At 39.4% G+C, this 57,671-nt stretch carries 43 protein-coding genes and 1 rRNA gene (1 of these 44 running past the window's edge); 26 read left to right on the forward strand and 18 right to left on the reverse strand.

Going from position 1 to position 57,671, the window contains the following annotated elements:
- The 3 genes from FRX97_RS04760 to truA form a co-directional block, all read right to left on the reverse strand.
- Positions 1 to 88, reverse strand: a 16S ribosomal RNA gene (locus FRX97_RS04760); the annotation flags it as partial.
- A 489-nt stretch (positions 89 to 577) separates the two neighbouring features.
- On the reverse strand, positions 578 to 2,356 hold the full coding sequence (locus tag FRX97_RS04765; RefSeq protein WP_147013950.1) for an ABC transporter ATP-binding protein: 1,779 nt from the start codon (positions 2,354 to 2,356) through the stop codon (positions 578 to 580).
- Positions 2,335 to 3,096, reverse strand: coding sequence for a tRNA pseudouridine(38-40) synthase TruA (truA, locus tag FRX97_RS04770; RefSeq protein WP_147013952.1), 762 nt, complete (start codon positions 3,094 to 3,096; stop codon positions 2,335 to 2,337). Before truA ends, FRX97_RS04765 begins: the two co-directional genes overlap by 22 nt.
- Positions 3,097 to 3,117: 21 nt before the next feature.
- Here truA and FRX97_RS04775 point away from each other — a divergent pair, with 21 nt between their 5' ends.
- Positions 3,118 to 3,621 (forward strand): metallophosphoesterase family protein, encoded by a 504-nt coding sequence (locus FRX97_RS04775; RefSeq protein WP_147013954.1) that lies wholly within the window; start codon positions 3,118 to 3,120, stop codon positions 3,619 to 3,621.
- Here the strand turns inward: FRX97_RS04775 and FRX97_RS04780 are convergent.
- On the reverse strand, positions 3,618 to 4,091 hold the full coding sequence (locus tag FRX97_RS04780) for a DUF4293 domain-containing protein (protein ID WP_147013956.1): 474 nt from the start codon (positions 4,089 to 4,091) through the stop codon (positions 3,618 to 3,620). The two genes, FRX97_RS04775 and FRX97_RS04780, sit on opposite strands and share 4 nt — an antisense overlap.
- 201 nt (positions 4,092 to 4,292) lie before the next feature.
- On the opposite strand from FRX97_RS04780, the gene rho reads away from it, so the two are divergent.
- The 5 genes from rho to FRX97_RS04805 are packed head-to-tail and all read left to right on the forward strand — an operon-like array spanning position 4,293 to position 10,565.
- The gene (rho, locus tag FRX97_RS04785) at positions 4,293 to 6,107 is read left to right on the forward strand and encodes a transcription termination factor Rho (RefSeq protein ID WP_147013958.1); all 1,815 of its coding nucleotides are present in this window, start codon (positions 4,293 to 4,295) and stop codon (positions 6,105 to 6,107) included.
- Positions 6,108 to 6,112: 5 nt separating this feature from the next.
- Positions 6,113 to 6,613, forward strand: a complete 501-nt coding sequence (locus FRX97_RS04790) for a DUF4199 domain-containing protein (RefSeq protein WP_147013960.1) — start codon at positions 6,113 to 6,115, stop codon at positions 6,611 to 6,613.
- Positions 6,614 to 6,652: 39 nt separating this feature from the next.
- Positions 6,653 to 8,956, forward strand: a complete 2,304-nt coding sequence (locus FRX97_RS04795; RefSeq protein WP_147013962.1) for a TonB-dependent receptor — start codon at positions 6,653 to 6,655, stop codon at positions 8,954 to 8,956.
- Positions 8,938 to 9,855 carry a DUF4249 family protein gene (locus FRX97_RS04800; RefSeq protein ID WP_147013964.1) on the forward strand — a complete coding sequence of 306 codons (918 nt, stop codon included), beginning with the start codon at positions 8,938 to 8,940 and terminating at the stop codon, positions 9,853 to 9,855. The genes FRX97_RS04795 and FRX97_RS04800 overlap by 19 nt, the downstream gene beginning before the upstream one ends.
- A gap of 8 nt (positions 9,856 to 9,863) precedes the next feature.
- Complete coding sequence (locus FRX97_RS04805; protein WP_147013966.1) at positions 9,864 to 10,565, forward strand: DNA alkylation repair protein; 702 nt, start codon at positions 9,864 to 9,866, stop codon at positions 10,563 to 10,565.
- Here FRX97_RS04805 and FRX97_RS04810 read toward each other — a convergent pair.
- The gene (locus FRX97_RS04810) at positions 10,552 to 11,919 is read right to left on the reverse strand and encodes a UDP-N-acetylmuramate--L-alanine ligase (RefSeq protein WP_147013969.1); all 1,368 of its coding nucleotides are present in this window, start codon (positions 11,917 to 11,919) and stop codon (positions 10,552 to 10,554) included. The genes FRX97_RS04805 and FRX97_RS04810 overlap by 14 nt on opposite strands.
- A 103-nt stretch (positions 11,920 to 12,022) precedes the next feature.
- On the opposite strand from FRX97_RS04810, the gene FRX97_RS04815 reads away from it, so the two are divergent.
- Complete coding sequence (locus FRX97_RS04815) at positions 12,023 to 12,874, forward strand: MBL fold metallo-hydrolase (protein WP_147013971.1); 852 nt, start codon at positions 12,023 to 12,025, stop codon at positions 12,872 to 12,874.
- A gap of 65 nt (positions 12,875 to 12,939) precedes the next feature.
- Here the strand turns inward: FRX97_RS04815 and FRX97_RS04820 are convergent, their stop codons facing one another.
- Both FRX97_RS04820 and FRX97_RS04825 read right to left on the reverse strand, forming a co-directional pair.
- Entirely contained in the window at positions 12,940 to 13,194 is a 255-nt protein-coding gene (locus FRX97_RS04820) for a hypothetical protein (protein ID WP_147013973.1), read from the reverse strand.
- A gap of 311 nt (positions 13,195 to 13,505) precedes the next feature.
- The gene (locus FRX97_RS04825; protein ID WP_147013975.1) at positions 13,506 to 13,760 is read right to left on the reverse strand and encodes a hypothetical protein; all 255 of its coding nucleotides are present in this window, start codon (positions 13,758 to 13,760) and stop codon (positions 13,506 to 13,508) included.
- A gap of 300 nt (positions 13,761 to 14,060) precedes the next feature.
- On the opposite strand from FRX97_RS04825, the gene FRX97_RS04830 reads away from it, so the two are divergent.
- The 5 genes from FRX97_RS04830 (at position 14,061) to FRX97_RS04850 (ending at position 19,746) form a co-directional block, all read left to right on the forward strand.
- On the forward strand, positions 14,061 to 15,401 hold the full coding sequence (locus FRX97_RS04830; protein WP_170227023.1) for a sensor histidine kinase: 1,341 nt from the start codon (positions 14,061 to 14,063) through the stop codon (positions 15,399 to 15,401).
- A 146-nt stretch (positions 15,402 to 15,547) separates the two neighbouring features.
- Entirely contained in the window at positions 15,548 to 16,873 is a 1,326-nt protein-coding gene (locus FRX97_RS04835) for a sensor histidine kinase (protein WP_147013979.1), read from the forward strand.
- Between the two features lie 134 nt (positions 16,874 to 17,007).
- The gene (locus FRX97_RS04840; protein ID WP_147013981.1) at positions 17,008 to 18,207 is read left to right on the forward strand and encodes a GAF domain-containing sensor histidine kinase; all 1,200 of its coding nucleotides are present in this window, start codon (positions 17,008 to 17,010) and stop codon (positions 18,205 to 18,207) included.
- A gap of 27 nt (positions 18,208 to 18,234) precedes the next feature.
- Entirely contained in the window at positions 18,235 to 19,452 is a 1,218-nt protein-coding gene (locus tag FRX97_RS04845; protein WP_147013983.1) for a sensor histidine kinase, read from the forward strand.
- Positions 19,453 to 19,554: 102 nt separating this feature from the next.
- Complete coding sequence (locus FRX97_RS04850; RefSeq protein ID WP_147013985.1) at positions 19,555 to 19,746, forward strand: cold-shock protein; 192 nt, start codon at positions 19,555 to 19,557, stop codon at positions 19,744 to 19,746.
- 254 nt (positions 19,747 to 20,000) lie between these two features.
- Here FRX97_RS04850 and FRX97_RS04855 read toward each other — a convergent pair whose 3' ends face one another.
- Genes FRX97_RS04855 through surE form a run of 6 tightly spaced genes read right to left on the reverse strand, consistent with a single transcriptional unit; the run spans position 20,001 to position 27,819 of the window.
- Positions 20,001 to 22,493: a DUF5916 domain-containing protein gene (locus FRX97_RS04855; RefSeq protein ID WP_170227024.1), complete on the reverse strand. Its 2,493-nt coding sequence runs from the start codon at positions 22,491 to 22,493 to the stop codon at positions 20,001 to 20,003.
- Between the two features lie 47 nt (positions 22,494 to 22,540).
- Complete coding sequence (locus tag FRX97_RS04860) at positions 22,541 to 24,493, reverse strand: ComEC/Rec2 family competence protein (protein WP_147013989.1); 1,953 nt, start codon at positions 24,491 to 24,493, stop codon at positions 22,541 to 22,543.
- 13 nt (positions 24,494 to 24,506) lie between these two features.
- Positions 24,507 to 25,664, reverse strand: a complete 1,158-nt coding sequence (locus FRX97_RS04865; RefSeq protein WP_170227025.1) for a SpoIID/LytB domain-containing protein — start codon at positions 25,662 to 25,664, stop codon at positions 24,507 to 24,509.
- On the reverse strand, positions 25,639 to 26,754 hold the full coding sequence (gene lpxB, locus FRX97_RS04870; RefSeq protein WP_223266565.1) for a lipid-A-disaccharide synthase: 1,116 nt from the start codon (positions 26,752 to 26,754) through the stop codon (positions 25,639 to 25,641). The genes FRX97_RS04865 and lpxB overlap by 26 nt, the downstream gene beginning before the upstream one ends.
- Positions 26,754 to 27,056: a hypothetical protein gene (locus FRX97_RS04875; protein WP_147013995.1), complete on the reverse strand. Its 303-nt coding sequence runs from the start codon at positions 27,054 to 27,056 to the stop codon at positions 26,754 to 26,756. Before FRX97_RS04875 ends, lpxB begins: the two co-directional genes overlap by 1 nt.
- Positions 27,046 to 27,819: a 5'/3'-nucleotidase SurE gene (surE, locus tag FRX97_RS04880; RefSeq protein ID WP_147013997.1), complete on the reverse strand. Its 774-nt coding sequence runs from the start codon at positions 27,817 to 27,819 to the stop codon at positions 27,046 to 27,048. The genes FRX97_RS04875 and surE overlap by 11 nt, the downstream gene beginning before the upstream one ends.
- An 80-nt stretch (positions 27,820 to 27,899) precedes the next feature.
- Between surE and FRX97_RS04885 the strand changes: the two genes are divergently transcribed.
- From FRX97_RS04885 to trxB, 5 genes are all read left to right on the forward strand, one after another.
- Positions 27,900 to 29,477 (forward strand): DUF4139 domain-containing protein, encoded by a 1,578-nt coding sequence (locus tag FRX97_RS04885; RefSeq protein WP_147013999.1) that lies wholly within the window; start codon positions 27,900 to 27,902, stop codon positions 29,475 to 29,477.
- A 7-nt stretch (positions 29,478 to 29,484) separates the two neighbouring features.
- Positions 29,485 to 31,377: a Na+/H+ antiporter NhaC family protein gene (locus FRX97_RS04890; RefSeq protein ID WP_147014001.1), complete on the forward strand. Its 1,893-nt coding sequence runs from the start codon at positions 29,485 to 29,487 to the stop codon at positions 31,375 to 31,377.
- Between the two features lie 104 nt (positions 31,378 to 31,481).
- Positions 31,482 to 33,833 carry a TonB-dependent receptor gene (locus tag FRX97_RS04895; protein WP_147014003.1) on the forward strand — a complete coding sequence of 784 codons (2,352 nt, stop codon included), beginning with the start codon at positions 31,482 to 31,484 and terminating at the stop codon, positions 33,831 to 33,833.
- The gene (locus tag FRX97_RS04900) at positions 33,815 to 34,792 is read left to right on the forward strand and encodes a DUF4249 domain-containing protein (protein ID WP_147014005.1); all 978 of its coding nucleotides are present in this window, start codon (positions 33,815 to 33,817) and stop codon (positions 34,790 to 34,792) included. The genes FRX97_RS04895 and FRX97_RS04900 overlap by 19 nt, the downstream gene beginning before the upstream one ends.
- Before the next feature lie 44 nt (positions 34,793 to 34,836).
- Positions 34,837 to 35,781: a thioredoxin-disulfide reductase gene (gene trxB / locus FRX97_RS04905; RefSeq protein WP_147014007.1), complete on the forward strand. Its 945-nt coding sequence runs from the start codon at positions 34,837 to 34,839 to the stop codon at positions 35,779 to 35,781.
- Between the two features lie 101 nt (positions 35,782 to 35,882).
- On the opposite strand, the gene FRX97_RS04910 is transcribed toward trxB, so the two are convergent.
- From FRX97_RS04910 to FRX97_RS04930, 5 genes are all read right to left on the reverse strand, one after another.
- A complete protein-coding gene (locus FRX97_RS04910; RefSeq protein ID WP_147014009.1) occupies positions 35,883 to 36,131 on the reverse strand; it encodes a BPTI/Kunitz-type proteinase inhibitor domain-containing protein in 249 nt (82 codons plus the stop codon).
- A complete protein-coding gene (locus FRX97_RS12425; protein ID WP_147014011.1) occupies positions 36,128 to 39,580 on the reverse strand; it encodes a DUF2341 domain-containing protein in 3,453 nt (1,150 codons plus the stop codon). Before FRX97_RS12425 ends, FRX97_RS04910 begins: the two co-directional genes overlap by 4 nt.
- A 78-nt stretch (positions 39,581 to 39,658) precedes the next feature.
- Positions 39,659 to 41,656 carry an OmpA family protein gene (locus FRX97_RS04920; RefSeq protein ID WP_147014013.1) on the reverse strand — a complete coding sequence of 666 codons (1,998 nt, stop codon included), beginning with the start codon at positions 41,654 to 41,656 and terminating at the stop codon, positions 39,659 to 39,661.
- Between the two features lie 10 nt (positions 41,657 to 41,666).
- A complete protein-coding gene (locus tag FRX97_RS04925) occupies positions 41,667 to 44,333 on the reverse strand; it encodes an AsmA-like C-terminal region-containing protein (protein ID WP_147014015.1) in 2,667 nt (888 codons plus the stop codon).
- Between the two features lie 39 nt (positions 44,334 to 44,372).
- Entirely contained in the window at positions 44,373 to 45,773 is a 1,401-nt protein-coding gene (locus FRX97_RS04930) for a dicarboxylate/amino acid:cation symporter (protein ID WP_147014017.1), read from the reverse strand.
- Between the two features lie 83 nt (positions 45,774 to 45,856).
- Between FRX97_RS04930 and hutI the strand changes: the two genes are divergently transcribed.
- From hutI to FRX97_RS04975, 9 genes are all read left to right on the forward strand, one after another.
- Positions 45,857 to 47,113 (forward strand): imidazolonepropionase, encoded by a 1,257-nt coding sequence (gene hutI, locus FRX97_RS04935; protein WP_147014019.1) that lies wholly within the window; start codon positions 45,857 to 45,859, stop codon positions 47,111 to 47,113.
- A complete protein-coding gene (locus FRX97_RS04940; RefSeq protein WP_147014021.1) occupies positions 47,113 to 48,087 on the forward strand; it encodes a formimidoylglutamase in 975 nt (324 codons plus the stop codon). Before hutI ends, FRX97_RS04940 begins: the two co-directional genes overlap by 1 nt.
- Entirely contained in the window at positions 48,087 to 50,357 is a 2,271-nt protein-coding gene (locus FRX97_RS04945) for a patatin-like phospholipase domain-containing protein (RefSeq protein ID WP_170227026.1), read from the forward strand. Before FRX97_RS04940 ends, FRX97_RS04945 begins: the two co-directional genes overlap by 1 nt.
- On the forward strand, positions 50,347 to 50,886 hold the full coding sequence (locus FRX97_RS04950) for a DinB family protein (RefSeq protein ID WP_147014025.1): 540 nt from the start codon (positions 50,347 to 50,349) through the stop codon (positions 50,884 to 50,886). The genes FRX97_RS04945 and FRX97_RS04950 overlap by 11 nt, the downstream gene beginning before the upstream one ends.
- A complete protein-coding gene (locus FRX97_RS04955) occupies positions 50,879 to 51,223 on the forward strand; it encodes a translation initiation factor (protein WP_147014027.1) in 345 nt (114 codons plus the stop codon). The genes FRX97_RS04950 and FRX97_RS04955 overlap by 8 nt, the downstream gene beginning before the upstream one ends.
- A 2-nt stretch (positions 51,224 to 51,225) precedes the next feature.
- On the forward strand, positions 51,226 to 52,407 hold the full coding sequence (locus tag FRX97_RS04960) for a THUMP domain-containing class I SAM-dependent RNA methyltransferase (protein ID WP_147014029.1): 1,182 nt from the start codon (positions 51,226 to 51,228) through the stop codon (positions 52,405 to 52,407).
- A gap of 95 nt (positions 52,408 to 52,502) precedes the next feature.
- Positions 52,503 to 55,313, forward strand: a complete 2,811-nt coding sequence (locus tag FRX97_RS04965) for a TonB-dependent receptor (RefSeq protein WP_147014031.1) — start codon at positions 52,503 to 52,505, stop codon at positions 55,311 to 55,313.
- A 3-nt stretch (positions 55,314 to 55,316) separates the two neighbouring features.
- The gene (locus tag FRX97_RS04970) at positions 55,317 to 56,726 is read left to right on the forward strand and encodes a T9SS type A sorting domain-containing protein (protein WP_170227027.1); all 1,410 of its coding nucleotides are present in this window, start codon (positions 55,317 to 55,319) and stop codon (positions 56,724 to 56,726) included.
- Positions 56,727 to 56,912: 186 nt separating this feature from the next.
- Positions 56,913 to 57,671, forward strand: the start of a protein-coding gene (locus tag FRX97_RS04975) for an outer membrane beta-barrel family protein (protein ID WP_170227028.1). It continues 1,704 nt past the right edge of the window; only the first 759 of its 2,463 coding nucleotides appear in the window; it begins with the start codon at positions 56,913 to 56,915; its stop codon lies beyond the right edge, outside the window.

Here is a 57,671-nt window from a genome sequence, read left to right on the forward strand (position 1 = left end):
TTGCAAGCAATCCCTGTTACCGTTCGACTTGCATGTGTTAGGCCTGCCGCTAGCGTTCATCCTGAGCCAGGATCAAACTCTCCGTTGTGAAAACTTTAAGTTTTATTACTCTCAGGTAAACTTTTTTAATCTTAGACTTTTCGATGTCCAAACAATACTTCAAAGAACTCTCTATTCCTTATCTTCCCTTCACTCCCACACTCAATCTCTCAAGCGTGTTTCCCGTAAAAGGGAGCGCAAAGGTAAGAAGTTTTTTTCATTTAATCGCAAACTTTTTTTCGATTTTTTTTCGCCGATTTCTCAGTTAGTTAAATCAGAATGCCTGCTATTAAAAAGAACGTTTTCTTTTATTCCTAAGTAAACAAATTGCTTTGTTTTTCTCAGTCCCTTTCTTTCAAAAGGGAGGGCAAATGTAAGAAAACTTTTTCTTTATTCTCAAACTTTTTTCAGAAATTTTTTTCTCGCAATCTCTTGCTGTACTTGACTTTCCGATAGTTTTGGAAAAGAACGTTTGCCCGAAAGCGGCTGCAAATATAGAGCCTTTTTCTAATTACTTCCAAACACAAAATGAAAAAAATTATCCCTCCCCAAATTGTAAATCAAACAAGGTCTTGTAATGCCCCTGATTTTCAAGCAGTTCATAATGTGAACCCTGCTCAATTATTTTTCCTTTTTCCAAAACAATGATCTTATCCGCCTTCTGAATAGTACTTAAACGGTGGGCAATTACTATTGAAGTACGCCCTTTGGTAATCTTGTCAATTGCCTTCTGAATTAGTAATTCCGACTCCGTATCTATAGACGATGTAGCCTCATCTAGTATTAAGATACTCGGTTTATACACGTATGCTCTTATAAAAGCAATCAATTGGCGCTGGCCAACCGACAACATGCCCCCTCTTTCTTTAACATCGTAATCGTAGCCGCCTGGTAATTTCGATATAAACTCGTGTGCTTCTACCTCCTTCGCAGCAGCAATTACTTCCTCCCTGCTGATATTGGGGTTCTTTAATGTGATGTTATTATATATAGTGTCTGAGAACAAAAAGACATCCTGGAGCACTACCGCAACATTTCTCCTTAAAAAATTAAGTACGTAATCCCTTAAATCCTTCCCATCCAATAAAATTTGCCCCTTTTGGAACTCATAAAGGCGAGAGATTAAATTGATTACACTCGTTTTTCCTGCTCCCGTAGCCCCAACAAATGCTATTGTTTGCCCTGGACTTACATCAAAACTAAGATCCTTAAGCACATAGTCCTCATCTACATAGGCAAAATGAACCCCCTGGAAGCTGATTTCTCCTTTAATACTTCCTGTATTAATATGTCCTTGGTCCTCTATGGTTGCATTGGTATCCAATAGATTAAATACGCGTTCACTCCCAACCATACCCATTTGCAAAACATTAAATCGATCTGCCAACTGCCTAATTGGGCGAAACAGCATGTGAATCATAAGGATAAATTGAAAGAGAACACCAAAAGTTACCTCGTCATTTATAACGCCTTTAACACCGTACCATACCAAAAGAGCAATGGAAACAGCTGAAAACAGCTCCACCAAAGGAAAGAATATGGAGTTTGCCCATACCGATTTGATATGCGCATCCATGTGTTGTTCATTAATCTTCTTGAATTTCTCGAACTCTACCTCCTCTCGGTTAAAGATTTGGACTATACTCATTCCTGTTACATGCTCCTGCACGAAAGCATTTAAGCGAGAAACCTGTTGGCGCACCGCTGTAAATGCTTTTTTAATAGCGTTTTTGAAAATGTTTGTGGCGACTAACAACAGCGGAATGCTGGCTATAGAAAGCAGAGAAAGCTCCCAATCTTTATAGAACATGTAGCCAATAACTACCACCAACTTCAAAATGTCCCCTATTATAATAAGTATACCTTGGGAGAAAATCTCCCCAATGGTCTCTATATCGGACACCAATCTTGTTACCAAGGTTCCGATAGGAGTGTTATCGTAAAACTTTAAGCGAAATTTACTTACATGATTAAAAAGGATAGACCTTAAATCTATCGTTACCGCCTGTCCCAGCCAATTTGCATTGTAGGTTTGAAAAAATTGAAAAACAGACTCAATAACCAAAACAACTATTACCAATATGGTTATATTAAGTAATCCCTGCTGATCTTGAGTTGCGATGTATTTATCAATGGCATTACCTATTAACATGGGTTTAACTGGTGCCAAGAAGCCCAGCAAAATAGTTAACACTGCGGTTAACATAAACTTCGCCTTATACGGCCCAACAAAACGGAGAACTCTTTTAAAGAGCCCGAAATCGAAAGCCTTACCCGCTACAGAATCCTTTTTTTCTACTGCTTTTGCTGTTGCCATGTGATGTTTGGGTACTTTATTTTAGATAAGTATAATCCGCAAGCTTTTACTGATTCTCCAGCTGCAGAGCGTTTTTTAGCATTTAAAATGTCCTCAATCGCGTAGGGTGGAATTTTTCTATACCCAACTTGTAACAAGGTTCCCACCATGGCCCTTACCATATTCCGAAGAAACCTGTTTGCAGATACATCAAATACCAGCCTATTATTATCGATCCAACTCCACTCTGCCCTTGTTACTTCACAAATAAAATGATCTACCCCACTTTTGGTTCTTGCTAAAGATTCAAAATCCTTTTTTCCCAGAAACAACTGGGCCGCTTGATTCATAAGATCAATATCTGGAATTCTCCGCAGGTGCATTGACCTATTTAAGAGGAATGGTGCTTTTTCTAAATGACAGAAGTATTGGTAACTACGCTCGGTGGCATCGAAACGAGAGTGGAAATCTTGAGCTACAGTTTGAATTTTATGAAAGGCAATGAAATCTCCTAAAAGCCCATTAAGCTTGAATCGCAATTTTGAGGGTTCATATTTATCGGGAGCATGGAAATTGAGAACAAAGTCACTCGCGTGAACACCAGCATCTGTTCTGCCACATCCTATAACATCAATCTTTTCTTGGAAAAGGGTTTGCAGAGCATTTTCAATTTCCCCTTGCACAGAAATGGCATTGGGCTGAATTTGCCATCCATGAAAATGCGTTCCTACAAATGATATTTTTGCTGCGTAATTTTCCACCGCAACAAAACTAAGCTACTTATGCAAATTGCCATTATTTCTGATACCCATAGTTACCTCGATAACAAAATTTGGAAGTATTTAAACGAGGTGGATGAAATTTGGCATGCTGGAGATGTGGGTGCAAAAACGGTAATTGACCAGCTGGAAAAATTAGGAAAACCCCTACGAGGAGTGTACGGCAACATCGACAACCATGAAATTCGAAAGATATTTCCTGAATTTCAATACTTCGATATCCAAGGACTACGAATTGGAATGACGCACATTGCCGGTAACCCAGGACGCTATCCAAGTAAGATAAAAGATTGGTTTAAGCAGCACCCCTGCGATCTATTTATTTGCGGGCACAGTCATATACTAAAAGTAACTCGAGACAAGGAATTTGGACACCTTCACATGAATCCAGGTGCCGCAGGTAGGCATGGATTTCATCAAACCAAAACTATTCTGCTTTTGGATATTAATAATGGAAAACCAGAAAATTTACGGGTTGTTGAACTGGGGCCTCGCGCTAAAATTTAACGCAACCTATCCATTGATCGGATAAGTTCTTCATCCTTTTTAATGGATCGATTAGCCAATATTAAAAAGGCGATTGCTATTACCGGAAGATACGAACCCAAGTTGTAAACTACCTCTATTTTACCCATAGACTCCTCCATAAAGTCTTTAATCGACCCCATGTTAATGTACATTACAACGGTTAAAACAAGAAGGAAGAAATAGGATATGTGCCCTAAACGAAGTTGTAGTCTTCTATTGTTATAGCGTGTTATCATAAATAAGATTACCAATGCAACGAGGTTTGCCGCTATTCCCCCAAATCGTAAAAAGTATAAAGGGGCTCCTCCCATTTCATTTCCAACAAACTGATAAGGCATTAACTCCCAGGTAGTATCATTAAAAGAAAAATTAGCTAAAGAGAAAAAATTAAAAAGCACCAATGCTACAAAAGCAAGTAACATGTATATCGTTTGGATTCGCTGCCACATAAGATTTTTCGGGCAAATATAGGTTTCAACACGGGTCTGTTAAAACATATCTTATTTTTTTTAGTTAACTTATGCGTGCTACATGGAAATTTGTCTATTATTGCAGGCAAGAGACAGTTACTAAGTTTCCTTTCACTGTCGAATCCACAAAGTCTTAATTGATTTTTCCACTCATTATTTTCTGATAATAACCAATAGTTAATGTACGACATAGAGCAACTAAAAGCCAAGAAGATTCTTGACTTACGCGAAATTGCCAAAGAGCTTAAGATAAGAGGCACTGGTTTAAAAAAAACTGACCTTGTTTACCGCATTCTAGATAAACAGGCCGACGATCCTAAGTACGTAGAAGCTGTATACAATTTATTTGAGTCTGCCCCCGAAAAGGGAGCTGCCGAGCAACCAAAGGAGAAAAAGCCAGTTGCAAGCTCAGATCGAGATCTTTTTTCCAATAAGGAAGGACAAAATCAACGTCCTAGAAAACCAAGAAATATTGGTAAAGAAGAAGGATCTGAAAAGTCAAATAACGAAAGAAAAGAAAATCAGAAGTCTGAGCATGGCTCACCTAGGAACCAAGAAAGACCTGAGAATAAAAGGGAATCTCGTGGTGACCAAAGAGAAGCTCGAGAACCAAGAGAGCCAAAGGAGGCTAGAGAAAACAAAGACTCTAGAGACACAAGAGATCAAAAAGACAATCGCGGGGAGCAACAAGATAGAAAAGGTCGTGAACGTAGAAATGACCAGCGCAATGATCAAAAGAACGATCAACGCAATGATCAACGCAATGATCAGCGTAGTGACCAACGCAATGACCGCAGAGACAACCGTCGCAACGACAACAGACAAAACCAAAACAACGATAACCGCAATCAGGAAAAAGACCCAACCGATAAATTCGACTTCGAAGGAATCATCTATTGTGAGGGTGTTTTAGAAATGATGCAAGAGGGGTATGGTTTTCTAAGATCCTCAGACTATAACTACCTACCTTCACCCGATGATGTATACGTATCTCAATCACAGATAAAATTATTTGGATTAAAAACGGGGGACACCATTAGAGGTGAAATCAGACCTCCTAAGAATGGAGAAAAATATTTCCCCCTGGTTAAGGTGGAAGAAATAAATGGTAGAAAACCCGACTTCGTTAGAGACAGAATTCCATTTAAATATTTAACCCCATTATTTGCCCAGGAAAAGTTACAGATTGCTGAAAAGGAATCCACTACTTCGACTAGAATAATGGATTTATTCTCCCCTATTGGTAAAGGTCAGCGTGGATTAATTGTAGCGCAACCCAAAACGGGTAAAACGGTACTACTTAAAGAGGTTGCCAACGCAATTGCAGCGAATCATCCAGAGGCTTATTTAATTATTTTATTAATTGATGAACGCCCAGAAGAGGTTACCGACATGAAGCGCTCAGTTAATGCTGAAGTAATTGCCTCTACCTTTGATGAACAAGCGAGCAACCACGTAAAAATTGCAAACATCGTTCTTGAAAAAGCGAAGCGTATGGTAGAATGCGGTCACGATGTAGTAATTCTTCTTGACTCCATAACTCGTTTAGCAAGAGCTTACAACACCGTTCAGCCAGCTTCAGGTAAGGTTCTTTCTGGAGGGGTTGACGCCAATGCTTTACACAAGCCAAAAAGATTCTTTGGTGCTGCAAGAAACGTCGAAAACGGTGGTTCATTAACCATTTTGGCTACTGCGCTTACCGAAACGGGTTCGAAAATGGATGAGGTAATTTTCGAAGAATTTAAGGGAACAGGAAACATGGAACTACAGCTAGATAGAAAACTAGCAAATCGTAGATTATTCCCTGCTATAGATCTTCAAACTTCTGGAACCCGTAGAGAAGACCTATTAATGGACAAGGAGCACCTTCAAAGAATGTGGATCCTGAGAAAATACTTAGCCGACATGAACCCAATAGAGGCTATGGAAGATATTAAAAACAGAGTTGAACAAACTCGTAACAACGAGGAGTTCTTTATAACAATGAATGGATAACCATTATGTTATTACCCCTATTTTTTGCAATAAGTGCCATTCTAATTCGTTTGGCACTTTTTTATTTCGGATTTGAATCACAGGAAAGCGGTAGATACATTTTCCTACTTCATATTTTAATGATTCTACTCTCTGTTTTCTTCGGTATCATGGCATTTGCCCGTGCTTATCCTAACCAGAGAAATTTTACTTCTTTCATAAAGCAAGGACTTAAATCGGGAGGACTGTACACCTTTATACTAACAGGTTTCTTAATGGTGTTTTACGGGTGGATAAACCCCGAAACATTTGAAGCCAAGAAGGAAGTGCTAATTCAAAGCCAATTGGAATCAGCGGGAAACATATCTCCAGAACAACTAGAAAAAGCGCAATCCAACATGGAAGAGTTTTTTACGGTATTCAATTACAGTACCATTAGCATGTTGGGATTTCTGGTAATTACCATATTCTACGCTGCAGGTAGTGCTGCCCTCTTTATGTACTTGAGAAAATTTTTGCCGAAATAATTAAAAAGTATATTTAGAGCGGTTTTTAACAACTCTTTAATGCTTTTAAGAAAATTCCTACCCTACCTAGCACTAATTTGTGCAACTCCGATTTTTTCTCAGAACAAAATTGCAGGTAAGGTAACCGACCAAACAACCGGAGAAGCTCTATATGGAGCTACCGTTTTTGATAAAATTAGTGGCAAAGGAGCCGTAACTAACAATTACGGCTTTTATGTTTTTACCACCGATTCAGCAACTATAGACCTACAGGTTTCCTTCGTTGGATATCAACCCAAAAGCCACGAAGGTAGATCCGTTTACGCAACCCAACTAGACTTTGCCCTAAGTTCTTCTATAGATTTAAACACCGTAGAAATTATTGCGGAAAGGACACCATTAAAAGCGGTTGGAACTAAAATGGATCATAAATTCATTAAGCACGTTCCCGCGTTTCTAGGTGAAAACGATGTATTAAGATCCGCACAATTTATTCCAGGAATACAATCGGCGGGAGATGGAGCAACGGGGCTAGTGGTTAGAGGAGGTTCTCCGGATCAAAATTTAATTCTTTTAGATGGAGTACCCATTTATAACGCCTTCCACGTAATGGGCTTGTTTTCTGTATTCAATCCAGAGATGATACAAAACACCTACATCCTTAAGGGAGCATTTCCTGCAAGATATGGCGGCAGATTATCTTCCGTTATGGACATCCAAACCAAAGAAGGGAGTAGAGAAAAACTAAATGGTAGCGTAGGTTTAGGACCTTTGGTAAGCCATGTATTTGTTGAAGGCCCAATTGGAGATAAAAAACAAAGCAGTTTTGTGATTTCAGGACGCAGAACCTTTATGGATATCCTAATGAAACCCTTTATTTATGCTGCATCAGAGGGCGAAGCATCCGGTGGTTTTCATTTTCACGACTTTAATGCTAAGTACAATATAACCTTAGATCCCAATAACCAACTTTATGCCTCGGTTTACTTAGGGAAAGATAGATTTGGATTTAAGACCCGCGAAGAAGATGGGTACCAAGAAAAAGCAAGTTTTGGGTGGGGAAATAATATAGGAATGGTTAGGTGGAACCACCGAAGTAACTCTGGGGTATTTATGAACCTCAACCTATATTACTCTGACTATAAATTTGCCACAGGATTTGAGTTTAAGGAACCCGATGAGACCTATAAAGAAGGATATCACAGTGGGATTAGAGATTTAGCGATAAAAGCCAATTGGGAAAGCTCTTTTTATGGAGGAATCGCACGTTGGGGCGCACATCAAACCTTTCATGAATTTAGCCCAGGGATTATTGAAATCAGCGGGGATGGGCTTGAAATTTTTGGTGACGTAAGCTCCAATAAAATTATGAGCAGTGAGCTAATTGGATACGGGGAATGGGAAAAACCTTGGACGAAAAAAATAAAAAGCAACATAGGGCTAAACTCCACCCGTCTTTCGGTTGAGAACAAGCAATATTTAAATTTTGATCCTCGGTTAAAGGTTTCTTATCTACCTAAGAAGGGCGAGCTTTTTCTCGGATACAGTCGACTTACTCAAACCTTGCATCTTTTAACGAACCCAGCCATCTCACTCCCTACAGATATTTGGATTACCTCAACCGATGTTTTAAAGCCGGCCAGAGCAAATGAAATTAGCGCTGGATATTTGGTTAATGTTAATGGATTTGAACTGGAGTTTGGAGCCTACGGAAAAACCATTAACAATGTGGTTGAAGTTAAAGAAGGTGAGCAAATCTTTGTGCTAATCGATGATTGGGAAAGCAAACTGAAACAAGGAAAAGGCTATTCATACGGAGCAGAATTTGGAGCTCGTAAATCTTACCAAAACCTGGATTTAAGCTTTGGTTTAACCTACTCTAGGTCGTTTAGAAAAATTGAGGGGGTAGATAACAATGAATACTTCCCCTACAAATACGACAGGCCCATTTATTTAACCCAAACAGGCTTATGGAACTTCGCCAAAAACAAAAGTTTTTCCTGGGCTTTTACCCTTGCCAGTGGCTACCGATTTACGGCTCCTCGAGGAAGTTATTTTTTAGGATCCAATTACCAAGGCAATGAATTCAATAATTGGTATGCCAATAGGTTTGATATCGAGGTGTATTCGGACCGAAATGGTGAAGTTATGCCTATATATCACCGGCTGGACATAGCCTACGAATCTAAAAAAGTCAAGAAAAAGGGTGAACGCATCTGGAAAATAGGGCTCACAAATGCCTATAACCGAGTTAACCCAATATTTGTAGACACCTGGGGCCTTGATTTAAACGAAAGTAATAAGGCTGACGCATACGGATTAATACCAATTTTACCTTCTTTCAAATGGACAAGAACATTCTAAAACTGCTTTGTGCAATTACCGTGTTAATTGCTTCAAGCTGCGAAAAAATAATAGAGATTAAAGCCGATCCCATCCCGCCCGTATTGGTAATTAATGGGATGATTCAGACCTCTGACAGCTGCCTTATTCATGTATTTAGTACAGATTCTAGTTACAATGAATTTAGAGATTGGAGACCTATAGACATTAAGGGAGCAAACGTTTTCCTTGAAAATCAATCTGGTGAACGCGAGCAACTTCAATACACTAAACAATGGGGTGGATATATAGGAAAACCGAGGAATCCAGGAGACCAATTAAAACTAATTGTATCCCACACTAACTACCCTACGGTATACGCTGAGACACTTGTTCCCAGAAACCCCAGTAGCTTTAACGCAACAAATACAATCACATACGAGGAAGAAGGCAGTAGTTTTAAAGAATATAGAGTTGATTTTGACTGGACCTACAACTCAAGACCTAGGTATATTTTAGGAGAGGTGCAACAAAAAATTAAACAAAGGAAAGGAACCTGGCCTTTGTACGATACGATCACAACATACCACAATGAAAATTTACACACCTATGATGCCAGGGTCTTTGCTATAGTAGACCCCATAGAAGACTTGGATGGTACTCGATATCTTGGGAACCAAGCCTATATAGAAAATGTAGGAAATCAAGATCGCGTGAAAATCTCTCTGTATTGGGATGAATACTCAAGTGGCGAAGCAGAACAGGAAATGTATGCTACAATAAGTATATTATCGGAAGAGGCATACCGATTCTTTACTCAAGCGATTTTACAAGATTACACCAAGTACAACCCCTTTGCCAGTGCCGTAAATGTTCAGGGAAACATAGAAAATGGATATGGTATTTTTTATGCCGTAAATAAATCTCGAGTAAAACTATAATCCAGTTTATGCAGGTTACCACCATTTTAGAGGAGTTAAAATCCTTAGGAACTGAAGATCGAATTTTATTCAGCCATAGAAACTTTCCTTCCTCAATGGAATTTTATGGTGTTACCATGCCAGATTTAAGATTGGCATATAAAGCATTGCGAAATGAATTAAAACTCCTTTCAGAAAATCAAAAATTAGCATTGGCTCAGGAACTGGTAGCAAGTAAAAATTTCGAGGGGCAAATATTTGTTTATGTATGGCTGGATAGTGATAAAAAATGGAATAAATCACTAAAGGAAGAAGAAATCATCTCCCTTAGTGGATGCCAGGATAACTGGGTATCGGTGGATTACTTTGGAAGTATAGTAACTGGTCCTGCTCTAAGAGAGGAAAGAATAGAAATCAGCACACTAGGCAGTTGGATAAACCATGAAAATGTGTGGTACCGCAGACTTGCTTTAACCAGTGCCATCGGATACATGCGTGGCATCAAATATTTTAAAATCTCCCCTTCAGAATTTGTATTACCAATTTGCAAAACTTTGGTAGACGACCACCACAAAATGATATACCAGGCGGTATCTTGGGTACTCAGATCCCTCGTTAAATTTGACAGAAACGAAGTGGATTATTTCCTTGAAGCAAATAGTAACAAACTACACCCAAGGATAATTAGGGAGGTAAACACCAAATTGGAAACGGGTCTTAAAAACGGATAGCCTCTACCCTATCGTGAAATAAATTACCACTGCTCATTAATAGTTGAACGCTATTGCGCTCCGTATCAGCTTTATCTAAAAAAGTCATCACCTCGGATTTATCGTTGGTCACCAATAAATCTTGATTTCCAAAAGCCTTTTTAACATCTGCAATAGAGATAGGTGGAAGCTTTTTATGCTCCAACACCTTGGGATCGAAGAATACCACTCCGGCATCAACATCGTCCATTGCTCCTTTATATTGAGGGAGAAAGCGTTTGTCCAAAGATGAAAAAGTATGTAGTTCTAATGCGGCAATAAACTTTCTATCCTTAAAATTATCGCGCACGGCCTTTACAGTTGCCTTTACTTTAGAAGGAGCATGTGCAAAGTCGTAATAAATGTTTTTATCCTCGTCTTGATAAATCAACTGAAGTCTTCTCGCTGCGCCCTTAAAATCGTGGAGTGCATTATAAAAGTAAGATCCTAAAATTTCTATTTCATTTAATAACAACCTAGCTCCCTCGGCATTAGCCAAATTGTGGTTACCAAAAAACGGTAATTCTAAATTTTTAAAACTTTTGTTTACTAAGGTTACGCCACGGCTTGAGGATTTGGCAAGGGATGGACCGTATGGAATATAACGGATATTAGGGTTAAGTCTTTTTTCTACCAGTTTTTTTAGCTCCATATCCCCTTCGAAATATATCAGAGCTCCTCCCGGCTCAATATCCCGAATTAATCTTTCAAAGGTTGCGAGGTAGCTTTGGTAGGTTGGAAATACATTAATATGGTCCCAAGCCAAACCTGTTATTATTGCAGCATGAGGCTTGTAGTGTAAAAACTTCGATCTATTATCCAACGGAGAACTAAGATATTCGTCTCCCTCAAAAATGGCCACATCGGCTTTAGAATCGAATCCAACCATACAATCGAACCCCTCTAACTTTGATCCTACCAGGTAATTAAACGGTTTATTCAATTTTTTATAGGCATGTAAAAGCATTCCTGTAATAGATGTTTTCCCATGGCTACCAGCCACAATTAAACGCTTGCAAAGCCTACTCTGTTGGAACATGAATTCGGGAAAAGAATAAATAGGCAGTTGTAACCCGTTAGCTTTCGCCAGTTCTGGATTGTCTGGCCTAGCGTGCATCCCCAAAATAACTGCATCAATATTTTCGGTAATTCTATCTGCATTCCAGCCCATCTTCTCAGGTAGTAAATTATGATCTGCAAGGCGGGATTTTGACGGATCAAAAATAGCGTCGTCTGAACCTGACACTTTAATACCCTTATTCTTTAATGCAATTGCCATATTGTGCATTACTGCACCTCCAATGGCGATTATATGTACCCTATTAAATGCTCTCATTGCAACGAAAATATAGAAAGCAATGATGTTGAGATATACTATCGCAAATAAATTCCAACAAGGAAATTGCTGTTTCCTATATTAGGACCTTAAACTCGGACTTATGAATTTACATGTAATAGATACTGGATTTTTCAAATTGGATGGAGGAGCCATGTTTGGAGTGGTTCCTAAAAGCCTGTGGAATAAACGGCATCCGGCCGATGAGAATAACATGTGCACTTGGGCGATGCGCTGCCTTTTAATTGAGGATGGCGACAAACTAGTTCTTATCGATACAGGAATGGGAGACAAACAAAGTGAGAAGTTTTTTTCCTTTTACTACCTCCAGGACACTATTACCTTGGAGCAGTCCTTAGCAAAGAAAGGTTTTCATCCAGACGATATAACTGATGTTGTATTAACCCATTTGCATTTCGATCATTGTGGAGGGGCAGTTAGTTTAAATGCCTCCAAAGGGAACTTTTACCCCACATTTAAAAATGCTACCTATTGGTCAAATTCGCATCATTGGGAATGGGCCATGTACCCAAATGCTAGGGAAAAAGCCAGTTTTTTAAAGGATAACTTCGAATGTCTTGAAAGCTCAGGCCAATTAAAACACTTGGATGTTAGTGACTGGATTGGCAACGGTCCTTTCCCATGGATGAACATTTTATTTGTAAATGGCCATACTGATAAACAAATGATTCCGATTATTAAATACAAGGAAAAACAAATTGTATTTACCGCCGACCTACTACCATCTATACACCATATTCCGGTAGCTTGGGTTATGGCATATGATACTCGCCCCTTAATTACTTTGGAAGAAAGGCAAAGATTTTTACCCGAAGCGGTTAGTAATGAGTATTATCTGTTTCTAGAGCACGATGCACATCACGAAATGTGCACCCTAAAAGACTCGGAAAAGGGAGTGGTTTTAGATAAAACCCTTTCCCTAGATGAACTATAATTGAAAAGGGGAGGAAATAATCCTCCCCCAACCATTTCGGTTAGATTTTATTCTTTCCGAAGACCTCAAAAATAACTTTTGCACAAATTCTCATAACCAATTTGGTTGTGAAGTATAAAAGTATCTTCCTGCTTCGAGGGTAAATCTAAACTGATACTATATCCATAACACTTCCAAACTAAAGTTCCTTTAGCACCTCTATTTACCTCGATGAATCCTGCGGAAATAGGACGAAGAGTTTTATAATCGGAATGCGAATGATGCATTGGAAAGGCTACTATTTTCCCGTTTTCTGTACGTACATACTTTAATGTTGCCATAATAAAAGGTTTTAAGTGCAATCTCATGACTGCAAAAAATTAAAACCAAATACGAGACCAGCGAGCATACCAAAAATACATTAGACTGATTTACAGCCCCTTACATAGGTTCTGGATTTATAAAAAATTTTCAAAATGAAAATCAAATTCAATTTGGGTGTCCAAAACTTATAAATATTTTTTGTTGGGTACTAAGCAATCAATAGAGCTACGTTTGTAGAATGTTAAATCAACTTTATAGGCACAAAAAAGCGGGACAGATTAATCTGCCCCGCCCACTTTAGGGTCGCCATACCGTACCAACCTAGACCCTAGAAGAAACTGTATAACTCTTTCTTTACTATTTTTTTATTCAATAACTCTGTATCCTCCCTTTCCTTGGATACTATCTTAAGGCTAACACTCTCCCCAAAGCACCTAAATCGCAGGTGACCGGATTCGTCGTGATACATCTCAATAAATCCCGCTGAAATAGGATTTAGGTGAGCGTATTCGGCGTGACATTTGTACTCGGGAAATGCAATGATTTCCCCCTCTTTTGTTCTGATGTACTTTAAAGTTGCCATAGCCCTTTGTTTTGTGGGCACCGAGGGAATGCCAATTAAAGCAAACCAAATTCCAGACCAAGTCCATGCCAAAAACATAAACCGCTGGATTTCTGCTAGTTACGTTTTAACACTTCTTTGCTAAAATTTTCAAAATGAAAACAAATTTCAATTTGAAAAGTCGGGCGTAAACCTAATCACCCCTAAAACCACCCCTATTAAATGTTATTAATCGACTATAAATGCCTACTCATCCTATTTATCAGTCAATTGATTTGCTTTTCACGTCATTACTACAAACACCCCAACACAAATAGCCTAATGACGCTAAAGGACCTCATACCCAAAATTGAATTCAACAGGGACTATAAATCTAGCTCCGATAGAATAAATTCGTTTCTGCTTTCGGTAATAACTGGCACCTGTATTTTAATCAATGGGGTCGTCCTTCTTTTTACCTTTTATAGTGATACAGCTTCCATAATCCAAGCTGCTTTTACTTGCACCTTGGCTGGAATGATTCTATCCTTTTTATACAATCAGGGTAAAGCTTCCCAACGGATATTTGGGAAAAATTTCTTCATCGTTTTATGCAACTTATCCTTGGTAGTTATCAACCTGTTATTTGAAATAGAAGCAGGTTTCTTATTTTACTACTTAGCCATTGCCCCATTGTCGGTTGTCTTATTTAAACCGGGAAAAAAGGTTAGTTACTTTTATAGTGCTTTAACTGTGGCTTCCCTCGTATTTTCTCTAATCCTATATAGCTTTATTCCTCCCATTAGTTCGATACGTCCAGAAATTCTATACATCTTTCAATGGATCAACCCAATTTTCTCTACTTCCCTTCTTATTATTATCACCTTTAACAGTTCCCGTATTAAGTCGGAAATAATTTCAGATATAGAACGCAAAAACAAATTACTTACTGAGAGCATAGAAAGAGAGTTGTATTTAAAACTACAATTCAAATCACTAGATGAATTTGCCTCTATTGTGGCTCATGATTTAAAAGCACCATTGAGTAACCTCAAGTACCTAGTAGATCGATTTAAAAGTAGCATCCAAAATCAAGAGACTAACAAACTAGAGGGGCTAAACAACACTTTAGAAAGCTGCGTAAATAACGCCCAATCACTAATTGAAAGCATTCTTCATTATTCTAAAGCCAACCTGAAAAATGGCAAACTTGAACATTTTAAGTTAGTCGATTTATTTCTTGAGTTAGAAAATACGTTTAAAACAAAAGGCAAAATAAATTTCGATTCCAGCACGGCACCTAGCACAATTTTTGGGAATAAATTCCAAATCGAACAGGTATTACTAAACCTTATTGATAACGCCTTTCATCACGCTAAGTATGGAAATACAATAAAAATAACAGTAAAGGAATTAAATCAAGGTAGCTTGGTTTTTAAGGTTACCGACTTTGCAATTGGCAGCAATATTGAAACAACAAAGGAGGATGATAGCTTTGAATTTACACCAACTCCTCCCTCGGGTAGTCACCTAGGAATAGGACTCAGTATAGTTCGTAAACTCGTATTTCAAAACGGTGGAGAATTTGGTATGGAGACCACTTCATCAATTGGAAACATTTATTGGTTTTCTTGGCCTAAAAATCAAAAGCTAACGGTGGAAAAATTAGTGTTTTTAAATTGAGGCCTGGTTCTAATATCCCTATTGATTAATTTTTGTTTAATACTAGTTAGACGAAATGATTTAATCGGAGATTTTAATTTACCTATCTAATAAAAATAACAACAACCTCATTTTTACCGTACTTAAATTAAAAATTAAGTATAAAAATGGTCGCGAATCTAAAATCGACAAATTCGTATCAGGAAACAATAAAAATCCAACAGCAACTGCTTAACATTTTCATTGCTGCATGTATGTTAGTGAATAGTTTTGTGCTGCTTATTAGTTTGTTTGGATTCGAAAATTCACCTGGTCCATCGATCTTTACCTTATCCTTTATTTTGGCGGCATTTGCACTCTATTTAAACAACAGTGGGCATCGAAATCAAAACCTAGCCAAACATTACTTTTTAATTTTATGTAACCTCGCTTTGATTGGCTTTGTTTTAGCCTTTGGTCAGGAGGCTATGTTTCAAATCTATTTCTTAGCCATAAGCCAATTGGGGATTGTTTTGTTCAAAGGGAGTAGCATTTCAGCCCATTTTTACGTGGCGCTTTCTTTTGGTTCTTGGCTCTTCTCTGCAGTGATTACTCAAAATATAGCCCCACAGGTAGAGGTTTCGAACGAATATATATCGCGGTTTAATTATCTTAATTTAGTATTAGTCTTTGCATTATTGGTAATGATAATGGGCTTTACCAAACGCCTAACCTTAGGGTATATCAGAGAAATAAAAGATAAAAACCGAGAGCTTTCAGAGCAGTTAGACAGGGAAAAACAGCTGGTCAGTCAAAACAAAAATTTGGATGAATTTTCTGCTATTGTCACCCATGATTTAAAGGCACCACTGAGTAATCTTGAATATCTTTTTCAAAGATTAAAGAATAAAATGCCTCCTGAATTTAAAACAGGTGAGGAAGAATTGCTCAAACACATAAGCGGCTGTATGGGTAAAATGAAGAACTTAATATTTACTGTACTTAATTACTCTAAAGGAGAGCACGAAAACGTAAGTTTCTCTAAATACAAACTTGCAGATGCCCTTTTTGATGTTGACCTGTTACTTAAGGGAAAAGGAAATTTGAATATTGATCTTTCAACTGCTCCCAGCCATATATATGGCAACAAATTTCAATTAGAGCAGGTGCTTTTAAATTTGGTAGATAACGCCCTTAAGCACAGCTCCTCAAACAAAAGAAAGGTATTTATAAGTGCCACCGAATTGCAGACAGATTCTGTTTTATTTAGGATTTCAGATCATGGTAAACCAATGGATCCGCTTATCGCGAAGGACATTTTCAATTTTTTTCGAGGGTTCAGCAAAAACAAAAAGCATCATTTTGGAATAGGGCTTTCTATAGTAAGGAAATTGGTCATTCAAAATGGCGGGAAGTTTGGTATGGAATCTAACTCATCGGTCGGAAATACATTTTGGTTTACATGGCCTACTGAACAAAAGACCAACGTAGATCAACTAATACACTTAAACTAGTACTTTATCCTACTAATAAATTGGCTAGTCTGTTAGAATGTACCGTTAAGCGGTTATACATATTATGCTTGCATACTAATTGTAAATTGGATAATTACTGAAAATACCTCAGTAAATCACTTATCTCCAACACTATGAAAGCAGGATTAATTTTAGAATCCCCTTTCCCCTATCCCGAAAGCAATCTAGAACCCCTTGATATTCTCGAGACTACCGCCGAAAATGAATACGATGAAATCACCCGTTTGGCGTCAAAGTTATTTGGAACGCCGATTTCCATTATTAGTTTAATTGACGGTAGAAGACTCTGGTTTAAATCCAAAGTAGGCATCCGGGTAACCGAACTTCCATTGGAATACTCATTGTGTAAAACAACAATGAAGACTAAATCAAGAGTTTTTGTTGTTTGCGACGCTAGTAAAGACGAAAATTTAGCTTCTCATCCACTGGTTTCAGGTCCGCCTTATTTGAAGTTTTACGCCGGAGCAGCCTTAATCGACAAGGAAAAAAATAAACTGGGCACCATTTGTGTTATTGACAATCAGGCAAGAGAAGTTAATTATGAAGATGTAAAATGCTTGCAGATTTTATCCAAAAAAGTTGTGGAGCTTATTGAGCGCAGAAAAAAAGAAAAGCTCTTAAAAGAGGAGCTACGAAAAGTGGAGAATTTTGCAAAAACCATGGAACGATTTGCTCTTTCCACAGCACACGATTTAAGATCACCCTTACAAAACATGATTTCAATTTCTCAGTTTCTAGTTAACAACGGAGTTAAATTAGAACCAGAAAAGCAAATGGAGTTTTTGAGTCATATTTACCTCAACAGTAAAAACCTTTTGGAGTACATAAATGACTTACTAGACGCAAATACAGGTATTTCCGGTGGAATCAAAAACGAGTCAAAGGCCTTATCCATTCTAAAATTAGAGCATCAATTGCACAATCTGTATGGTGCCTTTCAGAAAGTACAAATAAAAGTTAAGGCCGACATAGAGATTATGCACCTGCGTGTTTTACCTTTTACTCAGATTATAAATAACCTTGTATCCAACTCCATTAAACACAGCTGCAAAAAAAATGAACTAAGTGTTATAAATCTGTCCATTAAGAGTTTTACCGATAAATATGAATTACACATCGAGGATAATGGTATTGGATTTAAGAATACACATAAATTGAATAGCACAACAGATTATGAAATAAACTCGGGAAGCAAAAAATTGGGATTAAGAATCGTAAACTTTTGGCTAAGTGAGTTAAATGCAAATATTGAATTTTACAACCATAGAAATGGCTCGGGAGTTTTACTGGTAGTACCCAGGATTGTCCCCTAAATCAAAACCCTCAAAAACGCTGAAAATATGAACCAAGCTTCTCCCCCTGTTCTCAAAGCCGAGATGGATAGATTAAATACCATAGCAGCCTACAATATCCTTGATACACTTGAGGAAGAGGATTACGATAACATAACAAAAATCGCCTCTGCTATTTGCGAAGCCCCCATCTCATTAATAACTATTGTTGATGAAAAAAGGCAATGGTTCAAGGCTAAAGTGGGAATTCCAGTTCGGGAAACTCCAATTGAATATTCAATTTGCGCACGTGCAATCGAAAGTGGAAAAGATTTTTATGTATTAAACAACGTTGAGGAACACCCAGATTTGAATGCTTTTTACAACGAGATTAACCAATTAGGCTTCAAGTATTACGCAGGAGTTCCACTCGTGAGTGAAAAAGGCATTCCTTTTGGTACGCTTTGCGTTATAGACAAGAAAACCAGAGAACTCACCGAAAATCAGATAGCAGCACTGAGAGTCCTTTCAAAGCAAGTACTAAATATGCTTGAAAGTAGAAGGCAAACTATCGCCCATGAGAAAACGATCTCAGATTTAACCCTTCAGAATGAGGCCCTTGAAAAATTTGCCATGCTTGCAGCCCATGACATAAAGTCTCCCTTGGCCAATATTGTTACCCTATCTGAGCTTTTGCTGTCCGACGCTCATATAGAAAAGGACGAAAACACAAGTGGATTAACTGGAATGATAAAATCTGCTTCGCACCAACTTTTTAATTACATCCAAGGTCTGATAGAATACAGCACTAGTGGTAACACTATTGATCAAGATCTGCATGTCTTTCACCTGAACGACATAAAAATGCACCTGAAATCCATTTATAAAACCTACCAAGACGCAGAGGTCGATTTCGATTTCCCTGAGGATAGAAAAATCACAAGTATTCGTGTGGTGATAGAGCAAATTCTAATTAACCTCATCACCAATTCAATTAAGTATTGCGATAAACCACAAGCAAAAATCCAAGTATCTTTCGAAGAGGATGAAAAAACCATGTTCTTTATTGTAAGTGACAATGGCCCCGGATTCCCAGATAATCTAAAGGAGTTAAGCGGACTTTTTACCACAGGTACTCGACAAGACCGCTACGGAAAACAAGGAAATGGTATTGGACTTGCCACGGTGAAAAAGTTGGCAGAGGGTCTTAAGGGAAATCTACTTTTAGTTAAAACCTCACCTGAAGGAAGTGTTATTCGAGTAAACATTCCGAAGTCCTTTTTATGATCATAATCCACTAACATGATATTCCTCTTTTTCTTAAAATAATTAGGTGGTTACGTAATTCGGGGGAGATTTAATATTACCTTCGTGCCATAATTAATTTCCATGAATAAGGGTACAGTAAAATTTTTCAATGAGTCTAAAGGATATGGATTCATTAAAGAAGATGCTTCTGAAAAGGAGTATTTCGTTCACATCTCAGGTCTAATCGACGAAATTAGAGAAGGAGATGCAGTAGAATTCGAATTAAAAGAAGGTCGTAAAGGTCTTAATGCTATAAGTGTTAAAGTGATTTAGTCTTAGTTATCGAATTTTTAAGGAAAAGGCTTCTGGAAACAGAAGCCTTTTTTTATGGCATAAACTCTGGGTGATGAAATTTATGCACGACAAATTTTTGAATCGGATTTAAGGAATGACATTCTTCTTCCCCAATGGTTAAACCACAGACAAGCTATTTGGGACCGCGTTTACCGACCAAAAACTTATCCGAACGAATACGTCATTAGTTTACCGAACAAGGATCCCATCCGTATTTCCTTTAAAAAATCCAATTAACCAATAGGGTTTGAATTGGAACGGAATTTCTTCCTCATGGTGTGATAATCAATAAAATACAAGATTTTAAAAGAGAAAGAATCAGACCTCGGAGCTCCAAGCATGTAATCTACATTCTCTCTATACGATTCAGCCAACTTATTTCTAGAGGCCAAAATTGCATCCTTCCATACCACACTTAATTCGCTACCCGGCAAGAAAACCCAAGTAAAAACAACGTCTATATTAAAGGCATTAAAGCTTGTATTGTGCAGCGATACACCCTCGCTATTTTTCCCCTGATATTCGGTTTCAAGCATTTCTCCTTTAGGCTGCAAGCTGAAAAATTCATGGTAATTCACCTCGCTCCAATAATGACGAACTCTTGCCGTTAACCCCATTCTGTTGGTAAAGATGTACCTAGCATTTAAGATTTGCTCGTGCACTCTTCTATCCCTTCTTGCAAAGTAAACCTCATTGGGATCGTAATCAACTGCATCAGAATTGCCAAGGCCATTAAACAAGGCATAACCATATTCATCCTGGTTTAATCTGTTATTGATTCTGTAAACGAATGAAAGCTGGTTATTAACCCTAACCCTAGGGCTAATATTTAAAGAGGTAGATGGACCTTGACGGAAAGCAAATAATTCCTGATTGAAATTTACATCTAGCGCAAATGTTTTGCGATAATCTGTGGAAATCCATCCCCTATATGATGTACTTGGTGGATTAATAAAAACATACCCCGACCTTCTTGGCTCGAAGTAATCATATTCGCCATATGGGCTACGCTCTACTCCCATACCAAAAGCATGGAAGTTTTTGGTAATAAAAAAACCACTCAATTCCGTTTCGAAACTCACAAAATTCTCGGGTCGATACAGGGCCTCTTGCCTAACACTTAAATTGATTCCAAATCTATTTAAGAACCACCAAGGTTTATATTGATTGAAGGATCCCCAAAACGACTTGCTAAAAGAATTGTTATTAAACAGAAAACCAAGGTCGTTTGGATCATAGGTATCGGACTCTAAGTAATAGGAGGCACCATAATTAAAGTTTCCTGAAATTTTAGAAATACCGATGTTATGCCTAAATCCTTCCGGATCTGTTAAGTTGGCTCCGTACTTTTTGTTAAAAGCACCTCCACCACTTACCCTTACGGTATTGGAGTTATCGCGAACATCGAATTCAGTTCCGATTACATTCGCGTCGTAGGTTCCACCGTTTCTTAATACGTTGGTATTGATTAAGGTTACATAACTGTTATTTCCCAAGTTTTGATCCAAAACCAAAACAGAAAAATTCGTTAATGGATCGGTTTGCACCTGACGTTGTTCTCCTTCGGCAGAGCGAATTACCGCGTAAGTTGGGGCAGAAACGGCATTAAATACCCCTACACCTAATCCCGATGTTGTTCGTCCAGAAACTTTCGTGGCATTCACCAGCTTACCATCACTAGGGTTGGAAATAACCTCCTCCCCTTCTTGTAACTCTTGGTAAGGTTTAGAAAAATTTATCGGCCTTCCCCCTATTCTCCTTGAATAAAATAATCCGCCCTTGTTAAATAATTCTGTTCCCTCCGTAAAAAATTGTCTACGCTCATTAAAGCGCACCTCAAATGGAGTAAGGTTTAACACCTGATTATCCGACTGAACCTGACCAAAATCCGGTATAAGCGTCATATCCAGAGTAAAGGCATCTGAAATTCCGTACTTAACATCCATCCCCCCGTTTACAGAGTATGTCTGCTCTCCGTTAAACGTATTGGCATAAGCAGACATGTATGGATACAACTGCAATCGAACTGGCGTTTCAATCTCTTCAATACCCTTCAGCAGTCCTGCTTGATTGAAGAAACCATTTACCTCTGGATTAATGGGGTTCCAAAAAGAAGTTTCTCGTATGCGACGGATATTGCGTACAAAATTTAAATGCCACTCCTGAACACTTTTGTCTGGAAAACGAAGTGCGCTGTATGGAATTTCCATCTCCACATACCAACCATCCTCTTTTATGGTTACTGCACTGTTCCATACCGCGTTCCAGGAAAAATCGTCTCCCATTGCCGACATTTTCGCATCTAACTGAACCCCTGCGGCGGTAACATAAAAACCAACTCCGTTAATTCCATCCTTATATGCATCTATGAAAACACCAAAATGGTCGGTATTGGCAAAGTCATCTCTTTGAGAAAGCTCACGTAAAATATTGTCCTTGCCGTCTTCCTTTAGGTAGGCACCTATGAATAGAGATTCGCTATTGTAGAGGATTTTAACCTCAGTTTCTCGGTTGGCAGGATTCCCTGGATCTGGATCTCGAGTGATAAAGCCGGTAAAAATTGGGGCCGACTGCCATTCAGATTCATTTAGTTCACCATCTACTTTAATTAACCCCTCAGTTAAGGTTGCATAACCTTCTTTTTGATTTTCATTTATCGCCTGAACGACGAAGCTTAAAAAAGTAAATATAACTAGGAAAAATACTCCTCCGGAACGCAATCTCAAACCCAAAAATTTGGTGCAAATGTCCAGCTTTTTTGCCGTAAAAAAAGTTAAAGTTGGACGAAAAAGCCTTGTCGTTCCTTGTGTTGCAGATCTATATCGAAATTTAATCCCTGCTTGTATAGCCAATCAGCATACCCTGCACCCAAACCGGGACCCAGAAACATAGTTTTCGGATCTATTTCGTTCAGGCAGCCTACGTCCCAAATTGGCTCGGTTAAAATGATGGTTTCTGGTTTTTTATCCTTCCTTGGCACGTATATGTTTTGAGCATTGAACACTGAGATTCGATTGTTCAGAAGGGCTAAATCCACAAACCCTGGATGTTGATAAACCTTGAAGTCATCCAAACCCAATATGGATAAGGACTTTTGGTAATCACCAATCTTTGTTTCCGAGTTTGATTTCCATACCCAGCCATATTTAGGAGAGGCCACTATTAAATCCCTCCCCGATTTCAAAATTGCCCAGGTTGCCTTTTCTGAAGATATGGGAATGAACATGGCTAGCAAACACAGACGCCATCCCCACCTATACAAAGCCTTTGAACCGTAGCAGGAAGCCGTTAAAAATATCAGTCCAACCAAAGAAAATACCAACTCATATATGCCAAAACTATGGGTAACCATAGAGGCATGAGGTAAACCTGCCACAAAGCTTACGAACTCATTTAAAAGCTCCACTAAAAAACCTATGCCACTGACCAAAACACCGCTAAGCCAGGGGAAAATCAGAAAGGAAATATTGCATATGGCTCCTACCCATACTAATAGGGTAACCAATGGTATCGCCACCAGATTTGCAAGTAAAAAATAGGTGGGAAATTGTCCGAAATAGAAGAGTGCCAAAATACCCGTACTAATTTGGGCTGCTATTGAGACCGCCATTAAATCCCATATAAACCTCCAAGGCTTAAATCTCCACGTAATTAACGCCGAGATATGGGGGTATAAAAGCAGGATACCCAGTATGGCTGTAAAGCTCATTTGAAACCCGATTTCGAATATGATAAGTGGATTATTAATAATGAGTACTAGCGCCGCTGCAGCAAGAACATTATAAATGGAAGCTTGCCGAGCAATTTTCTTAGACACAGCCAAAAATGAAAACATTACTGCTGCTCGTTGCACCGACGGGCTGAATCCGGTTACCAAAGCATAAGTCCATATTACTGCCAACAACATGGCTAATTTGTAATAAGAAAAGGTATTTTTATTCTTTAGTCGGAGCAGCACCACAGCTATCAGATATACAATCCCCAAGTGCAAACCACTTACTGCAAGTACATGCATAACTCCTGCAGTGGAAAAATTACCCTGGATCTTACGATCTAATTCACTTTTATCTCCAAAAATTAAAGCACTCGCTATTCCTAGCTCATGGGTATCTAAACCGTATTTTTTGTATTTCCGCTTCAAATAGCTCGCAATTTTAAAAGCTAGCTTATTTAAATTGAAGGACGCAGAAGAAACAACCTGAAAATCACCTCCAGATTGGATAAACGCTTGGTAATAAATTCCATAGCGGGCGAGATAACTTGCGTAGCAAAATTGACCGGGAATTGGATTATCTACCAGGGGTTTAAACTTATTTTTAACCAATATTAAATCACCAGGGAATACATCAACTTTTATGCTATCTGCCGGTATATATAATTCCATACCATTGGTAGAATGAAGATCTTTAACCCAAAGACGCGCATACTTTTCTCCAAACCGCACTTTTTGGATCTCTACTTTCGAATAAGGATTTAATAAATCTCCCCTTTCTTGTTGCTTAATTTTATGGTCGCAGAGCACGAAAACCAGGCAAAAAGTAAGAAGGTAAGTAAAGGCGAAGGACCAGTATTGTCTTTTGAGTTTATCTAAAAAAAGCAAAGCGAGGACGCAGACAAAGGCCAGTAATATGACGGGAAGTGTAGCGTTAAAAATAAAAACTCGACATACAACTGCCAGAATAGCTACAAGAGTAACGCGTAAAAAGGGGACTGTGGTAGGGTTCACCCCTTTAAGTTAGCTATTTATATTTTTTATAAAAAGCTACCCGGTTTTTATCTACGATGTACACGTTTTCGTAATAGAAATGTAGGATATCGGAAAAACTCTCTTTATCGGATCTTGCCATCGCTCCTTCTTGGCAAAGGCCCACCCCATGACCAAAACCGGTACCAATTATGGTTACAATGCCATCTTTTTCAACAACAGAAAAGTTGGTGGAGCGCAGTCTCCAGTCTTCCCTTATGGTTCGAACTGGAATTCTAAATCCAGGGTTTAAAAACCATTTACCTCTATACTGGGGATGCCAGTTTTTTGCATTGTAGGCATGGATGGTATCGTGAATGGGGAAGTTGAATTTTTGCTTTAAGTACCCCAACCATTGATCTGACTCAAGCGCAAAGGTCCAGCTCCAGTGCGGCATATTTTCGCAAAGCGAATCTAATTTCGATCGTAAATAATTTATCGAACCTCTCCAGTAATCCTCACTGTTTAAGGTTTGCCCACCACAATTGCTATGAAATACTGCTTCTATAAACCTTAGGTTACTGTCTACCAGCACCTTTCCCTGAGTTTCGCCTAGTGCCTCGTGGATATAACTTTTTGCCCTTGCCTTACCATGGTACACTTGACAATGGGTTTGATCGCATAAATTAAATCCTTCGGTAATATGTTTGTTGATGTTGCTAAGTGCAAAGGTTCTACAAATAATTCCCTGAACCTTGTAGTATTCTTTGTTTTGGTCCACTCCCGACTCGGCTTGTACCACGCCAGCAACATATTCCTCTAGCGCTACCTCGTTTAGTAGTTTAAGTCCTTTTAATGTATACTCTACCCGTATATTTCCTCCATACCACTGTTCTAGTTTTTTCGGATTTTCTGGCAACACCTTTAACAGACTACTTGACACCGACGCACGGATACGAAGTGTTCGGTGTAGTCCAAAATCTTGCTTAGCCCCTTGGACATGAAATGCACCTTCTTTTTTGGTAATCCTTAGCCAATCTCCAGGAGCAATAGAAACATTTAAGTCTTTTCCCTCAACGGTATAAACCGCTCCGTCTGGATTAATGAGAACTTGCTGAAGACTACTCCGATTATAAATAGAAATAAGTAAGGTATCATCTGCCCACAGTAAATGGGTTAGAAATACACTAATTAAGCAGATGTAAAATTTCATTCGCGGCATTGGCTGATGCTCCTTCTCCTCCTAGTTTTTCCCTCAACTCCTCGTAATTGTTGAGCAAAGATTGGCGGTAGTCCTCCTTTAAAAGGTTGCTAAAATACTGCTCTAATTGATACGGTGTAAAGTCGTTTTGTATCAATTCTTTAACCACCTCCCTGTTCAAAACCAAATTAACGAGGCTTATGTATGGGATTTTAACCAGTCGTTTCGCTATTTGATAGGAAATATTCCCGCCTTTGTAGCAAACTACCTGGGGTACTTTAAATAACGCCGTTTCTAAAGTGGCAGTACCCGATGTAACAATTGCTGCATAAGAATGCTCAAGCAATCCATAGGTATCTCTTACCGCTTCAATTGGAGAATTTTGGGTGTATTGCGCATAAAATTCGTCTTCCTGAGAGGGTGCCTTAGCTAATACAAAAAGGTATTCTGGGTATTTTTTCTGAAGCGTTAAAAATTCGGGAAGCATTCTTTCAATTTCTTGCTTTCTACTTCCAGGTAAAACAGCTATGATCTTTTTATCGGAATCCAAATTCCATTTGGCCCGGAATTCAGCCTCCACGCCAGGGTTTCTACTAGCAATAGCATCAAGAAGTGGATGTCCAACAAAAGTGGCCTCCATATTGTGCTTGGCATAAAAATCCACCTCAAAGGGCAGGATGCAAAGCATTTTATCCACTGTGGTTTTTAACTTTTTTACTCTTCCTTCTTTCCAAGCCCATACCTGTGGTGATATGTAATACACCACCTTAATCCCGCGCTCTTTGGCCCAACTTGCGATACGCATATTAAAGCCGGGGTAATCAACTAGAATTATTAAATCGGGATTAAAATCTGATATCCAGCCTTTTACAAGCTTAAAATTTTTGGCTATAGTTCTGATATTGGCTATTACTTCGGCAAAGCCCATGAAAGCCATGGTTTTGTAGTGCTTCAAAATTTCAACACCTTGTTGCTCCATCAGCTCCCCGCCCAAACCTCTAAACTGAAGTTTTTCGCTTTGCTTATTTAAAGCCTTTACCAGGTTTGATGCATGTAAGTCTCCCGAAGCCTCACCAGCGATTATAAAAATCTTTTCCCCCACTATACAACGTAGTTTATCAGCAACACGAAGGCAGCTAAAATGGTGGCAAAGATAACTCCATATGCATGTCTAAATTTACCCTTCCGGATAAATAAAAAGAAGGGAATGAGGTTAAATACCAGGGACAACTTTATCAGGTTAGCTTGCAACCCCTCTACTGCGGTAGCTTGCTGTAAAAAGTAAAGCGGAGCTTCTCCCCTTTGTATGCTGTATACTACCGAAATTGCAATTAATGCCACAAGAGGGCACACAATGCCCATTACAAAACCTATCCAGAAATGCTTTGAAAAATTAGATCTCATAATTCCAGGTGTTTAGATTTGAAATTTCGTGATGTGCGGTTAAATCAAATTGAGTAGGAACTACGGACACATAATTGTTATTCAATGCCCATATATCGGTATCGGTCCCCTTGTCTTTCCCTTCAAAAACTCCAGTAAGCCAATAGTATTCTTTTCCGGACGGATCCAATCGCTTTTCGAAACTATCGCTCCAATGTGCTTCTGCCTGTCTACAAATTTTAATTCCTTTCAATTCGCTGGCTGGCACATCTGGAAAATTAACGTTAAGGCAAGTTTTATGTGGGAAATCTTCCTTTAACGCGTTCTCACACAGCTTTTTAATATAAGCACCTAAACCTGTAAAGTCAAGGTCGTACTGATAATTGGCATGAGAAAAACCAAGAGAAGGAACTCCCTCCATGGCACCTTCTACCGCTGCAGACATGGTTCCAGAATAAATAACATTAATGGAGTTATTTGCACCGTGATTAATTCCACTAAGAATTAAATCGGGTTTGCGTGGCAAAACATGTGCAATTGCCAACTTAACACAATCTACGGGTGTCCCAGAACACATAAAAGCCTTTTTTACCTTTTTGTAGTAATCGGTAGGATGTAATCGAACAATATTTCCCACCGTAATGGCGTGTCCCATTCCACTCTGTGGTTTATCTGGAGCAACAACGTATACATCGCCCAATTCTTCGGCTACGGAAATAAGTGCCTTAATTCCTGGTGCAAAAATTCCATCGTCGTTGGTAACTAATATTAAAGGTCTGGCCATGTTGCTTTGCTTTTGCCTCAAAAATCATAATTTCCGAACGAAATGCAGCCTTTTCTGCGTTTAAATGCAAAACCGATAACATGCAACTTAAATCTATTTTCTTATTAAGTCTATTAAGCATCTGTTTAACAGCTGTTTACGGACAAAACAAAAATTTAGACGCCCCCATTAAAGAAGTTCTAGTTTACCTCGAGGGTGCCGAAATCACTCGATCGGCAAAAGTTTCTTTAAGTCCTGGGCAAAATAATTTTGTGATTAAAGGAATTAGTGGTTTTGCCAATCCCCAAAGCATACAACTTTCGGGATTAGGTAATGGAAAGATTAGTTACGTTAATATGGAGCGCGACTACTTATCCGACATTTCGGTTCCTGCGGATGTACAAGGCCTATTAGAAAAGCATGATGAAACGGACTTTAAACTGGCTATTAGAAAACGCGTTCTAAACGCCTATAGTGAGGAAAAAAAGCTCATCCTCTCCAATCAAAAGATTTTGGGAGAAGACAGCGATTTAAGCGTAGAAGATCTTGTTAAGCTTGCTGATTTATATAGAAATCGTCTCAAGGAGATTGAATTAAAAACCCTCGAAATATCTAGGGAAATTAGGGACCTTGAAAAGGAATTAAAAAAGGTCTCCAACCAACTTGGAAGCTGGAAAACACTGCCAGATCAAAGTCAGCAAGCCTTAGAAATCGGATTATACAGCAGCAGTGCCGCCAGCATAGATTTGGAAATAAAATATTTGGTTTACAACGCCAGATGGGAACCCACCTACGATGTTATTGCTGGCAGCAACCAGTCTAAAATCAAATTGGTATACAAAGCTATGGTAAGCCAGCGCACTGGCGTTAATTGGGATAATGTTCAACTTAACTTTAGCACAGGTACACCAACAGTGGGAGCATTTTTACCGGAGCTGTATCCAGACTATGTAGAGATAATTAAAAACCAACCGGTAACCGCCCGCGCTGCTTACAACAAAATGGAGTTAGCAGCAGACATGGAAATGGTTGAAGAGGAAGGCTTGTATAGAAAAACTTCAAGGGCTGCTGGCAATGTAAACACCTATTTTGAAACCAGTGGTAAACACAGCATTGCGAGTTTTAGCAAAGGGATTGCGGTTGGATTAAGCGAATTAGATTTAAACGCCGAAATGGAATATTTAGCCGTACCTAAAGTAAGCAACGAAGCCTATTTAGCTGCTATGGTTGGCGGGTTTGAGTCAGAAGCCCTTTTGCCAGGAAACGCAAGAATGTATTACGAGGGAACCCTATCGGGAAGCTCCTACATTAACCCCTTGGCTACCGATGAAAAATTAAAATTATCACTTGGTCGTGACCCGCAAATAGCGGTAAGTAGAAAGTCGGTACTAGACCGAAGTAAAGAAGGTAACTTAATCTCTTCCAATAGAAAGTCCTTTCACTACCAAATTCAACTGAAAAACAATAAGGGTAAGGCGATACAGATTAAAGTGCTTGACCAAATTCCGCTGAGTAGAAATCAAGAAGTAGAAGTTATTACCGAGGATATTAGTGGTGCATCCTTGAACAAGGATACTGGTGAATTAACTTGGAATATTAATTTAGGGCCCTCGGAAAGCAAAACGCTTAACCTTAAATACTACATCAAGTTCCCGAAAGGGGAAAAAATAAACCGCTAGTTCCGCCGTGAAAAACATATTTGCTGTCCTAATTACATTTATCTCTGTACTATGCTGTACGGGCGTTAAGGCTCAAGAAAATGTAAAATTTCCAGAGTTTATCATTCAAGAAATACCCTTTGAAGTAGAAATTTCTGGAATTGACAGTGCAGCGGTTTATCACGGTGACAAAAATCTTGGAACTTTCGTCGGAAAGGAACCCATAGAAATTACCCTAACAACTGATAAAAAAAACATTGCACCATTAACTATCAATGGTAATCAATATTTATGCGAAACGAATGCTATCCCCTTATGGTTAAGCATTGTACCGCCCATGGTAGCCATTGTATTGGCACTCATATTTAAAGAAGTAGTTTCTTCCTTACTTCTAGGGATACTCTTTGGATCTATGATAATGGGAGCGTACAGCGGTGGTTTTTCCGGTGCTCTTGGCGGTTTTTTTGCCATCAGTGGTAATTATTTGATCGACGCGTTAAACGATAGCGGTCACTTATCGGTAATTGTCTTTTCGGTATTAATAGGTGGAATTGTAACTGTAATTTCCAAAAATGGAGGTATGGCAGCATTGGTTGGAAAAATTTCAAAGAAAGCTACCAGTGCAAAAAAGGGCCAAATGGCAACCTACTTTTTGGGGGTATCTATATTTTTCGATGATTATGCCAACACTTTGGTAGTAGGAAATACCATGCGGCCTATTACCGACAAATTGAAAATTTCAAGGGAAAAACTCGCCTATCTAGTGGATTCCACTGCCGCTCCGGTTGCAGCAATAGCTTTTGTAACCACATGGATTGGCGCCGAATTGGGTTATATAAAAGACGGATTAAACTCTGTGGCCTTAACACCCGGCCTTGAGAACTTAACTCCCTATTCCATTTTCCTGAGCAGTTTATCCTACTCTTTCTATCCCATCCTAACCCTGATTTTCATGTTTTTCTTAATCCGTAGTGGAAAGGATTTTGGGACCATGCACACGGCGGAAACTTTGGCAAGAACTGGGGATTATAACCTAGATCAGCGCAGCGGAGAAAAATCCAGTGAGTTGGAACATTACACTGCAAAAGAGGGTGTTAAATCAAGTGGATGGTACGCACTTATCCCCATCCTAATTATTGTTTTTGGAACCCTTTTAGGACTGGTTTATACAGGCTTTTCCCCTGAAATATGGAGTGGCGATTTAGGCTTTTGGCGCAAGGTGTCTGCTACCATAGGTAATTCAGATTCATACCAGGCGCTGCTATGGAGTTCTTTTACCGCATTGGTTGTAGCCGTTCTAATGTCCATTATTGGTAAAAAGCTTAACCTAGAGGAATCGGTGAATTCAGCTGTTAACGGTTTCAAGGGGATGCTTGATGCGGTTATCATTCTTATCCTTGCTTGGTCGCTTGCCGAGGTAACGGAGCAAATGCATACAGCAGATTTTCTAACTGGATTACTAAGTGGAAATGTGGATATGGCATGGATTCCAGCCATTACTTTTGTTTTAAGTGCAGTAGTTGCATTTTCAACAGGTTCTTCATGGGGAACCATGGCGATAATGTTTCCATTAAGCATACCTGCCTTGCTAACGTTGGGAGTAGAAAGCGGAGCTGCAGCCAGCGAATTCTTGCCCATTTTCTACAATGGAGTTGCTTGTGTATTAGCGGGAGCCGTTCTAGGTGATCATTGTTCTCCAATTTCCGACACAACCATTCTAAGTTCTCTTGCAACGAGGTGTAATCACATCGCCCACGTTAGAACTCAACTTCCCTATGCGCTAACAGTTGGAGGTACGGCCTTATTAATAGGAATTATACCTGCGGCTTTTGGAGTGCCATCGTGGATTTGTTTTGCTGTTGCGATAGCTGTTTTGCTGGGCGTAATAAAATTCCTGGGGAAGCCTGTTCCACAATCCTAACCCAACGAAAAATAGGAACTATTTAAAGGGCTTAACATCTATTTTATCCATGGCTAAAAACTGTGAGGTAAATTAGTCGTTATCATTAGGCAAACTCCTTAATCTTGATCCGACTACTACTGTACCTCATTGTAATTTTATTGGCCATACCCGATGTATCATGGGGTCAGGAGTACGTTGTGGGTTCTATATCTGGACCTCAGGGCAAATTGATTGGAGCCAATGTGTTCTGGAAATCATCGAATAAAGGTAGTATCAGTAATGAAGTAGGAAATTTTAAGATTAAGTTCAACGGTCCCGATAGTCTTTGTTTCCGATATATTGGATACAAAAGTATCTGTGTATGGGTTCCTAAGCCAAGCACCGTAAATATTAAACTAAAGGAGAGTGCAATAACTACTGATGAAGTAGTAATCACTGGAGCCAAAAGCGATCTTACGCGTGGCACCCAAATGAGTACTCAAACGATGAGCTTACAGCAAATCGAAGAACTCCCTTCATTTTTGGGTGAAGTGGATATTTTAAAAAGCATACAATTGTTACCTGGTGTTCAATCGGCAGGTGAAGGAAATTCAGGATTTTACGTTCGCGGTGGAGGGCCCGATCAAAATTTAATCCTTCTGGATAAAGCCCCTGTGTATAACGCTTCCCACCTTTTAGGACTGTTTTCCATATTTAATCATCAAGCCATAGGCGATCCAACTTTAATAAAAGGTGGTATGCCGGCTCGATTTGGGAATAGGCTGGCCAGTGTGTTAGAAATTCCAACTAAAAACGGGAACTTTAATAAGCACGAATTTGGTGGAGGCATTGGCTTGGTTGCAAGCCGACTTTATGCTTCGGGCCCTATTCTAAAGGATAAAGTATCCTATTTAATTACCGGACGAAGAACCTACATTGATGCTTTAGCGGCTCCCTTCATTCCCGACGATTCTCAGGCAAAGGGTTCGGCCTACTATTTTTACGACCTCAACGCTCAGATAAGTGCTAAACTCAGCGATAATGACCAGGTAAAAGTGGGTTTTTACTTGGGTGATGATGTTTTCAAGTTCCTTAATAAAGGATCGGACATCAGTTTAAGAATACCGTGGGGCAACCTTGTTCTTCAAGGGATTTACAATAGAAAATTCTCCAATAAGCTTAATGCAGACTTTTATGCTTATTACGATCAATACCAGTTTGCTCTTCAGTCTCAGTTCGACCAATTCGTTATTGGCGTTTCCTCTGAGATAAATGATTACAGTCTTGGTTCGGACTGGACTTTCCTTCCAAATTCAAATCATTTGGTAAAATTTGGCGTTCAATTAAGTAGAAACAAATACCTGCCATCTTTTGCAGAGGCAAGTTCTGGAGAAACGGATTTCGATACCGGAGAAAAGAATTACCTACACTCCAATCAGTATGCCGCATACATCCAGGATGAGTGGATTATTTCCCCAATTTTTACGGTAAATATCGGATTGAGATATTCCCTTTTCCAACACTTAGGACCCTATATACGGTACGATCAACGAGGTGAAAACGAACTACCTATCATAAGAAGATTTGGCAAGGGGTACATAATTAAAACCTACGATGGCCTAGAACCAAGGTTGGCAGCTAAATACAGCTTAACCGAAAACTCTGCACTTAAAGCCTCTTTCACGCAAAATTATCAGTATCTCCACCTGGCTTCCATATCACCAGTTTCGCTGCCAACAGACATCTGGATACCCTCAACTAGCAGAATTAAACCGCAAAACGGACAACAATACGCCTTGGGTTACTTCCATGAACTATCCGCTATTCAGTCTCAATTTTCCATAGAGACTTACTACAAAAGCATGAAAAACTTGGTGGAGTACAAAGACAATGTTAACCCAGAAGATAACCTCAACGACAATGTAGACAACCAATTAATCCAAGGGAAAGGGTACTCCTATGGTGTGGAATTTTACTTCAAGAAAAAAGCAGGGAAATTTAATGGATGGATTGGCTACACTTGGAGCAGAACACGGAGAATTTTTGAGGAACTAAATGAGGGAAGATCCTTTCCCGCTAAATATGATAGGACCCATGACCTTTCTTTAGCGGCAACCTATCAAGCCAGCAAAAAATGGACTTTCGGCGCAAACTTTGTTTTTGGAACGGGCAATGCTATTAGCCTTCCTACCACCCGATATTTCAGCTTTTTAGATGGTAGGGTACTAGGTGTATATAAAGATCGAAATAGCTTTAGAATGCCCAATTATCACCGCTTCGATATTAGTGCCACGCTTAGACCTAAGAAAAACGAAAATCGCAAGTATCAATCTTGGTGGGTATTCTCATTATACAATGTTTATTCACGCCAAAACCCCTATTTCCTTTATTTCGATGCAGAGGGAACATTGGGTTCAAACGATTTAAAATTAACAGCTAAACAGGTTTCACTATTTCCAATATTACCTTCAGTTACATGGAATTTCGCATTTTAAAATACGCTTTGGTAGCCACACTGCTACTATCCTGTGAGAAGGAAATTTTTGTGGATTTGCCTCCAGATCCAACCAAGATTGTGGTGGAAGGTCAAATAGAGGATGGCGGATTACCCATCTTACTGCTGTCAGAAAGTCAAGCCTTTTTCCAACCTGTAGATGTAGAGTCTGTTTCGAAAACCATAATTAACGATGCAAAGGTTAGAATGGTGATTAATGAAGGGGATACCATTCCATTAAGATCTTTTTGCTCGGGAGACCTACCCGATACGCTGCGCATCATTTTGGCAAGGCAAAGTGGGTTAGAATTTTTAGCAAACCCGGAGTCTGATATATGCATATACACCAGTCTGGACCAACGCGCAAGAGGAAAAATAAATAGTCGTTACGAGTTACTTATAAATGCTAGGGGGCAGTTTATTAAATCGAAAACGCAAATTCCTCCACCCGTTGCTTTAGACTCTTTGTGGTATAAAAAAGATGGCGCAAGAGATAGCTTGGGTTTTATTTGGGCTACGCTTTCCGATCCTGCTAATAAGTACAACGCCTACCGCTGGTTTGCACAGCGAATCAATCAATATACCTACGGCCCAAATAAGGGCGAAACTAAGGACCCTTTCCCAATTGCCCCATTTGGATCGGCATTTGAGGATGAATTCTTTGATGGATTAAGCTTTGACTTTGTATATAATAGAGGAACTTATCCAGGTTCCACTAAAAACGATGATCAAGACATAGAAGCAGGATATTTTAAAGAAGGCGACACCATTTTGGTAAAATTCACAACCATTGACGAAAGTGCCTTTCAATACTTTAGATCTTATTACACCGCAATAGGAAATACAGGAAGTCCATTTGCAACCCCAACCAACATAAAAACCAATGTAGATGGGGGATTGGGAGTATGGGTGGGTTACGGTGTAGCCACCGATACGCTGGTCGCAGTCGATTTAGAATAAATTATCATCGCTAAGCCTTACATTTGCCAAAATTTTTTTCTGGAATGAGCGAAAGAACACATACCCCTTGCCTAATTATTGGATCGGGACCCGCAGGATATACTGCAGCTATTTATGCCGCAAGAGCAGACCTTAAACCCATGATGATAGAAGGGCTTCAACCAGGTGGCCAGTTAACTGAAACCACCGAAGTTGATAACTTCCCTGGATACCCACAAGGGGTTACAGGACCTCAAATGATGATAGATCTTAAAGCTCAGGCTGAGCGTTTCGATGCCGAAGTAAGAAATGGTTATGTTACTAAAGTAGACTTTACCGGTCCTAAGCACAAAGTTTGGGTAGATGAAAAGCACGAAATTACAGCAGACACTATCATTATTTCCACCGGGGCTTCCGCTAAATGGTTAGGATTGGAGTCTGAAATCAGACTAAGAGATGCTGGTGGTGGTGTTTCTGCCTGTGCTGTTTGCGACGGATTCTTTTACAGAAACCAAGAGGTAGCAATTGTAGGTGCTGGAGATACTGCTTGTGAGGAAGCAAGCTATTTAGCGAAGCTTTGTAAAAAGGTTTACATGATTGTTCGTAGAGACGAGATGAGAGCTTCTAAAGCTATGCAGCATCGCGTAATGAACATGGAGAACATTGAAATTCTTTGGAATACCGAAACGGTTGAAGTTCTTGGAAAAGACGCCGTAGAAGGTGTACGTGTAATAAACAACAAAACCAAAGAAGAAAGAGATATTACGGTTACCGGATTCTTCGTTGCCATTGGTCACAAACCCAATACCGACATATTTAAAGGTTGGTTAGATATGGATGAGCAAGGATACTTGAAAGTGACTCCTGGAACAGCAAAAACCAAAATTCCTGGTGTTTTTGTCTCTGGAGATGCCGCCGATAAAGTTTACCGTCAGGCTGTAACTGCAGCGGGAACTGGATGTATGGCTGCATTAGATGCAGAACGTTACCTAGCAGAGCAAGGACATTAAAATTTTCTATACTAAATGAAAAAGGCCACACCGAAGTGTGGCCTTTTTTATTGGTGCAATCCACTAAGTTATTTACAAATAAACATAGCGGATGGAATCCATCAATCTTTACACAAACAAGCGCCTTGGCAATCGGCAAGGGTATTAAACGGAACCGTCCCCTTACATCCACCCCAAGTAAATTCTAGGCATTTATTTCGCTCCCTGCTGTAGTAATACTTTTTAATCGCAGCTTCACAGGGTCCCGCATCGGGTTTTAGACTGCAACGCTCCGCTGGGCAATCTTTTACCTCCTTCTCACAAGAAATAAGTCCAAAGGCAAAGAACAAAAGTAAAACGGCTAATCTCATTGTTTTACAATTCGCAATATTCCACGAGCCCCATTTTCAGCAATAATGTCTACAAGATATACACCTTCTGGTTGATCATAAAACTCAAGTTCCACATTGCTTTCACCAGATACCGCACGCCTTCTTACGATTTGTCCTAGAACATTTCTCAACTGAAGATCTCCGGTAATTTCTCCAATATTATTTAGCGTAATTCGACCGTTATTCGGGTTGGGATAAACCTCGAGCATCCCCAATTCAAACAGGTCTATACCAACAGTAGTGCTATCGGTAACGAAAATAAATTGACAATTGGTTTTTGCCTCACCACACCCGTTGAAAACCGTTAAGCATGCTCGATATCTTGCCGTGCTATCTGCTTTGTAGGAATAAGTTGGATTTCTTAGCGTACTTGTTTCCCCTGCTATTCCAAAATCCCAGAACCACTGCTCTGCATTTATAGAAGAATCTCTAAAGCTGTAGTTAAAACCATCAGCGGTAGACTTGTTAAACCTTGCCACTGGATCATTACAAGAAATAACCACCGTTTCACAGTGCGAGACGGTTGCGCATTTATTTGTCGCCGTTATACAAACCTCGTATTCCCCTTCTCCCGAATAGCTATAAACTGGATTAACGTGATTGCTTTTGCCTCCATCTCCAAAGGTCCAGTTAACTCCACCAATTTGATTTTTAACCGAACTAGTAAAAGTAACGGTAGTATCATCAATGGTGTAGGTAAATCCAACCGTAGGTTTCAAGCACTTTACATTAATGGTTTTACATACTCTGTCGCTTTCTCCACAGGTATTAAATATCGTTAGACAAACCACATAAGATCGGGTAGTATCATTTCTGTAGGTGTAAGTAGGATGCTGCTGATTACTCACAACGCGATCAGGTCCTAGTTCCCATCTCCATTTTACTGCGTTAAGCGAAGAGTCTCCAAAAGAATAGGTGTAACCATCGCTTGTAACAAAATCGAAAGAGGCAGCTGGGTCATCGCAGGTAGCTGCTACTTCTTTACAACGGGTTACTCTACCACAATCATTTTGTGCAGTTAAACATACATTGTAAACTCCATCTTCCTCGTAAGCATGGGTTGGATTTAAAATATTGGTTGTAGTTCCATCTCCAAAATCCCAAGTAATATCTCCTAAATTACCCGTAACCGTGCTTGTAAAGGTTGCATTGGTATCCTGGGTGGTAAAGGTGAAATCCACAGATGGTTTGTTACAAGAGAAACTTAATAACTGACAATCAACCGTGGCTCCACACTGGGATATGGATGTCATACACACATTATACGAACCCGAAGCTATGTACTTGTGCGACACCGTCTTTCCTCCCGTGGTTTGCGTTCCATCTCCAAACTCCCAGTTTGTAGTATGGGCACCAGGAGTAGTATTGGTAAACTTTACTTCTAAGGTGTTTCCTATCTTCTGGGAGGTGAAGGATGCATTAAAGTTACAATCAACGGTAATGTTTTTCGAAAAAGTTACGGTACCACATTCATTCTTGTATGTAACTGTAACCGTGTATGTTCCTGGGGAAATATATTCGTGCACAGGAGATTTTTGTGTAGAGGTGTTTCCATCTCCAAAATCCCATAACCAGGTTGTGGTAAAATCTGAAAGGTCAAGAAAATTCACTCTCAATCCATTATTAGAATTAGTAAATCCAGGTCTTGGTGGATTACACTCAATAATGATTTCCTGACATGAGATATGACTTTGGCATTGCAAACCAGGGTTGAACGCAGTTAAACAAGCAGTAACTGTATCTGGCTGCCCGTATTTATAGGTGGGCTCGAATTGGGTGCTTGTTGAACCGTCTCCAAAATCCCATAAGTATGAAGTTGCGTCCTTAGAGAGGTTTTGAAAATTATAGGTAAGGTTAAATCCAGCTGGAAAAAACTCAGAATAGGGCCCAGTTAGAATATCTGGAACAATGGTATCCGAATAATTGATACAAACACCGGCGGTAGCGATAACGTGAATTGTTGGATCTACCGAAAAAGTATCAACCGACATTACGTTGGAACCTGAGCTTTGAACCAATTCATTATTGATAAAGTACTGGTAATTTGCAAAGTTCTTCGACGTTGTAAAATCTATGTTAACTCCTCTACATTCCACATAATTGGGAGCCATAGCATCTATGAAATCAACCCCATTTCTGGTATCAAAAATTTCGGTGGGTACTGGTGCAGCGTGGATGGTAGCCGAATCGATATAAACCGTACCCGTATCTCCATTATTTGGAGGGGTTCCTTGCTGTCCATTTCCTAAAAGACCACCTAACCCACCATAAGCGGAAACCAATCCTGAAATATTTAAAGTATCAGAGAAGATTTTAACTCTTCCACCTCCACCTCCACCTCCGGTTCCTTCGGAAGTTCCTGGTACTTCTCCCCCATCACCTCCATCGGCACTAAGGTCGCCAGTAATATCAATTAAAGCGGCTTGTAGCAATGCTCCACCTCCGGCTCCACCACCTCCAGATCCATTGGGTGGATTTCCTCCAAATGCCGTACCCGCAGGGATACCCGCGCCACCTTGGTTGGCTCCTTCTCCGTTGGCTCCGTCGACAATAAGTTCATTTATAGAAATAAAGGCGGCTCTAATTCTAATCGCTCCTCCTCCATTTCCACCTGCGAAGGTGGGCTCTTGTTGGTCGTTACCCATTCCAAGTGGATCGGCAATTCCAACAAATCCATTTCCACCAGCGTGTGCGGTATCAAGGCTTACAGCTTTTCTATCTCCCTGAGCAGTTCCTGGAGCACCTGGATCTCCAGCATTATCTGCATCGAAGCCTGGAGCACCATCGGCTCCATAACCTCCACCACCTCCACCGAAACCATCACCTCCAGTTCCAGTTCCATTTGCAGGCGCTACAACAGATTGTTGCTCCCCTAATCCTGTTAAGTCTATGGTACCGTCGATTTTAACACGAGCTGCTGTTATGTTGTAAACGATAGTTGCACTAGCTCCCGTTAAGGTTACACCAGGTTGCACCTCAAACCAGTCTACATCCGTAACATCTGGTAGGGTTCCATCTTCATCGTAAATAGCCTGTGTTGGGAAAGTTGCATCGAAATCTTCAGCGGATGTTGCTGCGCTATTCCCGTAAAATACATACAAGGTAATTTCCGAACGAGCTCGGATTGTATCTGGATAATATGCCCAAACTATGGTATTATTTCCTCCAGTAGGATTTTCAATCCAGTAATTTAAAAGTGAATCTCCATCACAATCGATGGAAACTCTTAAATCACCGTAATCGCTTCTTATTTTTCCGGCTGCTTCTAAATCAGCGCCGTTTAAAACAAAAAAAACAGGAGACTGCTCTATGTCTTCTGAATTGCTCTTGTTTTCAATCTTAATTTGCTTTCGCCACTTCCAAGCATCAAGTTGCCCAAATACAGTTACAGAAAAGCAAAATAGAATGGTAGCAAGTATAAACCTCATAAAATGTAATTGTGGTCGACTAATTGACGTTCAAATATACTTAAAGATGCTTGTAGCTAGCGTTAAAACTAGTACTAGCTATCGTTGTCTTAAAACAAATTCTGTTCTACGGTTTTTAGCCCTGCCCTCTTCGGTTTCGTTACTCTCAAGGGGTTGTTCTTGACCGAAACCTACATGTCCAAGGCGATTGGCTTTAATTCCTAGGCTAATTAAATACTTCTTTACCGCCAAAGCTCTGTTAATGGATAACTCCTTATTTGCGGCTGCTCCACCAATATTATCGGTGTGTCCCTGAATATCTACACTGTACGATGGGTTGATTTTTAAAAACTCGGCGAACTGCATTAGAACAGACTTAGCAGAGCGAGTTAATTCGTAAGAGTTGGAACTAAAATTTATATCATTAATTCGATAGGGCTCATCGGTTTGAATTTCCTTAAGGCCTAGCTTCTTACTGTCTATTAATCCAGCTTTTTCATTTTCTAAATCCACTAGTTCTGAAGTAAACGCATACCCCTTCTTTTTAACGGTAGCAACTATAGGATCTTTTAAATCTTTCTTTTTTACAATGGTGGCAAACATTCCATCACCGGATGACACGTTTATGTCCTTAATTTTCTTACCATCTACCGTTGAAAGTTCCATTGTTGCTCCGTCCGTAGGGTTATCAACAAACCCTTTGTATACCACAATTTCCTCTGGCCTTAACGCATCGGGAAGCTCAAAGGTCATAATATCATAATCTCCCCTTGAGTTGATGGTATTACTTGCGAAATAGGCATATTTTCCATCGGTACTAACAATTAAACCATGTTCATCCTTTTCGGTATTGATTGGTTTCCCCAGATTTCTAGGCTTTTCCCAAATGCCATCTTTTAGCCTGGATACAAATAAATCGTATCCACCTAGTCCCATATGACCATCGGAGGAAAAGTATAATGTTTCGCCATCTGGGTGAAGGAAAGGTGCTTTTTCATTTCCTGCGGTATTAACCTTTCCGCCTAGCGGTTTACCATCTGACCAAATTCCACCAATGCTATCTCTTTTCGAGATGTAGATATCAATTCCATTGGTATAATCACTGTATTTAGAATATAACATGGTTAAACCATCCGCAGAAATAGTGGGTTGAGACTCCCATTGCTCAGGATGGTTAATTTGAGTACCCAGGGTATCAAACTCTTCCCAATAGTAATACACCCTACCATCTTCTATTGCCGAAATACGCTTTTCGGATCGAAAGATATCGCAGTTGGCATAGCCAGACTTACTTCTATTACAAATGGTTAGAAAAATTTCCTTACCCGTTAATTCAGTTGCCAAACCACCATAGTTTCCCTTTCCAGAATTAAATGGGTGTTCCATTTCAGACAATTGAAAAAATTCATTTTCCACGCCCATTCTTGAAGCAGACATTAATTTTTCCGTCTCAACGGTTCTAAATTCGCCAAGCAATTTCTCTGGAAATTTTTTGGTAAAAAACATGGTTCTATTGTCGGGAGATATGGCTGGCAAGTATTCCTGATCTGCCGTATTGACCCCTGCCAATGGGTAGATTTTTATTTCAAAAGCTTCCTCGTCTACTTTCGCTTGAAAATCCAGGACCCCTATACTCTCCTTGGCCTCCCGCAAACGAATTAAGGGCACATTTTCTGCACCTCTTGAGTACTTAATAAATTCCTGATATCTGCTCTTTGCCTCTTCCGGGTTACCCTTTAAATAGGCGATATTCCCTAGATAGTAATAAGATAAAGGAAATTGATCAATGCAGGTTTCGATAATTTCCAACAATTCATCTTCGAGAACCTCAACCGGCTTTTGATAAGACCAATTTCTCCAGTATTGCAGCTCGGTTTTTTGGTACAATGCCCACTTAGATTCTGGAAGTTCTCGTTTTAGCGCTATGGCTGCACTGAGTCGTTCCTCCGAGTTTTTGGTGGTATCCATTACCTCTTCCACCAAAGACCTTATTTTTCTGCTACCCTCTGGCGCATCACAAGTTTCCTGTGCGGCAATAATATTTCCTAAAAAAAGAAGTACCCCAAACAGGATACTTCTTGCTATAAATGTTCTCAATATCAATATATTACGGTCTCTTCAATGCGTCTCTAAGCTTATTCTTGGCCTCTTCCTTAAGTCTATTTTTTTCCTCTTCCGCCTTGCGTTTCGCTTCCTCCTCTAAACGGCGCTTTTCTTCCTCCAATTTTCTTTTTGCTTCTTCAGCTTCCTTTTGAGCTTTAGCTTTTTGCTCTTCCAGCTTTCTTTTTGCCTCTTCCTCTAACTCGTCTTTTTTCTCGTTAACCTTATTGGTAAGCTCTTTTTTAACCTGATTTTTAAGATCGCTAGCCATCCCAGCAAAATTGGTTCTTACCTTGGGATCGGAAACTGTGTTAGTAAAGAAAACATCTAAATTTATAGTCTCTCCTAAGGTTGAAGCTCCTCCTAACTTATTGCTTAAATTACTTAAGGCCGAAATAGCCGCGTCTCCAAGTTTCTCTTTTGGGATGCGCATATTAAAGGTATAATCGATCTCCTGAGTTATGGCGGTATATCCGGCTATTCGAGTTGGGATATCACCAATTTTAGTTTCCACTGGTTTTACAAAAACCTTACCCTCCTTAATTTCAAATTGCACATCGGTATCCGCTATCTTTTGCTTGGATAAACGATCCCAACTTAACTTTGATGCCAACCTATTGATAGGCTCAAAATTCTCGAAGAAAACATTTTTGGTTCCAACTTTTCCATCGCCCATAAAGCTTTCCCAAGCCGGGCTCATATTTTCGTCTAAAGCACCACTTATGGAAAATGCCGCGTTAAATTTCCCTGTTGCATTTTTGGCAATCGGAGCCAACTTCTCAACAGTATTAAAAGTGGTTGCTGTTTTATTAATATCCAGCCCCTCAACTTTAAACGACATGGCTACCATAGGCTTCTCATCAGCGGTGCTATAGGTTCCATTTACCAACATTTCTCCGCCTAACGCTTTGGCTTTTACATTCTGAAAACTCAACGTTTTATTCTTAACCAAAACGATCCCTTTAAAATCGTTTACAATCAAATCTTCATATAGCAGCTCCTTTATATCACTTTCCAGCGTAAAATCTATATTGCCTGGAACCTCCAAATGCCCCATAGATTCTTCGACTTCGGCAGTCTCCGCAGAAGTAATTGGCCCTGCTTCCTCCTCTGTCATAAAAGCATTTAGATTTACTAAATCACTTTTTAGCAGCATTTTCCCTTTCAAATCTTGATCCTTGAACATGTAACCCATGTAATTTTCAAGACGACCATTTGCCTCTAATTTATTCCCTTCCAGCTCGGCTTTTAACACGTTAAGCGCAATAAACTTGGGACTTAACTCCATACGAGCGGTGTCGAGTTTAACAGGACTAGGAACACTATCTCCGCTTAGTGAAATTCCCTGTGCAGCTATATTACCCGAAGCCTGAAAATCTTCGTAACGCTGCATTTCCAATGAAGACATTTTTCCCTTCATTACTAGATTAGCCGCAAACTTCCCCTTAAGATCGTATCCCTTCATTGGAACGGCATTCGCGAGTTCATTTAGGTTTAGTTTTGTGTAAAGCTTCCCATCTATATGTGGATCTGAAATAGGATTAGTAATTAGAAGTGATAGGTCCACCGGATTGTTTGCGATTTCAGCATGAAAATTGGCCAAATCCACGACCAGATTATCCAAATCCGCCCCTCCTTCAGAATGCACCTTACTCTTGAGAGAAATCCGTTCTACTGATGAAGGCAATTCTGGGTAATTAATGCTTCCATCTTTTACATTTAAAGCAATATCCAGACCAGGATAGGTGTTGTCATTGTAAATACCTTTAACCTTAGCATCCAAATCAAAAACTCCATCAACCTTTATGTTTTCATAGCCTTCCATAAAAACGCCGGGTAGGATGGAAATAAGATGTTTAAGATTAGATTGGCTTGATGATGTGGCTAAATCCAGTTTAATATCATCATCTGGCATTGCCACACTACCATTTACGGAAAGCTTTAGATCGTTAAGCTGGATTTGATTTTGGCGAAACCCAAAAAACATTTTATCCAAATCCATATCCATCTGTGCCGTTAAATCCAACGCCACACGACTTATATATGAAACCCCTTCATAAGCAAGGGTAAATTCCTTGGCTTTTGCCTTGGTTTCCAGAATAAATTGACTTAAGGTAAAATCACCTTTTCCTTCATTTTCTAATCCCTGGATATCTGTATAAAAACCTAAGGAACGATCATCGTACACCACACTTGCGTCTGATACAGTCCATCCCTGAAGGGAAATTTTTAAATCTGAATCGCCAGATGCAGCATCAGATGTTTCCTCCGTGCCACCATCTATTGCAATATCATAATTGGCTTTACCTTCCTCGGTAATAAATACGTAAAGATTAGGCTGGGTTAGATTGACGCTTTTTACCTGAACAGCATCTCCCCCAAGCAATTTGAAAATATCTACAGTAATAGAACAGTCTTTGCCATTCACCAGGGAAACCCCTTGAAACTCTCCCCTACCTGAAACGTCGAAGTTTACAAGTGAAACCGTAAGATCTGGGAAGCTTTTAATAATGCTAACCTTAAAATCTTCAATTTTTACAACCGCATCAAGATTTTTATTCGCTTCATTGGTAATTAGCGTTACCAACTTATCCTTAAAAATAACGGGAACAGCAATAACCATGGTTCCAAAAAGAACCAATAGTATTAGTAGGGCAATAAAGACTTTTCTCATAGGGTTCGGAGTTAGCGGCCTTAAAGTTAATAAGCAAAATCAATCTTTCGCCAATTCGCCTTCGCTTTGTGCAATGATTGTAGAAACCGTTGCATCTCCTGTTACGTTCACTACCGTTCTACACATGTCTAGAATCCTATCAACTGGGAAAATAATGGCAATCCAGGCTGGATTCAAGCCAACGCTTTCCAAAACAATTATTAACATTATCAACCCTGCACTCGGAACCGCAGCAGACCCAATAGATGCTAAAGTTGCCGTTAGAATTATCATAAGCTGCTGGCCTAAGGTTAAATCTACCATGTGAAACTGAGCAAGGAAAATTACTGCCACAGCTTGGTACAAAGAGGTACCATCCATATTTACGGTTGCTCCAATAGGAAGTACAAAACTGCTTATAGATTTAGGAACCTTTAAATTCTCATTTACACATTCCATTGTTACAGGAAGCGTGGCAGCACTTGAGCTAGTTGAAAAAGCTAACATCTGTGCAGGCCCAAGAGCTTTAAAGAACTTCTTGTAGGACATTTTCTTTTTTAAGGAAGTTAAAACCAAGGGGTAAATTCCAAATACCATGGCTGCTAAACCTACAACTACCGTTAAGGAGTACCATCCCAATCCTTTGAAAATTTCAATAACCTTTCCGGGGTCATCGCCAGCCATTTTAGAGACCACTCCAGCTAACAAGGCAAATACAAAAAAGGGTGCTGCTTTCATGATAACATCCACCATCTTTAAAAACACCTCATTCATTCCATCCACAAAATCTATTACCGGTTTGGCATATTTTTTCTCTATGGATAAAAGGCAAACCCCAAAAAATAAGGCGAAGCAAATCACCTGTAACATCAAGCCATTATTAGACAGTGACAGGAACAAGTTTCCAGGAACCATATCTACCAAAAATTGAAGAGGGCCAGCCTCCTTTTGTTTCTTAGCCTGCTCCATTTTATCACTTAAATCTGGACCAGATGCAGGTTTAGACTCCACCGCTTCTCCAGATTCTGAAGCTACTTTTTGCTCGCCATCTATAAGTTCAACACCATCTTTTTGCGCAACCCAATTCTCATAGGCTCGCCTATTTTCGATACGCTGATTTTCATCCACCAACTTACCTGGTTGTACAGTATTTACTAAGGCTAAACCTATAGAAACAGCGGTTACCGTAGTAACGAGATATATTAGAATGGTCTTTAATCCCAGTCGCCCCAGTTTGCTAACATCGTGCAAACCTGTTATCCCTTTTATAATGGAGAACAACACAAGAGGTACTGCTATCATTTTAAGTGCACGGATAAATATGGTTCCAAAAGGATCTATCCAGTCTACCGTAAACTGACTAATTCCCAATGCACTACTTACAACTGCAAATATGATTCCCGCAACTAAACCGGCTATGATTTTAATATGAAGAGGACTCTTCTTGTATTTTTTCCACATAAATTTTTGGCTATAGCTGCAAAAATAGAATTCTATTAAGATCAGAGCAGGTAGTAATTTCCTAATGAGATATATTCGCGATTATGGAGCAAACCAAGGTACTTATAAAGAATATCAAGGCACTTTATCTCGCCGATGAAAATATAGCTGCCCCCCTAGTAGGATCAAAGATGAAGGACCTACCCTTCCTTGAAAATGCATACTTAGCAGTAGAAGGCGATCACATAGTAGGTTATGGCCTTATGGAGGACTGGGAAGGCATAACCGATTGGAACAACCTAGAAATTATAGACGCGGACAACCAAATTATATATCCCACCTACTGTGATAGCCATACCCACATGGTTTTTGCAAATTCTCGAGAAGAAGAATTCGAGGATAGAATAAAGGGACTTAGCTACGAGGAAATTGCCCAGAGAGGTGGCGGTATTTTAAACTCTGCAAAAGCACTTCAACAAAAAGATGAAGACACACTTTTCCAGGAGGCAAAACAGCGGTTAGATAAACTCATTAAGTTAGGTACCGGTGCCATAGAAATAAAAAGTGGATACGGCCTTACGAAAGATGCAGAACTAAAGATGTTGCGTGTGGCTAAGCGGCTTCAGAAAGAAATGCCTATACCCATTAAGACTACATTCCTAGGCGCTCATGCCATTCCACCCGAATACAAAGAAAAACCAGATGCCTATGTTGACTTAATCATAAACGAAATGCTACCCGCTGTAGCCGAAGAGAAACTAGCAGATTACATAGATGCCTTTTGCGAGAAGGGATATTTTACAGCCGAACAGACTGAACGCGTTATTGATGCAGGTGCCAAATACGGTCTTAAAGCAAAAATTCACGTTAACCAATTTAATGCCATGGGCGGTGTAGAACTTTGCTGCAAAAAGGGCGCTATAAGTGTAGACCACCTGGAAATTCTAACCGATAAAGACATAGCCGCATTAAAAAATAGCTCAACTATGGCGGTTGGACTCCCCTCCTGTTCTTTTTTCTTGGGGCTAGACTACACCGATGGGAAAAAATTAATTTCGGAGAATATACCCCTTGCCATTGCAAGTGATTTTAACCCAGGATCTACACCCAGTGGAAATATGAACTTCGTATTTTCCTTAGCATGTGTTAAAATGAAGCTACTTCCTACCGAAGCTTTGGCAGCGCTTACAATAAACGGTGCAAAAGCTATGGAGTTAGACAAGGAAGTGGGTAGTATTAGCGTTGGTAAGAAGGCAAATTTCATTATCACCAAACCCGTTAAGAATTTAGCATATATCCCGTATTCATTCGGAGAAAACAATATCGACAAGGTCTTCATCAACGGAAAAGAATACAAATAATGTTAGAGCACCTAAACAAAGGAGATTATATAAAACCCAGACAGGGCGAAACCAAATTAGGAGAAGATTTCATCTGGTTGGGTAGAGATTGGCGAGATGAGATGACTTCCGATCAATTGAAATATGTAATTGTAGGTGTGCGGGAGGATTTTGGACCCAGAGCCAACTTGGGCAAGCCAGGGGCGAAGGACTTTTTCGATGCTTTTCTTACTACTTGGTGTAATTTTCAATCAAACCAGTTCCTAAATGGCAAGGAAGTGGCAGTGCTTGGCTGTGTTGATTTTGCCAAAAATTTAAAGATTTCAAAAAGCTCCACCTATAGCCTCTCAGAATTGCGCCAAGGGGTTGAGAAAATGGATGAAATTTTGTGGACCATCCTTAAAGATGTCTACAAGCAAAACAAAATCCCAATTTTGGTAGGAGGCGGTCATAACAATGCTTTCCCACTTATTAAAGGAGCAGCCGTAGCTTTTAACAACGCCATTCAGGCACTTAACTTTGATGCGCACAGCGACTTTAGAAATACCCAGGAAGGAAGACATTCGGGAAACAGCTTTTCTTTAGCCATGGAGTCAGGTTTTTTGGATTATTACTGCGTGGCGGGACTCCACAAAAACTACAACAGCCAATATTTAATAGATACCATGGATGCTAAAAAGATAGCAACTTTGTATCTCGAAGACATTCCGATCGGTGCCTCCGAAGAATTTCTAAATCAGTGGATAGAGGTAAAATTAAAATCAAACCGAAAGTTGGGGATAGAAATTGATATGGATGGCATTGAAAATATAAAATCAAGCGCCCAAAGCCCCTATGGATTTTCATTGAGGACAATGAGAAATTTAATCCAGTATCTTGCAGGCGACAAAAGAATCTGTTACCTTAATATCACCGAAGCAATTCCGGACGAAAACAACCAGAGTGCAAAGGCTGCATCATATTTAGTTGGCGATTTTATTAACCGAAAAACTTAATGGCATTAACGAGAATTTCCATACGAGAGAGGCTACTTAGGTTTTTCTATTTTTTCCCTTTCCAATTGATGATTCTTCACATCAAAAAGAATCATCTTTTACTTTTTAGTTGGATTATAATTTTCGCCTATTTATCTGGAAATTTAGCAACCAAATACGGGGTATCCATTTTATTCTTGTACCCAGAATATTTAGGGGAAAACAACTATATCGCCTTTGCCATTTTAGGATTTTCCGCAGGCGGATTTATAATGGCCTTTAACCTTTATAGCTATATAATGCATGGCTTTAGATTCCCATTTATTGCCTCACTGTCTCGCCCCTTTCTTAAGTTTTCCATCAACAATTTTATAATCCCACTCCTATTTGTAATCTATTACTGCTACTATTCAGCAGATTATCAATTAAACAAAGAGTTAATTCCTGGAGACAAGGTATTCTTTAATTTACTTGGTTTTATTGGCGGATTATTTCTTTTCTGCCTCATTTCCTTCGCCTACTTTCTCTCTACCAATAAAGATGTCTTTCGATTTGTGAAAGCTAGAAAAGGACTTTCTGAAGGCTTTGGTTTAATAAAAGACAAAAAGAGCTTAAAGAAAGAAAATCAGCGTTGGCAGAATTTAAGGCAAAACAGAAGAACCTGGAGGGTTGAGACCTACCTTAAAAGTTTTTTAAAAGTAGGATTAGCAAGAGATAGCATTCATTATAACAATGAGATTATTGCTAAGATTTTAGCTCAAAATCACATAAACGCATCCATCTTCGAAATCATTGTAATTATATCGTTTTTGGTAATTGGGTCTTTAAGAGAGTATGCGCTTTTTATGATTCCAGCAGCCGCAAGTTTATTCCTTCTTTTTACCATGTTATTAATGATTATTAGCGCATTGTACTCTTGGTTTAAAGGATGGACCATTTCGGTTATTATACTCCTGGTGCTTATTATCAATTCGGCATCTTCCGAAACCAACATACTAAACAAAGAGAGTAGAGGATTTGGATTGAACTATGACAGTAGAACTCCATACAACGAATATGTACGTTCTGGATTCCCAGATGAAGAGAAGCGTGAGCAGGACAGGGCGATAACCCTAGAGATGCTTAATAATTGGAAGGATAAGATTCGTAAAAAATACGGAAAGCGTAAGCCTAAAATGATCCTGCTTAATTCTAGTGGAGGCGGGATGCGTTCTGCGCTATGGAATTTTAAACTCCTAAATTATTTGGATAGTGTTACTCAGGGTGCTTTCTACGATCACGTTGTTTTAATCACCGGTTCATCAGGAGGGATGCTGGGGCAATCATATTTCAGAGAGATTAAACTAAGAACCCAACAAGGACATGACATCCAAGCCCCCTTGAATTATTACCCGAAATTGGGGAAAGATATTCTAAACCCTATTGCCTTTAGCTTGGTAACAAATGACTTGTTCATTCGATATCAAAGAATTAAAGACAACGACTTTTCTTACGTTAAAGACCGAGGCTATGCATTTGAGAAAGCCTTTAACGAAAACACCAATTACTTTCTAGACAAACGGATGGGAGATTACACAATGCCTGAACGAAAGGCGGAGATCCCCATGATGATTATTACCCCGTCTATTGTTAACGATGCTCGGAAATTATTAATCGCTAGTAACCCCGTAGGTTACCTTACGACAAATCCCGATGAGGAGTCTCGTCCTCTGCTGGAAAACATTGAAATGGCACATTTACTCGCGGCCAGTCAACCTTTGGATTTAAAATTTACATCGGCCTTACGGATGAGTTCAACCTTTCCCTACATCCTACCTTCGGTAACCCTTCCTACTTACCCAGGAATAGATGTTATAGATGCCGGGTTGAGAGATAATTACGGGCTCACCACCTCCATTGCATTTGCATCTGAATTCGAAGACTGGATAGCGAGAAATACTTCCGGAGTAATATTTCTTCAAATGAGGGATTTACAAAAAGTGGCATCGGTAAATAAAAACATCAATTCCACCTTCCTCAAAAAACTAATATCTCCCTTAGAGACGGTTTATGGAAATATTTTTAATGTCCATAATTTCAACCAGGATCAAATTTGGAAACAATTTACAAGTGGAAGTAAAATCAAGGCTGAAACAGTTATCATTACCTTGCAGCGTTCTAGAAAAGATAAGATTTCCCTTTCCTGGCATTTAAGTCAAAAAGAAAAACAATACATAACGCAGAGTTTACAAGAACCCGGCAACTATCCGGAGATTGAAAACCTGCTCAATAAATTATCCAATGGGCGCTAACAAGCTTTCAAAAATCCATAATAAGCTAACCCTTATGCAAATTGAGGATTTAGACCGATTATCAGAGTTTCAAGACATCGATCTTCAAAGAGAAACAAGTGAAAGTAAATGGTCTGCTATACAGGTTTTAAACCATTTGTACATGACCGAAAAGGGCACCATAAATTTCCTGGAAAAATCTTTGGGCAAGTCGGATGAATTGGGAAAGGTTAATTTCAAAAATAGATTTAGAGCTTATCTTTTGCAGCGGTTTTTAAAATCGAAGAGAAAAGCAAAAGCCCCATCGAAACTTCCCGACCCTAAAAATGACACTAGCCTAGAAGAGTTAAAATCTAAGTTCGATCGGCTACATAGTCAGCACGATGAATTTCTTAACAAAGTACCTTCTAATATATTTGGTAAAACCGTATTCAAGCACCCCTACATAGGGTGGATGGAAATAAATGATGTCTACAGGTTTATGGCTAATCACTGGGCCCACCACAGACATCAATTAGAAAGAATTGAGAAAGATTTAAAAAATGGGTAAAAGCAAAAAGAACCGCGTAAATGTAGTTTACTCTACAAATCCAGATTTTGATTACGACCACGACGATCACGAAGAGGAAGAAACACTTCCTCCATCGGAGCAACAGCTTAAAGTGTGGATAGACAAGAAACAAAGAGCCGGAAAAGAAGCTTCCATTGTAAAAGGGTTTGTGGGTAGCGCAGACGATTTAAAGCAGTTAGCTAAGGAAATAAAACAAGCGTGTGGAACGGGCGGCTCCGCTAAGGATGGAGAAATTATTATACAAGGGGATAAGAGAGACGCAATCGTAAATTATTTAATAAAAAAGGGATATAAAGCCAAAAAGGCAGGTGGATAAATATGGCGCATAAATCGCATTGGATTGCAAAAACCTTCTTCGGATTAGAAGATGTGGTTGCGGAAGAACTCGAAGAGTTTGGAGCAACAGATATAGAACCAATTAAAAGGGCAGTTGCATTTTCAGCAGAACCAAAAACACTTTATAAAATTTTAATGGGCATTAGATCTGCCCATTTTGTGCTTAAGGAACTATACCAATTTCAAGCCAGCAATCCAGAGGAATTGTACCAAGGTATTATGTCTCGAAATTGGGATAAGCATTTAGATGTCGACGGAACTTTTAAAGTTGAATCTGTCTGCTCCGGTGATCTGTTCACCCATAGCAAGTTTGTAGCGTTAAAAACCAAAGACGCCATTGCAGACTATTTTAGAGATCGCTTCGATAAAAGACCAAGCGTAGACTTCGACAATCCCCAGCTTATTGTGCACGTTCACATTAATCAGGATAAGGTAAGGGTATTGCTAAACACCTGCAACGAGCCATTATTTAAAAGGTCCTACCGACAGGAAACGGGCAAAGCTCCAATTAATGAGTGCTTGGCCGCTGGAATTCTATTAAAGGCAGGCTGGAAAAAATACGACACCCTGTGGGACCCCATGTGTGGTGCGGGTACATTCGGAATTGAAGCTGCCATGATAAAACGCAACATTGCACCTAATCTGGACCGTAGATTCTTCGGGATTGAGCATTGGCCAGATTTTGTTAAGGATGATTTTGTTGCCGCCAAAAGAGAGTTACGAAACCAAATTGATGGAGCTGTAAACTTTAAAATAAACGCCTCAGATATCGATCGCCGCGTGCTGGATGCTGCAAGAAGAAATGCAGAAAACGCAGGTGTGGAACACGATATAAAATACTACCGATCAGACATAAGAAATCCACTCATTACAGATGACGAGAATGGTTTGGTAGTTGTTAACCCGCCCTACGACCACCGTTTGAACCCACAGAATATTCTGGACCTTTACCAGGCTATGGGCGACTCGTTTAAAAAGAATTTTACGGGTAAAAAAGTTTACGTGATTTCTTCTAACCGGGAAGCCATGAAGAATATTGCTTTGCGGCCATCGAAGAAACATACCGTATTTAATGGAGGACTGGAATGTATGCTATATAAATACGAGATTTTTTCCGGCGATCTTAAAAGTCACAAATCCAAGCAAAACAGAGATAAAAGTTAAATAAAGACCGACGGGAGATTTACATTACCAAAAAAATAAATTTATTTAGCGGGTGAATCATTTAACCTTACTCGGACCCCAATAGAATAAAGCTGATGAGAGGATTTATAACGTTAGTATTTGCATTATCTATCTGCCTAATAACCAACGGTCAGTATAAAGTTTCAGGTGTTGTAAAAGATGCTAGAAGCAAAGAAACACTGATCGGTGCAGCAGTAATTATTAAAGGAAAATCTAGTGGTGTAACCACGGATATTGACGGGAATTTCGAATTAAATATTCCTGGAAATGCACCAACGGTTATTATGGTTAGCTACTTAGGTTACCAACCTCAAGAAAAAACTGTTAGTCCATCGAATAACAAGGTTGACTTCCTTCTGGAGACCAACCAAGTGGTAATGAAAGAGGTTAAAATTGTTGGACAGAGGGTTGAGGAAAAATTAAGAGAAGCTCCTGTAACCATCGAAAGAATGGGTATTAAGGAAATTAAACAAACCCCCGCTGCCGGTTTCTACGAAGGTCTGGCAAATTTAAAGGGTGTGGATATGACCTCTGCTTCCTTAGGGTTTAAGGTAATTAATACCAGAGGATTCAACTCCACCAGCCCTGTTAGAACCATACAGCTTATTGATGGTGTAGACAACCAAGCTCCTGGTCTTAATTTCTCATTAGGGAACTTTGTTGGAGTATCAGAATTAGATGTAGAGAAAGTAGATATTGTAGTTGGAGCGAACTCTGCAACCTACGGCCCCAATGCATTTAATGGTGTTATCTCCATGACAACCAAGGATCCTTATAAGTATGAAGGATTAGAACTACAGGTTAAAGGTGCGGAAAGAAACTTTGCCGAAATAGCAATGCGTTACGCTCACGTATCCGGAGAGTTAAATGAGGATGGTACCGATGAACTCCAAAATGCATTAGCTAGATTCAACAACAAGGTTCTTAAAGATAGATTTGCATACAAATTCAATGCATACTATCTAACTGCAGATGACTGGGAAGCAACCAATTACGACACCACACTCGGAGTAAAAGAAGTATTAGACTCAGAGATTAAAACTTCCGCAGAAGGCTACGACGCTATTAACATTTATGGGGAATCCCTTTACGGTTCTAGAACAGCAGTATATAATCCAGCAATCCTTCCAGGAACTGTTGGAAGAACTGCTGTGTACAGAACTGGATATAGAGAAGAAGACCTTACCAACTACGAAACCTACTCCCTAAAATTATCGGGTGCAGCATATTACAAGCTTCCAGAGAATTTTGGTACCGTAAGTTATTGGCAAAACTATGCCTTAGGAACTACGGTTTATCAGGGTGATAACCGTTATTCGGTTAAGGACATTACCTTCCGCCAGCAAAAGTTAGAGTGGGATCACAAAAACTTTAATATTAAGGCATACCAAACCAAAGAGGACGCAGGAAACTCATACGACCTTGTATTTACCGCGCAACAGCTTTTAAGAAGACAAAAAGAAGATTTCCGTTGGTTTAACGATTATACTCGTGGGTATCGCGAGGCATACAGGGATAGTGGATACTCGGTTCAACAATCTTTTGAATACGCAAGAGCATTTGCGAATAGTGAAACCAACAATGGTGGTAAGTATTTAGTGCCAGGAACTCCAGAGTTTGAAGCGGAGTTTAATAAGATTACCTCCAACCCTTCTTTTCAAGATGGAGGTACCCGTTTTGCAGATGCATCCAGCCTAAAACACATTGAGTTTAAAACGAATTTCGATTTAACTAAGATTAAATCGTGGTTACCGGAGACCTTTAAGTTTGGTGGTAACTATAGATTGTACGACCCAAACTCATTTGGAACCATTTTCTCGGATACCTTAATTGATAGAAATGACATCAGCAAGGGATTCGTTGACATTTCGGTATGGGAATATGGAGCTTTTACCAATTTCGAGAAAGATGTAACCACACTAGAAAAGAGTAAAGTAGGAGTTAAATTAATCGGTTCATTGCGCTACGATAACCACCAAAATTTCGATCCTTTCTTCACGCCAGCATTAAGTGCAGTAATTTCTACCTCTAATACCGACAATATTCGTTTAACCTATACCACCGCAAGAAGAAACCCAACACTTCAGGATCAATATCTATTGTATGATATTGGTGTTGCTAGATTAAAGGGTAATATCAATGGTGAAGCTATTGTTTCTCTTGAAAATTACTTCGATCCAGAAGACGGTTACCTTGCTACAGGACGTCCAAAGGTGGAAACTATCGCGCCAGTTAGACCCGAGCGTGTTGAAACTTTTGAAATTGGATATAAAGGAATCATGTTTAGAAACCTTTATGTGGATGCAAGTTATTATCAAAGTAAATACAACGATTTCTTAGGATATATCATTGCTTTTGATTTCAATGATAGTACCCAGGTACAAGGTGGAACATACGTATACGACATAGATAGCAAGCCAACGCGTTTTGCAGCTAACTCGATTTCCACTGTTGAAACGCAAGGATTCTCGGTTGGATTAAATTACTACTTCCCACAGTACTTTAGCATAAATGGTAACTACACATGGTCTAAATTAACTAAGACCAATGAGGATGATCCACTTATCCCATTCTTCAACACACCAGAGCATAAATTCAATATTGGTGTTGGGTTAAGAGGATGGAAGAACTTTGGAGCTAACATTACATATAGATGGGTGGAAGGCTTTGATTATTTTGGTTCACCACAGTTTTCAGGTCCTGTTCCAACCTATGGTTTAGTAGATGCACAGGTGAATTACGAAATACCTGATTACAACCTAACCTTTAAATTAGGAGCGTCAAATATTCTTAATAATTTACATTTTGAAGCATATGGTGCGCCATTTATTGGTAGATTGGCATACTTTTCAGTAAATTATGGCTTTAACAAAAACGGAAAATAAATGATGAAAAAATTACTATTTATCGCGGTTTGCTTGGCTTGTTTTGCTTTGAGCACCAACGCACAAACTCGTTATTACAACGATGTTTTCACTGAAGTAACCGTTACTTCTGATGTACAGTATGGAGTTGGATTGAACGCCCAAAACCAATCGGTAGATTTGTTTTTGGACATCTATGAACCAACTGGAGATAACATCAATAAGCGTATTCCTATTATTGTTTCTCACGGTGGTTCTTTCCTACCTGGACAAGGAGCTAAAACGGATCCTTACATTGTAGATTACGCAAATGCAATGGCGAAAAAAGGATATGTTGTATTTGCTATTACCTACAGAGTTGGATGGGTACCTAACATTTCTTCTCAAGAACAATCTTCTAGACAAATTCTTCCTGCGGCTTGGAGAGCAATTCAAGATTACAAATCTGCAGTTCGCTTTTTAAGAAAAACAGTTGCAGAGGATGGAAACCTGTACAGAATTGATGGTACCAACATTATTGGTGCTGGATTCGGTGCGGGTGGATACCTTCCAACAAACATGGAGGCTATTGACAGAGGAGCTGAATTATTCCTTCCAGAATTACAGCAAAAAAATGAATTAACTGGACAGCCTAACGGAACTCCTTACATCGATACTACCATCCAAAACCTTGGTGGTGTAGCGTACAAATCCGGACCAAACTCTAGCTACGATTGGTCTATTCCTTTCATTGCTAACTATTCTGGTGCTGTACCAACGCTTAAAGTATTTGATACCGGTGATTTCCCATTGATTATTTCTGTTCACTCGGAAGATGATGAGGCAACTCCGTACAGAACTGACTTAGTATACGCATCTGGAACTTTCCCTATTATCGAGGTTAGTGGTTCTTACTCCATCCACGAAAAACTTGATGGAATGGGTAAAAATGGATTCTTTAAAACAGAAAACAGGGATGGTTACAAGCAAGTAAGAATTCCAGAAGACACTCCAGAAAGCAACATGTACAAGAAAGGCTTATTAACTTTCCCTGGCGAAGTATACATGTGGTCTTCTAGCAACGACACTTACGATCAAAACTACGACCCTACTTATAAAGCTTGGATGGATAGTGTTACTACTTTCTCTGCAGCTCGTATGCAAAAGTGGATTGCAACTACTACAGGTATTGAAACTGTTAGCATTAACGAAAGTGCTACCAAATTCTCTGTTTTCCCTAACCCAGGTAAGGACCTTGTTACTGTAAAAAGTAATGACTTCTCTCTAAACCCTGAGCGTATTGAGTTTATGGATATTGCTGGACGTGTAGCATTGAGTACAGAAATGAACAGCATGAAAGAAACCATTAATATTTCAAATCTAAAATCAGGTATATACTACATTAAAGTTCACGCGAACAACAAGCAGTATATCCACCGTTTTGTTAAAGATTAGGTTCAGTTAAGAATCAAATTAGAAGAGCCCTTCGCAATGCGAGGGGCTTTTTTTTGCCCTAAATCCAATTGTGAAATATTGCCAAAGCCTCCACATTTTGACCATCCAATTAGATTTTACCCCAGTAATCCCAATTTGGAGCTGTACTTTTGCCGCTCTTTTTTCCTTTGTATAAAATACCGTACCATGGCAAAGTCTACATACCTTTTACTCCTACCCCTCTTTCTAGTTCAATTAGCATTTGGGCAGCAGCAATATACTGGTGCTAAGCTTGGATCAATTTCGGGAACTATAATCGATGCGGAAACCAAAAAAGGCATAGAATACGCCACCATATCATTACACCTGGTAAATGATTCGAGTCTTGTAACCGGAACAACTGCTAAATCAGATGGATCTTTCGAGTTATCAAAGGTTAATCTAGGTAAGTATTATCTCAGAATCGGGTTTATCGGTTATCAAGCCAAGTATGTCCCTAATGTTAACCTTACCAAGGAATTAAATGAAATCGAATTGGGTGTTATTGCCCTTTCCGGCTCCTATAGCGACCTCCAAGAGGTAGAGGTTACCGCCGAAAAGCGCCAGATGGAAACCATGATCGACAAAAAAATCTTCAACGTAGACAAAACTCCTGCAGCTGCCGGAGGAGATGGTTTAGAAGTATTAAGAAATGTACCCTCAGTGGAGGTAGATATAGACGGAAACATTAGTTTAAGGGGTGAATCCAATGTAAATATATTAGTAGATGGACGCCCTATTAATATGTCTGCTTCTCAATATTTACAAAGTGTACCAGCTTCCTCAATTGAAAAAATAGAGTTGATTACCAACCCATCTGCTAAATATGATCCAGAAGGGACTTCAGGTATCATTAACATTATCATGAAAAAGGACCGGAAAGGTGGATTTAACGGGAGTTTAAATAGCTCTATTGGACATGGTATC

This window comes from Luteibaculum oceani (genome assembly GCF_007995015.1).
Classification (GTDB): domain Bacteria; phylum Bacteroidota; class Bacteroidia; order Flavobacteriales_D; family Luteibaculaceae; genus Luteibaculum; species Luteibaculum oceani.

Bases quoted from the DNA above. Each gene is read 5' to 3' on its own strand.
- FRX97_RS04765 (WP_147013950.1), bottom strand. From the start codon at position 2,356: ATGGCAACAGCAAAAGCAGTAGAAAAAAAGGATTCTGTAGCGGGTAAG.
- FRX97_RS04775 (WP_147013954.1), top strand. From the start codon at position 3,118: ATGCAAATTGCCATTATTTCTGATACCCATAGTTACCTCGATAACAAA.
- FRX97_RS04780 (WP_147013956.1), bottom strand. From the start codon at position 4,091: ATGTGGCAGCGAATCCAAACGATATACATGTTACTTGCTTTTGTAGCA.
- rho (WP_147013958.1), top strand. From the start codon at position 4,293: ATGTACGACATAGAGCAACTAAAAGCCAAGAAGATTCTTGACTTACGC.
- FRX97_RS04790 (WP_147013960.1), top strand. From the start codon at position 6,113: ATGTTATTACCCCTATTTTTTGCAATAAGTGCCATTCTAATTCGTTTG.
- FRX97_RS04795 (WP_147013962.1), top strand. From the start codon at position 6,653: ATGCTTTTAAGAAAATTCCTACCCTACCTAGCACTAATTTGTGCAACT.
- FRX97_RS04800 (WP_147013964.1), top strand. From the start codon at position 8,938: ATGGACAAGAACATTCTAAAACTGCTTTGTGCAATTACCGTGTTAATT.
- FRX97_RS04805 (WP_147013966.1), top strand. From the start codon at position 9,864: ATGCAGGTTACCACCATTTTAGAGGAGTTAAAATCCTTAGGAACTGAA.
- FRX97_RS04810 (WP_147013969.1), bottom strand. From the start codon at position 11,919: ATGAGAGCATTTAATAGGGTACATATAATCGCCATTGGAGGTGCAGTA.
- FRX97_RS04815 (WP_147013971.1), top strand. From the start codon at position 12,023: ATGAATTTACATGTAATAGATACTGGATTTTTCAAATTGGATGGAGGA.
- FRX97_RS04820 (WP_147013973.1), bottom strand. From the start codon at position 13,194: ATGGCAACATTAAAGTATGTACGTACAGAAAACGGGAAAATAGTAGCC.
- FRX97_RS04825 (WP_147013975.1), bottom strand. From the start codon at position 13,760: ATGGCAACTTTAAAGTACATCAGAACAAAAGAGGGGGAAATCATTGCA.
- FRX97_RS04830 (WP_170227023.1), top strand. From the start codon at position 14,061: ATGACGCTAAAGGACCTCATACCCAAAATTGAATTCAACAGGGACTAT.
- FRX97_RS04835 (WP_147013979.1), top strand. From the start codon at position 15,548: ATGGTCGCGAATCTAAAATCGACAAATTCGTATCAGGAAACAATAAAA.
- FRX97_RS04840 (WP_147013981.1), top strand. From the start codon at position 17,008: ATGAAAGCAGGATTAATTTTAGAATCCCCTTTCCCCTATCCCGAAAGC.
- FRX97_RS04845 (WP_147013983.1), top strand. From the start codon at position 18,235: ATGAACCAAGCTTCTCCCCCTGTTCTCAAAGCCGAGATGGATAGATTA.
- FRX97_RS04850 (WP_147013985.1), top strand. From the start codon at position 19,555: ATGAATAAGGGTACAGTAAAATTTTTCAATGAGTCTAAAGGATATGGA.
- FRX97_RS04865 (WP_170227025.1), bottom strand. From the start codon at position 25,664: ATGAAATTTTACATCTGCTTAATTAGTGTATTTCTAACCCATTTACTG.
- FRX97_RS04875 (WP_147013995.1), bottom strand. From the start codon at position 27,056: ATGAGATCTAATTTTTCAAAGCATTTCTGGATAGGTTTTGTAATGGGC.
- surE (WP_147013997.1), bottom strand. From the start codon at position 27,819: ATGGCCAGACCTTTAATATTAGTTACCAACGACGATGGAATTTTTGCA.
- FRX97_RS04885 (WP_147013999.1), top strand. From the start codon at position 27,900: ATGCAACTTAAATCTATTTTCTTATTAAGTCTATTAAGCATCTGTTTA.
- FRX97_RS04900 (WP_147014005.1), top strand. From the start codon at position 33,815: ATGGAATTTCGCATTTTAAAATACGCTTTGGTAGCCACACTGCTACTA.
- trxB (WP_147014007.1), top strand. From the start codon at position 34,837: ATGAGCGAAAGAACACATACCCCTTGCCTAATTATTGGATCGGGACCC.
- FRX97_RS04910 (WP_147014009.1), bottom strand. From the start codon at position 36,131: ATGAGATTAGCCGTTTTACTTTTGTTCTTTGCCTTTGGACTTATTTCT.
- FRX97_RS12425 (WP_147014011.1), bottom strand. From the start codon at position 39,580: ATGAGGTTTATACTTGCTACCATTCTATTTTGCTTTTCTGTAACTGTA.
- FRX97_RS04925 (WP_147014015.1), bottom strand. From the start codon at position 44,333: ATGAGAAAAGTCTTTATTGCCCTACTAATACTATTGGTTCTTTTTGGA.
- FRX97_RS04930 (WP_147014017.1), bottom strand. From the start codon at position 45,773: ATGTGGAAAAAATACAAGAAGAGTCCTCTTCATATTAAAATCATAGCC.
- hutI (WP_147014019.1), top strand. From the start codon at position 45,857: ATGGAGCAAACCAAGGTACTTATAAAGAATATCAAGGCACTTTATCTC.
- FRX97_RS04940 (WP_147014021.1), top strand. From the start codon at position 47,113: ATGTTAGAGCACCTAAACAAAGGAGATTATATAAAACCCAGACAGGGC.
- FRX97_RS04945 (WP_170227026.1), top strand. From the start codon at position 48,087: ATGGCATTAACGAGAATTTCCATACGAGAGAGGCTACTTAGGTTTTTC.
- FRX97_RS04950 (WP_147014025.1), top strand. From the start codon at position 50,347: ATGGGCGCTAACAAGCTTTCAAAAATCCATAATAAGCTAACCCTTATG.
- FRX97_RS04955 (WP_147014027.1), top strand. From the start codon at position 50,879: ATGGGTAAAAGCAAAAAGAACCGCGTAAATGTAGTTTACTCTACAAAT.
- FRX97_RS04960 (WP_147014029.1), top strand. From the start codon at position 51,226: ATGGCGCATAAATCGCATTGGATTGCAAAAACCTTCTTCGGATTAGAA.
- FRX97_RS04965 (WP_147014031.1), top strand. From the start codon at position 52,503: ATGAGAGGATTTATAACGTTAGTATTTGCATTATCTATCTGCCTAATA.
- FRX97_RS04970 (WP_170227027.1), top strand. From the start codon at position 55,317: ATGAAAAAATTACTATTTATCGCGGTTTGCTTGGCTTGTTTTGCTTTG.